The organism is Xanthomonas sp. 1678, assembly GCF_031455575.1.
Classification (GTDB): Bacteria; Pseudomonadota; Gammaproteobacteria; order Xanthomonadales; family Xanthomonadaceae; genus Xanthomonas_A.
In genome coordinates, this window is sequence record NZ_JAVDSZ010000012.1 from 57,672 (window position 1) to 115,342 (window position 57,671).

40 protein-coding genes (2 of these 40 cut by a window edge) are annotated in these 57,671 nt (G+C 69.4%); 30 read left to right on the forward strand and 10 right to left on the reverse strand.

Annotation, left to right across the window (positions count from 1 at the left end):
* From J2Y70_RS18560 to J2Y70_RS18570, 3 genes are all read left to right on the forward strand, one after another.
* On the forward strand, positions 1–519 hold the 3' portion of the coding sequence (locus J2Y70_RS18560; RefSeq protein ID WP_309920878.1) for a hypothetical protein. Its footprint begins 84 nt before the window's first position; 519 of the gene's 603 nt are visible here — the last part of the coding sequence; the start codon falls outside the window, past its left edge; it ends in the stop codon at positions 517–519.
* 9 nt (positions 520–528) lie between these two features.
* Positions 529–1,227 carry a hypothetical protein gene (locus J2Y70_RS18565; RefSeq protein ID WP_309920881.1) on the forward strand — a complete coding sequence of 233 codons (699 nt, stop codon included), beginning with the start codon at positions 529–531 and terminating at the stop codon, positions 1,225–1,227.
* Between the two features lie 148 nt (positions 1,228–1,375).
* Complete coding sequence (locus J2Y70_RS18570) at positions 1,376–2,026, forward strand: DUF480 domain-containing protein (protein ID WP_309921096.1); 651 nt, start codon at positions 1,376–1,378, stop codon at positions 2,024–2,026.
* A 240-nt stretch (positions 2,027–2,266) separates the two neighbouring features.
* Here the strand turns inward: J2Y70_RS18570 and J2Y70_RS18575 are convergent, their stop codons facing one another.
* Positions 2,267–2,809: a DinB family protein gene (locus J2Y70_RS18575; protein ID WP_309920883.1), complete on the reverse strand. Its 543-nt coding sequence runs from the start codon at positions 2,807–2,809 to the stop codon at positions 2,267–2,269.
* A 3-nt stretch (positions 2,810–2,812) separates the two neighbouring features.
* Positions 2,813–3,364 (reverse strand): GNAT family N-acetyltransferase, encoded by a 552-nt coding sequence (locus tag J2Y70_RS18580; RefSeq protein WP_309920886.1) that lies wholly within the window; start codon positions 3,362–3,364, stop codon positions 2,813–2,815.
* A gap of 417 nt (positions 3,365–3,781) precedes the next feature.
* Between J2Y70_RS18580 and J2Y70_RS18585 the strand changes: the two genes are divergently transcribed.
* From J2Y70_RS18585 to J2Y70_RS18610, 6 genes are all read left to right on the forward strand, one after another.
* Entirely contained in the window at positions 3,782–5,563 is a 1,782-nt protein-coding gene (locus tag J2Y70_RS18585) for an autotransporter assembly complex family protein (RefSeq protein ID WP_309920889.1), read from the forward strand.
* Positions 5,560–9,399 carry a translocation/assembly module TamB domain-containing protein gene (locus J2Y70_RS18590; RefSeq protein WP_309920892.1) on the forward strand — a complete coding sequence of 1,280 codons (3,840 nt, stop codon included), beginning with the start codon at positions 5,560–5,562 and terminating at the stop codon, positions 9,397–9,399. Before J2Y70_RS18585 ends, J2Y70_RS18590 begins: the two co-directional genes overlap by 4 nt.
* Before the next feature lie 148 nt (positions 9,400–9,547).
* On the forward strand, positions 9,548–13,630 hold the full coding sequence (locus J2Y70_RS18595; RefSeq protein WP_309920895.1) for a hypothetical protein: 4,083 nt from the start codon (positions 9,548–9,550) through the stop codon (positions 13,628–13,630).
* 146 nt (positions 13,631–13,776) lie between these two features.
* Positions 13,777–15,924 carry a S46 family peptidase gene (locus J2Y70_RS18600; protein WP_309920898.1) on the forward strand — a complete coding sequence of 716 codons (2,148 nt, stop codon included), beginning with the start codon at positions 13,777–13,779 and terminating at the stop codon, positions 15,922–15,924.
* Positions 15,925–16,051: 127 nt separating this feature from the next.
* Entirely contained in the window at positions 16,052–16,678 is a 627-nt protein-coding gene (locus J2Y70_RS18605) for a DNA-3-methyladenine glycosylase (RefSeq protein ID WP_309921099.1), read from the forward strand.
* A 563-nt stretch (positions 16,679–17,241) separates the two neighbouring features.
* Positions 17,242–17,475 carry a DUF378 domain-containing protein gene (locus J2Y70_RS18610; RefSeq protein WP_309920901.1) on the forward strand — a complete coding sequence of 78 codons (234 nt, stop codon included), beginning with the start codon at positions 17,242–17,244 and terminating at the stop codon, positions 17,473–17,475.
* 291 nt (positions 17,476–17,766) lie between these two features.
* Here J2Y70_RS18610 and J2Y70_RS18615 read toward each other — a convergent pair whose 3' ends face one another.
* Entirely contained in the window at positions 17,767–18,330 is a 564-nt protein-coding gene (locus J2Y70_RS18615) for a gluconokinase (RefSeq protein WP_309920903.1), read from the reverse strand.
* 151 nt (positions 18,331–18,481) lie between these two features.
* Between J2Y70_RS18615 and J2Y70_RS18620 the strand changes: the two genes are divergently transcribed.
* Together J2Y70_RS18620 and J2Y70_RS18625 are read left to right on the forward strand one after the other, a co-directional pair.
* Positions 18,482–19,861 carry an MFS transporter gene (locus tag J2Y70_RS18620; RefSeq protein ID WP_309920906.1) on the forward strand — a complete coding sequence of 460 codons (1,380 nt, stop codon included), beginning with the start codon at positions 18,482–18,484 and terminating at the stop codon, positions 19,859–19,861.
* Positions 19,858–22,257: an NdvB protein gene (locus J2Y70_RS18625; RefSeq protein WP_309920910.1), complete on the forward strand. Its 2,400-nt coding sequence runs from the start codon at positions 19,858–19,860 to the stop codon at positions 22,255–22,257. The genes J2Y70_RS18620 and J2Y70_RS18625 overlap by 4 nt, the downstream gene beginning before the upstream one ends.
* A gap of 263 nt (positions 22,258–22,520) precedes the next feature.
* Here J2Y70_RS18625 and J2Y70_RS18630 read toward each other — a convergent pair whose 3' ends face one another.
* Both J2Y70_RS18630 and J2Y70_RS18635 read right to left on the reverse strand, forming a co-directional pair.
* The gene (locus J2Y70_RS18630) at positions 22,521–24,947 is read right to left on the reverse strand and encodes an AAA family ATPase (RefSeq protein WP_309920914.1); all 2,427 of its coding nucleotides are present in this window, start codon (positions 24,945–24,947) and stop codon (positions 22,521–22,523) included.
* A 159-nt stretch (positions 24,948–25,106) separates the two neighbouring features.
* Positions 25,107–27,008: a diguanylate cyclase gene (locus tag J2Y70_RS18635; RefSeq protein ID WP_309920917.1), complete on the reverse strand. Its 1,902-nt coding sequence runs from the start codon at positions 27,006–27,008 to the stop codon at positions 25,107–25,109.
* Positions 27,009–27,174: 166 nt separating this feature from the next.
* Here J2Y70_RS18635 and J2Y70_RS18640 point away from each other — a divergent pair, with 166 nt between their 5' ends.
* The 5 genes from J2Y70_RS18640 to J2Y70_RS18660 all read left to right on the forward strand — a co-directional run bounded on the left by J2Y70_RS18640 (position 27,175) and on the right by J2Y70_RS18660 (position 38,099).
* Positions 27,175–28,578 carry an ATP-binding protein gene (locus tag J2Y70_RS18640; protein ID WP_309920920.1) on the forward strand — a complete coding sequence of 468 codons (1,404 nt, stop codon included), beginning with the start codon at positions 27,175–27,177 and terminating at the stop codon, positions 28,576–28,578.
* Between the two features lie 54 nt (positions 28,579–28,632).
* Positions 28,633–32,073, forward strand: coding sequence for a PAS domain-containing hybrid sensor histidine kinase/response regulator (locus tag J2Y70_RS18645; RefSeq protein ID WP_309920923.1), 3,441 nt, complete (start codon positions 28,633–28,635; stop codon positions 32,071–32,073).
* A 263-nt stretch (positions 32,074–32,336) separates the two neighbouring features.
* Complete coding sequence (locus tag J2Y70_RS18650; protein ID WP_309920926.1) at positions 32,337–34,187, forward strand: sulfotransferase; 1,851 nt, start codon at positions 32,337–32,339, stop codon at positions 34,185–34,187.
* Between the two features lie 322 nt (positions 34,188–34,509).
* A complete protein-coding gene (locus tag J2Y70_RS18655) occupies positions 34,510–37,218 on the forward strand; it encodes a TonB-dependent receptor (protein ID WP_309920929.1) in 2,709 nt (902 codons plus the stop codon).
* A 290-nt stretch (positions 37,219–37,508) separates the two neighbouring features.
* Complete coding sequence (locus J2Y70_RS18660) at positions 37,509–38,099, forward strand: 2OG-Fe(II) oxygenase (RefSeq protein ID WP_309920931.1); 591 nt, start codon at positions 37,509–37,511, stop codon at positions 38,097–38,099.
* 81 nt (positions 38,100–38,180) lie between these two features.
* On the opposite strand, the gene J2Y70_RS18665 is transcribed toward J2Y70_RS18660, so the two are convergent.
* The 3 genes from J2Y70_RS18665 to acs all read right to left on the reverse strand — a co-directional run bounded on the left by J2Y70_RS18665 (position 38,181) and on the right by acs (position 42,202).
* A complete protein-coding gene (locus J2Y70_RS18665) occupies positions 38,181–38,747 on the reverse strand; it encodes a manganese efflux pump MntP family protein (protein WP_263396610.1) in 567 nt (188 codons plus the stop codon).
* A gap of 698 nt (positions 38,748–39,445) precedes the next feature.
* Positions 39,446–40,111, reverse strand: a complete 666-nt coding sequence (locus tag J2Y70_RS18670) for a response regulator transcription factor (protein ID WP_263396611.1) — start codon at positions 40,109–40,111, stop codon at positions 39,446–39,448.
* A 147-nt stretch (positions 40,112–40,258) separates the two neighbouring features.
* On the reverse strand, positions 40,259–42,202 hold the full coding sequence (acs, locus tag J2Y70_RS18675; RefSeq protein ID WP_309920935.1) for an acetate--CoA ligase: 1,944 nt from the start codon (positions 42,200–42,202) through the stop codon (positions 40,259–40,261).
* A 216-nt stretch (positions 42,203–42,418) separates the two neighbouring features.
* Here acs and J2Y70_RS18680 point away from each other — a divergent pair, with 216 nt between their 5' ends.
* The 4 genes from J2Y70_RS18680 (at position 42,419) to J2Y70_RS18695 (ending at position 48,478) form a co-directional block, all read left to right on the forward strand.
* Positions 42,419–43,825 carry a porin gene (locus J2Y70_RS18680; RefSeq protein WP_263396613.1) on the forward strand — a complete coding sequence of 469 codons (1,407 nt, stop codon included), beginning with the start codon at positions 42,419–42,421 and terminating at the stop codon, positions 43,823–43,825.
* Between the two features lie 134 nt (positions 43,826–43,959).
* On the forward strand, positions 43,960–45,618 hold the full coding sequence (locus tag J2Y70_RS18685; RefSeq protein ID WP_263396614.1) for an MFS transporter: 1,659 nt from the start codon (positions 43,960–43,962) through the stop codon (positions 45,616–45,618).
* A gap of 146 nt (positions 45,619–45,764) precedes the next feature.
* A complete protein-coding gene (gene yjjG / locus J2Y70_RS18690) occupies positions 45,765–46,445 on the forward strand; it encodes a pyrimidine 5'-nucleotidase (protein ID WP_309920940.1) in 681 nt (226 codons plus the stop codon).
* Positions 46,446–47,041: 596 nt separating this feature from the next.
* Positions 47,042–48,478, forward strand: coding sequence for a coniferyl aldehyde dehydrogenase (locus tag J2Y70_RS18695; RefSeq protein ID WP_309920943.1), 1,437 nt, complete (start codon positions 47,042–47,044; stop codon positions 48,476–48,478).
* A 20-nt stretch (positions 48,479–48,498) separates the two neighbouring features.
* Here J2Y70_RS18695 and J2Y70_RS18700 read toward each other — a convergent pair whose 3' ends face one another.
* Positions 48,499–49,734 carry a hypothetical protein gene (locus J2Y70_RS18700; protein ID WP_309920946.1) on the reverse strand — a complete coding sequence of 412 codons (1,236 nt, stop codon included), beginning with the start codon at positions 49,732–49,734 and terminating at the stop codon, positions 48,499–48,501.
* Between the two features lie 85 nt (positions 49,735–49,819).
* Here J2Y70_RS18700 and xth point away from each other — a divergent pair, with 85 nt between their 5' ends.
* The gene (gene xth, locus J2Y70_RS18705; protein ID WP_309920949.1) at positions 49,820–50,602 is read left to right on the forward strand and encodes an exodeoxyribonuclease III; all 783 of its coding nucleotides are present in this window, start codon (positions 49,820–49,822) and stop codon (positions 50,600–50,602) included.
* On the forward strand, positions 50,599–51,030 hold the full coding sequence (locus J2Y70_RS18710; protein WP_309920952.1) for a GFA family protein: 432 nt from the start codon (positions 50,599–50,601) through the stop codon (positions 51,028–51,030). Before xth ends, J2Y70_RS18710 begins: the two co-directional genes overlap by 4 nt.
* A 66-nt stretch (positions 51,031–51,096) precedes the next feature.
* On the opposite strand, the gene J2Y70_RS18715 is transcribed toward J2Y70_RS18710, so the two are convergent.
* The gene (locus J2Y70_RS18715; protein WP_009573531.1) at positions 51,097–51,348 is read right to left on the reverse strand and encodes a GlsB/YeaQ/YmgE family stress response membrane protein; all 252 of its coding nucleotides are present in this window, start codon (positions 51,346–51,348) and stop codon (positions 51,097–51,099) included.
* Between the two features lie 129 nt (positions 51,349–51,477).
* Between J2Y70_RS18715 and J2Y70_RS18720 the strand changes: the two genes are divergently transcribed.
* The 8 genes from J2Y70_RS18720 to J2Y70_RS18755 all read left to right on the forward strand — a co-directional run.
* Positions 51,478–52,101 carry a 4'-phosphopantetheinyl transferase superfamily protein gene (locus J2Y70_RS18720; RefSeq protein WP_309920957.1) on the forward strand — a complete coding sequence of 208 codons (624 nt, stop codon included), beginning with the start codon at positions 51,478–51,480 and terminating at the stop codon, positions 52,099–52,101.
* A gap of 243 nt (positions 52,102–52,344) precedes the next feature.
* Positions 52,345–52,986, forward strand: coding sequence for a 16S rRNA (guanine(527)-N(7))-methyltransferase RsmG (rsmG, locus tag J2Y70_RS18725; protein WP_263396620.1), 642 nt, complete (start codon positions 52,345–52,347; stop codon positions 52,984–52,986).
* Positions 52,987–53,086: 100 nt separating this feature from the next.
* The gene (locus tag J2Y70_RS18730) at positions 53,087–53,884 is read left to right on the forward strand and encodes a ParA family protein (RefSeq protein WP_263396621.1); all 798 of its coding nucleotides are present in this window, start codon (positions 53,087–53,089) and stop codon (positions 53,882–53,884) included.
* Complete coding sequence (locus tag J2Y70_RS18735) at positions 53,884–54,807, forward strand: ParB/RepB/Spo0J family partition protein (protein WP_263396622.1); 924 nt, start codon at positions 53,884–53,886, stop codon at positions 54,805–54,807. The genes J2Y70_RS18730 and J2Y70_RS18735 overlap by 1 nt, the downstream gene beginning before the upstream one ends.
* A gap of 66 nt (positions 54,808–54,873) precedes the next feature.
* Complete coding sequence (locus J2Y70_RS18740; protein WP_309920964.1) at positions 54,874–55,839, forward strand: SDR family NAD(P)-dependent oxidoreductase; 966 nt, start codon at positions 54,874–54,876, stop codon at positions 55,837–55,839.
* Between the two features lie 108 nt (positions 55,840–55,947).
* On the forward strand, positions 55,948–56,670 hold the full coding sequence (locus J2Y70_RS18745; protein WP_309920966.1) for a glycosyltransferase family 2 protein: 723 nt from the start codon (positions 55,948–55,950) through the stop codon (positions 56,668–56,670).
* A 1-nt stretch (position 56,671) separates the two neighbouring features.
* Positions 56,672–57,013 (forward strand): lipid-A-disaccharide synthase N-terminal domain-containing protein, encoded by a 342-nt coding sequence (locus tag J2Y70_RS18750; protein WP_263396625.1) that lies wholly within the window; start codon positions 56,672–56,674, stop codon positions 57,011–57,013.
* Positions 57,014–57,212: 199 nt separating this feature from the next.
* Positions 57,213–57,671: the 5' portion of a transposase gene (locus J2Y70_RS18755; RefSeq protein ID WP_309921101.1), read on the forward strand. The gene runs 39 nt beyond the window's last position; only the first 459 of its 498 coding nucleotides appear in the window; its start codon is at positions 57,213–57,215; its stop codon lies off the right edge, out of view.

The window sequence follows — 57,671 nt, forward strand, 5'->3', positions numbered from 1 at the left end:
CAACTATTCCTCTACGACGAGCCTGCCGACGGCGAACGCACGCGCCTGCGCATGCTGGGCGCGACCGACAACGCCGTGATCTATCCGGGCACCACCTGCAATCGCGGCCATGTACCCGGCTTCGGACGAGTTGCGTTCTCTCCTTTGACCGCGCATCGGAACCTGCAGATGCCGCGCCTGAGCGATACGCCGAAGCGGTCGCTCGAACTCTATGTCCGTTCCGAACAGCCAGTCGTGCTGGCGTTCGACGCTGGCGCGTCCGCGCCTGCGGCACCGTGCCCGCCGGCGCCGCCCGGCTACCGCATGGTCTGCAATCGCCCGATCGGCCATGGCCCCACCTGCGTTGCCGCAGGGACGTTCGTGCCGCAAGCGGGGCAGGACTACGAGGCTGTCCTGAACACCGCGTCCGGCGCGTGCAGTCTGGATGTCTATGCGCTCGTCAAAGACGCCAACGGCCGGATCAACCGCCGCTCGGTGCCCAGTCGTTCGCCTACTTGCCCCGCCGATCAGAAACAATAAGGAACGTTCATGTCGTTGAAAGTGTGGATATACGGGATTGTCGTCGCCGCTGCGGCACCTGTGCTGTTCGGCTGCGCCAGCACCGGGAAAAAGACCGCTTTCGTTGAACCGGCACAGAAGCCGTTGACGGTGCTCGCCACTACGGACATGAAAACTCGTGGTCTGCGTGTGGTGCGGCGCTCGCACACCGCCAAGGCGACGAGCCTGAAGGTGATGCAGGGAATCTTCGGCGCGATGGGCGGCGGCGTGGGGGTGCAGACCTTCAGGAAGGAGGATCTGCTGGGCGAGCCGAACGAGGCGATCGTCGATCCGGGTCTGGGTACGCTGCCGGGCGTGCTGGAGGCGCGTTTGCGTGACTATGCAGCCGCGCATCCGCAGGATGTGCCGCCAGCGGCCTTCAAGGTGAAGGCCGAGAACTGGCTCCTGGTCTACAAGTCGCTGTCGGACGCGAATACGCCGTATGAGCTGCACTTCTCGGTACGGATGGAAGCGCGTCCGGCCGATGTGGCAGGGGTGCGCCAGGCAGTGGTGTCGCAGCGTTGCGCGCCGGCCGTCATCGAGTTGCCGATCGGTGCCTGGGAGGCCGACGACTACGCCGAGGTCAAGCGGCGGGCGGTGGAACTTTCCGAGCAATGCGCGGCCGAGTTCGCACAGGGCTTCCCGACGCTGTTCGAGAAGGTCGAAGCGATGGCGGTAACGCAGCAATAATCCTGCTGTCGCCGCCTGCGCGGCTCTCGTCGGCGTGTCCGCCATCGCCACGATGGCGTTCGCTGCCGACCACCGAGCCAGCGCGTCGCAGGCGAACCCGTCGCAGTTCGGCGTTATGCTGCGCGTCATTGCCTGGACGCCGAGCACGATGACCGACACGCCTGCACCCCCCGTACTCTCCGCCATCGAGGCCCGTGCGCTGGGCTGCCTGATCGAAAAGGAGGCCACCACGCCGGATGCGTATCCGCTCACGGTCAATGCGACGGTGGTGGCGGCCAACCAGAAGACGTCGCGCGAGCCGGTGATGTCGCTGAGTCCGGGCGACGTGCAGCATGCGCTGCGTCAGTTGGAAGGGCGTGGGCTTGCGCGGCAGCAGTTCTCCTCGCGCGCCGAGCGCTACGAGCATCGCCTAGCGGCGGCGCTGGATCTGACCCAGCAGCAGGTGATCCTGGTCGGGCTGCTGTTGCTGCGCGGTCCGCAGACGGTGAACGAGTTGCTGTCGCGGGCCGAGCGCATGGCGCGGTTCGCCGATGCCGAGGATGTGCGGCACCAGTTGGAGCGGTTGGCGCAACGCCAGTTGGCGGTGCAGTTGCCGCGCGCCAGCGGGCAGCGCGAGGATCGTTACATGCACCTGCTCGGTGGGCCGATCGATGCGGAGGCATTGGCGGCGTCGTTCAAGTCGCGTCCGGCGGCGTCCGGCAACGACGAGCTGGAAGCGCGGGTGCAGGCCTTGGAGGCGGAGCTGGCGGAGCTGCGCGAGATCGTCGCGGGGTTGCAGGCGCAGAGCGGTACAACGTAGCGCCTTATTGTGTTGGACGCTGCCATGGCAGTGTCCAGCGCGCGCCCCCACCAGCGCGCTTTCCGGATCCCTACACTCGCCGACGCGCAAGGCGACGCGCCGGATGTTCGGCTCAACAGCTAGGCACGCTGTGGTGCGGACTTATCGCTCCCAAGATCGCTAGCGTCGCCGCCGGCGCGGCCTTTCTCAGCGACGGACAGCGCGTCGCATCATCTTCGCGTCACCGGCGGCGCCGATCCCTCACTCCACCTCCATCTGCGGAATCAGCACCAGCAGATCGGTCGCGCCCATGTCCACGCCGGCCTGGCTGAGCAAGGTGGTGGCCTGGCCGCGGTGGTGGGTCTGGTGGTTGAAGAAATGCAGCAGCAGGTCGCCGAAGCGGCGGTGGTGGGCGTCGCCGCGGGTGTTGCGGTAGTGCAGTACGACGTCCAAGTCCACCGGACCTACCTGTTTCATCCAGGTGGCGATGGTCGCGTCCAGTGCCTGTCGCCGCGCTTGCAATGCGGCCAGGGTCGGGGCCTGCAGCGCGTCCAGCGTGGTGGGTGTGGGCTCGGTGGCGATCGCGGTTAGCGCCGGATACTGCGCCGGATGCATGGCGAAACGCTGCAGCCATAGCGTATCGGCCACCACCAGGTGATTGAGCGTGCCCAGCATCGAGCCGAAGAAGGCGCCGCGCGGCTGCGCGATGGCGTGTTCCGGCAGCGTCGCCGCGGCGGCGTAGAGCCGCTCGTTCATCCACTGGTTGTAGCGTGCTAGCAGTTGCAGCGATTCCAGGGTGTCCACGGCTCAGGGTTCCGGTTGCGCGGCGGGTGCCTGCAGGTCGCGCGCGTACAGCTCGACGTCGTGCGCGTCGTGCGCGTCGTCCGCGATCCGGATGCGGCCCTGCGCGGTGAAGCCCAGCGCCTGCAACAGCCGGATCGAACGCGGATTGTCCGGCGCCACGATCGCGCATAGGCGCGGCAGTGCCAGGGTGTCCTGCGCGTAGGCCAGGACCGCCTGCGTGGCTTCGCTGGCATAGCCGTGCCCTTGGTAGGCCTGCAACAGGGCGTAGCCGAGGTCCGGCGCGGGCAGGGTGGGGCGCAGCACCAGGCCGGCCACGCCGAGCCAGGCGCCGTCGTCGCGGCGTTCCATGGCGTACAGGCCGAAGCCGTGCTGGGCGTAGCTGAGCACCGCGCCGTCGGCGAGGTAGCGGCGCGCCTGGGCTTCGTCGCGCACGCCGCGGTCGCCGATATGGGTCAGGAAGCCGGGGTCGTTGAGCAGCGCTAGCATCGCGGCGGCATCGCGATCGGGCTCCAGCAAGCGCAGGCGCAGGCGCGCGGTTTCGATCACGGTGGACATGGCCGGTTCCTTGCTGGGACGACGAGCGCGCCAGCGTGGCGCGACCTCCGCGGCTTGGCAAGTCGCAGGAGTTCGCCTGGCGCGTAACGCGCCTGCAACATCGCCCTTGCAGGGAGAACCGATCGGCTGCCCAGCCTGGCAACTCCGTGCGCCGTACCTGCTCAAGCGACGCCATTACAGCAGCCGGGGCGCCCCGTTGCGGCCAGCAGTGTGCCGCAGACACCGATGCACGCCGTTTCGCACGCATGCCGGGCAACCCCGTAGCGTCCCGCCCGCCGCCGCACCGCGACCCACCTCCATCCGCATCGCCGCAGGCCGCCTACGCGACATCGCCCGCAGATGCAAGCGAACCTCCGGTTGGCCATCGGCGAACGTCCAGTTAACAGCTTCACGCCGTGTGTCGGTATTCTGGCGCCCATGCGATCCATCCCCCGCCTCGCCCTGCTCTTGTCCTTGCTGTCGCTGGCCGGCCTCGTCCAGGCGCGCGGCACGATCGAAAAAGTCCAGATACAAGGCCTGGACGAGGACGACGACGCGGCGATGATCGAGAACATCGAGGTCTCGCTGTCGCTGTACCAGACCATCGGCAAGGTTCAGGGCGAATCGCGCCTGGAGTACCTGCTGAGCCAGGCCGAGCGGCAGACCCGGCAGGCATTGGAACCGTTCGGCTACTACACCCCGACCATCACCGTCGAAGCGCCGCGCAACGACGACAAGCTCAACGTGACCCTGCACGTGGACAAGGGCGAGCCGGTGCGGGTGCGCAACTTCCACGTCGGCATCACCGGCCCGGCCGAGGACGACAGCTACCTGGGCGAGGACCTGCAGAACTTCCGGCCCAAGGCCGACGAGGTCTTCGACCACACCACCTACGAGACCAGCAAGGTCACCATCACCCGGCGCCTGGCCGAACGCGGCTACTTCGATGCCGACTTCACCCAGCGCAAGGTCGAGGTGACCCGCGCCGACCACGCCGCCGACATCGACCTGAGCTGGGACAGCGGCCGCCGCTACAACATGGGCGCGATCCGCTTCCACCAGGACTACTTCCGGCAGGACCTGTTCGACCCGCTGGTGTACTGGGACGAGGGCAGCTACTACCACGAAGGCAAGCTCGACCGGCTGCGCGAATCGCTGGTCAAGCTTGACTACTTCAGCGCCGTCGACATCCAGCCCAAGCCCCAGGAAGCCGACGCCGACGGCAACGTGCCGGTCGACGTGAACCTGACCCGCGCCAAGCGCAGCATCTACACCAGCGGCATCAGCTACGGCAGCGAGAGCGGCGCCGGCGTGCGCCTGGGCGTGGACCGCCGCTACGTCAACGCGCGCGGACACAAGCTCAGCACCCAGCTGGACTACGCGCAGAAGCGCAAGAGCCTGATCACCAGCTACCGGGTGCCGGCGTTCCGCTGGCTCGACGGCTGGTACACCGCCTCGATGCGCGCCTACGACGAGCAGACCGACTACATCGACCTGCGCAACCTCAAGCTCACCGGCAGCCGCAGCGGCGAGATCAACGAGCACTGGACCGCGATCGCCTCGCTCAACGCGCTGCGCGAGCGCTGGCGCTACGCCACCGACACCGTGTTCGACGATGCGCTGTACCAGTACTCCACGCTGGTCTATCCGCAGATCGAGGCCGACTACGTAGGCGTGGACGACAAGGTGTTCCCGCGCAAGGGGTTCAGCGGCAACGTCAGCCTGCGCGCCGGCGCCGAAGGACTCGGCTCCGATGCCAGCTTCACCCAGGCGCACCTGCGCCTGAACTGGTTCCAGGGCCTGGGCGCCAACAGCCGCTTGATCCTGCGCGGCGAAGCCGGCAGCACCTGGACCAATGCCCTGGTGGCGATGCCGCCGAGCCTGCGGTTCTTCGCCGGCGGCGACAACAGCATCCGCGGCTACGCGTTCCGCGAGGTCGGCCCGCGCACGCCCAGGCCGGACCGCTTCGCCCTTGGCGCCAAGCATGTGCTCACCGGCAGCGCCGAATACGAGCATTACTTCAAGGGCGGGCCATGGGGCGGCGCGGCCTTCGTCGATAGCGGCAGCGCCTTCGACGACACCCCCGACTGGCACACCGGCGTCGGCTTCGGCGTGCGCTGGCGCTCGCCGGTGGGGCCGGTACGGGTGGACATCGCGCATGGCCTGAACGATCCGGACTCGCAGTTCCAGCTCTATCTCAACATCGGAGCCAACCTGTGAGCGCGACCGGCTCGGCCACGCCCGCCACGCCGCCGCCGCGGCGCCCGCGCTTCTACCGGCGCAAGCGCTTCTGGTGGGGCTCGGCGCTGACCATCGCCGGGCTCGGCCTGCTTGCCCTGATCGCCGTGTACTGGCTGCTGCAGACCGTGGCCGGGCGCGACGTGCTGCTGGCGCAGGTCGTGGCGCGGCTGCCGGCCGGGTCCTCGCTGACCTGGGAGCGCGCCGAGGGTCCGCTGGCCGGCCCGCTGACCCTGTACAACCTGGATTTCCGCTACGACGAGATCCACTTCACCGCCGAGCGCGCCTACCTGGATCCGGACATCCGCCCGCTGCTCGGACGCAAGCTGCAGCTGGACGTGCTGCAACTGAAGAACGCCACGCTCAACCTGGCCAAGAGCGAGGAACCATTCGAACTGCCGAGCTGGCCGCAGTCGCTGCCGCAGATCGAAGTGCCGCTGGCGCTGCAGGCCGATCACATCGCCATCGACGGACTACGCATCACCCAGGCGCAGCAACCGATGATCGACATCCGCACGCTGCGCGGCGGCATCGAGGTCGCCAATGGCGAATTCCGCTCGAAGCAATTGCTGGTGACCAGCGACCGCGGCGATTTCCGCGTCGATGGCGATTACGTGCCGGCGCAGGACTACAAGGCCGACCTCACCGCCAGCGCCGTGCTGCCGGCCGCGCGCGGGCGCACGCCGGCGCGGTTGGGCCTGGTCGCGCGCGGCAATCTGGACAAGATGGAAGTGGCGATCGCCGGCAACGCCCCGGCGCCGCTGCGCGCCACCCTGGTGTTCACCGGGCGCACCGATCCCACTTGGCAGTTCGCCGCCAGCAGCAAGGCGCTGGACCCGTCGCTGTTCGTGCCGCCCGGCGATGCCGCGGCCGACGCCGGCGAACCGCTCGCGTTCGACCTGAGCGCCTCCGGCAAGGGCGGCGACGCCAAGCTGCAAGGCCAGCTCGCGTACGGCGCGCAGAAGCTGACGCTGGATCCGTCCAACGTGCGCCTGGACAACCAGGTGCTCACCGTCGCGCCGCTGCAGCTGCGCGCCTTCGACGGCCAGGCGCGGCTGCGCGGCACCGCCGATTTCCGCGATCCGGACAACGCGAGCTTCCGTTTCTCGGTCAACGCCAGTGGGCTGAAGTTCGCCACCACGCCGGACCCGTCCACGCCGGACGCACCGGCGGTGCCGATCCAATTGGTCGAAGCCAACCTCGGCCTGGCCGGCACGCTGAAGCAGTGGGCCACCTACGGCGAAGCCACCGTCGCGCGCGGCAAGGACAGCGCGGGGCTGCAGCTGGACGTGCGCGGCGACGACCGGCAGGCGCAGATCTTGCAACTGCAGGCGGCGATGCCCACCGGTACGCTCGATCTCGGCGGTGCGGTGGCATGGGCGCCGGAACTGAGCTGGGACCTGAGCGGCAAGCTCGCCGGCTTCGACCCCGGCTATTTCGCGCCAGGCTGGGACGGCAACCTGTCGGGCCAGTTCGCGTCCAAGGGCAAGCAGTTGCCGCTGCGCCCAGACGGCAGCGCTGCCGGCTACCAGGCCAGCCTCGACGTGCCGCACTTGAACGGCAAGCTGCGCAGCCGCCCGCTCGACGCCAACGGCAAGTTCGCGCTGCAGGGCGAGCAGGGCGAAGGCAAGCTGCAGCTGGCGCTCGGCGACAGCCGCGTGCAGGCGCAGGGCAAGGTTGGCGACCAGCTCGACATCGATGCGCAACTGCAGCCGCTGCAGCTGGCCGACCTGCTGCCCGGCGCCACCGGCAGCCTGCGCGGCAGCGTGCAGGTGAAGGGTCGCCGCGACGCGCCCGACCTCACCGCCGACCTCACCGGCAACGGCCTGAAGTGGGACAGCTACGGCGCCGACAGCGTCACCCTGCGCGGGCGCCTGCCGTGGCGCGGCAGCGGCGGCGAACTGGCGCTGCGCGGCAGCGCGATCAGCGCCGGCATGGTGCTGCAGACGCTGCGCGTGGATGCGCGCGGCGCGGTGGAGAACCTGCAACTCGATGCCGACACCCAGAACGACCTGGGCGCGCTGGCCGTGGCCGGCCAGCTGCGCCGCGACGGCGCGCGCTGGCAGGGCGGCGTGAACACGCTGCGGGTGGCGCCGGCCAAGGGCGAGCCGTGGCAACTGCGGCAGCCGGCCACGTTCGCCATCGCCGGCAGCGCCTTCACCCTCTCCGACACCTGCCTCGGCGCGACCGGCGGCGGCGCCCTGTGCGTGGCCGCGAACTGGCCCAAGCAAGGCCTGACCGTGCGCGGCGACGCGTTGCCGCTGTCGCTGGTGCAGCCGTGGCTGCCGCCCAACAGCGGCCGCAAGATCTACCTGCGCGGCGAGCTCACCCTCGACGGCAGCTTCAAGCCGGCCGGAAACGCCTGGCAGGGATCGCTGCGCCTGGCCTCGCCGGAAGGCGGCCTGCGCCTGGGCGACAACGCGCGCGGCGAACTGGTGCGCTACGACCAGTTCAGTTTCGTCACCGACTTCACCGCCCAGCACATCCACTCCAAGCTCGGTGTCGGCTTCAAGGGCGACGGCTTCATCGACGCCACCGTGGACACCGGCTGGGACGCGTACGCGCCGCTCACCGGCGAGATCTACATGAACATGTCGCGGCTGTACTGGATGGAGCTGTTCTCGCCCGACCTGGTACGGCCCAAGGGCCTGGTCGAAGGCCACGTCAGCCTGCGCGGCACACGCTCGCAACCGTCGATGGGCGGCAACGCCACGCTGAGCAACTTCACCGGCGAACTGCCGGCGCTGGGCCTGACCCTGAGCGAAGGCAACGGCCGCTTCGACGCCCAACCCGATGGCTCGGCGCGCATCGTCGCCGCGGTGAAATCCGGCGAAGGCACGCTCAACGTCGACGGCGGCCTGTCCTGGTACGGCGACACCACGCCGCTGCAGTTGAACATCCGTGGCAGCAACGTGCTGGTCTCCAACACTGCCGAACTGCGCGCGGTGGCCAATCCCGACCTGCAGTTCGGCATCGCCAACAAGACCATGAAGTTGAACGGCCAGGTCACCGTGCCGTCGGCGGACATCGACCTGGAGCGGCTGGACCGCGGCACCTCGGTCTCCGAGGACGTGGTGGTGCTGGACCCGGCCGATCCGGAAGAAGCGCCGAGTTCGCCGCTGGAGATGGACCTGCGCGTGGTGCTCGGCAACCAGGTCAAGATGGCCGGCTTCGGCCTGAAGGGCGCGCTGACCGGCACCATGCAGGTACGCTCGCGCCAGGGCCGCGAGATGACCGCCACCGGCGGCCTCGACGTCAGCGGCCAGTACAAGGCCTACGGCCAGGACCTGACCATCACCCGTGGCCAGCTGACCTGGAGCAACAACGTCGTCTCCGACCCGCGCATCAACATGCGCGCGCAACGCAAGATCGGCGACGTCACCGCCGGCATCGACGTCACCGGCCGTGCCACCGCCCCGCGTGCCGACGTGTGGTCGGACCCGTCGATGTCGCAATCCGAAGCGATGTCGTACCTGGTGCTGGGCCGCAGCCTCAGCAACGCCAGCAGCGACGAAGCCGACCAGGTCACCGCCGCGGCCAGCGCGCTGTCGGCCGGCAGCGGCATCCTCGCCTCGCAACTCGGCGCCAGGCTCGGCTTCGACGACGCCGGCGTCAGCCAATCGCGCGCCCTCGGCGGCTCGGTGGTCGGCTTCGGCAAATATCTTTCGCCCCGGCTCTACGTCAGCTACGGCGTCTCCCTGGTCGGCAGCGGCTCGGTGCTGACCCTCAAATACCTGCTCGGCCGCGGTTTCGACGCGGAAGTGGAATCGAGCACGGTGGAGAATCGCGGGTCGATCAATTGGCGGAAGGAGAAGTAGGCTTTCGTCTTTTATCTTTGAAAGCCTTCTTGCCCACGCGGCGATGTCGCCGAAGCGGATCGTTGCGTCAGCGGCTGTCCGCGCGGAACAAAGTTCCTAGCCCACTACCACGATGACATCTTGTAGACTCGCCGGCCGGTAGCGGGCCTTGGGCACGACACTCGACTACAGGCATGGATGGAAGTGCCTGGCTTCGCTGCACCTTTCCTACGTAGACATGGATGACACCGTGGACTTGATTTCTTCCTATTCGCGCTTCTATGCGCTCCCGCTTACCCAACAGATCGTTGCGGCGATCACTTCCGATTTCGCCGCGCTGGATGTCCCCGATCTGGTCCAGGCGCACCTGGGCAACAATCCGCGGTACTTCGGCGGCATCGACAAGACGCTTTCCGGCTTCGTCGTGCTGGACGACGAGGGCGACAACTACACCCTGCTGGACCTGCGGGGTGGCGGCCAGGTGTGGTGGCAGGACCACGAGACCCGGCGGGTGGAGCCGCGCTTCGCCAGCCTGGCCGATTACCGGGCCTTCCGTGCGCGGATGTGGGAAAAAGAGCTGGAGTTGGACGAGCTCGACGATTGGGACGTGGGCGACGACAGGGAGGATGCAGAGGCGGCGCTGTTGCACGAGTACGCCTGGACGCCCTCCCCGCAGGACCTTGCCAGCGCCAACCTGCTCACGCGCTACCAATGGCTGATGAAGGCGCTCTCGCAGCCTGCCTGCGACAACCAGGGCCATCCCTTGCAGGGCCCGGATGCGCTGGGTGCCGAGGCGTTCAATCACTATCTGAGCACCTTCCCCACCAAGGAAGACGAGCAGCGCGAATTCGAGACGGAGCTGCCCGCGATGAGCGGGGACGTGCACCTGGCGATCTACTGGCTGCTGCACACCCGCCTGCTCGGCCAGGACGCGCGGCTTGCGCAGGTGCTGGAGCAGGTTGCCGGGGTGGAGACGCCATTGCTGCGCGCGTTCGTGGATACCTTCGGGGCGATGGCCGACGACGCGGACCTGTCGGTCGTCCCGGATTTCCGCCACCGCCGCGCACGCATGCTGGTGTGGGCGCAGATCGACACCAAGGCGCCGGTTGCGCAGCGGCTGCGCGCGCTCGCGGTATCGCCCAAGTCGGTAGGGGCGATGGTGCTGGACCACATCGACAGCGCGCTGGAACGCGATCCCGATGCGCTGGACCCGGCCACCACCCTGCAGGCGCTGGATCGCATCCCCGACACCGATGCGCCGGCCACATGGGCGCTGCGCGCACGCATGCAACTGCGCCTGGGCCAGGACGCGGGCGCCGCTGCGGACACCGCCACGCAATTGCTCGCCGCCTCGACACCCGCGCATTGGCAGGCCATTGCCATCCTGCACCCGATTCACCAGGCCATCGGCGACGGTCGCGCGCTGCTGGCCGTCGTAAAGCCGCTGTTGGCATGGGACGACCTGATGCTGCGCGTGCTGGACCTGGCCGAGCATGCGCAACGGTTGCTTGCCGAGGAGGAACCGGCGCTCAGCGCCGAGGCGCTGGCCCAGAACCGTCGTCTGGCCGAGGACTTGCTCACCATCTGGGATGCTCCCAGCTTCGCCGAGGGCGTCGCCCAGGCCGCACCGGCCACGCGCGATGCGATGGCGATGCGGCTGGCGCGCCGCCCGGACTTGGCGGACGACGATGACGCGCGGCGATGGGCGATCCGCCATCTGCTCGACAGCACGCTGCCGACACGAATGGCGCTGGTGCAGCGTGCCCTGCCGCAGCTGAGCGGCGCACTGCAGATGTCCCTGTTGCCGGAACTGTGCCGCAGCGTCACCGATGCCGGCGACGCGCTGGCCCCCATGCTGGTCGCGATGATCGGGGAGCAGCCGCCGGCCGGCGATTTTGTTTCCGAATTGGACGCCGATGCCCGGGTCAACGCCGTCCTTGCGGGCCTGCAGGCCTTCTGGGGCGACGCGCGCCTGTTCGAGCCGCTGATGGCCCAGTTGCAGGCCGCGCCGGTGAACAGCGTGCTGACGGATCGGGTCGGCGAGACCATCAAGCGCCTGCTGAAGGCGCTGGACACTTCTCAGCGCCAGCGTCTGTTCCACTGGGCGCTGGCCCGCATACAGGCCCGCGCGACGGCGCTCGCGCCGGGCGGCAGCGACGACTACCCGGCGAAGCGCGTGCTCGAAGCGGTGATGTCGGTGGACATAGCCGCCACCATCCACACCGCGCTGGAAGACGCGTCGGCCGCGATGCAGCGTGGCGAGCACGCGCACAAGGAAGTGCTCGATATGCTGTACGAGGGCCTGGGCGACATGGGCCCTCAGGCACCGGGAAACACCGCCTACCTGTTCTCGCGCCTGTGGGACGAGAAGAGCTTCCCGCGCGGACTGTGTTGGGCATTGCACAAGTGCTGGACGCCGGCATTGCACGACCAGGTCATGGAGCGCCTGCGCGAGCAGCCATCCATCGCCGCGGCGGCCATCTATTGCGCAAGTCACAGCCGGGAAAGCCGCCACAGCGAAACGCTGGACGTCGCCGAGCTGGTGCTGGCCTGGCCGCTACCGGAGGACGCGGCCGAGCGCGGAGTGCACAAATATGTGCTGCTGATGGGCTGCGTTGCGGCCTTGTCGCTGAAGCAGTACGTGCAGGTGCGCACCCTCTATCCGGCCGCGAGCGCCATCGACGCCACCGCCTACACGGTGGGAGCGCACACCACCACCGTGTTCGACCCGTTCGCCGAGAGCGACTTGCAGGTCAGGCTGCGCGGCGCTCTGCGTGGCCAGAAAGAGCAACAAAAGAGCGGGTTGCTGTCACGGCTGCAGTACGCACGCGGCAAAGGCGTGCCCGTCACCGGGCTTAACCTGAAGGCACTTGGTGAGCTGGCCGGGGCCGACGCGGCCTTCCTGTGGTTCAGCCATCCGACGACCGGCGCCACGCTGTTCCAGGACGTGCGAGGGGGCGTGCACTACTTCGACGGCTACGGCCTGGCCACGCCGCCGTTCGAGGTGCACGCGGAGCAGGCGATCGGGCCGGACGTATTCCACGACGCCGTGGATGTTTCCGCGCGACTGACCTTGTGGCGCGGCGAGGCGCTGTACGACTGGACCCGGCTTGGCGCGGCGATCAGCGCGGTACACGGCAAGTCGGGCCTCGGCCAGATGCGCATCGCCATCCGCTGCGCCACGGCGGAGGACGCGGCGCGCCTGCTGGACAGCATTGCCGCTCACCCGCCGCAAGGGTTCGTGGCCAGCGACCCCTGGTACCGGCCCGGCCATGGCGCAATCGCGCGCTCCCTGGTCGATCCGCGCCGGGAGAACCATCACTGGCTGTGCCTACGCTACAACGCATGGTACGACTCCAGCGACACATGCCTGGTGGGTGCACAGGCCATTGCGGCGATGGATGCCCTGGAAGCGGACGCGCGCCGTGTCGGTGGTTACACCTGCGGCATCGCATACTCGGACGTCGACAAGCGACCGCAGGACCTGTCGTTGCTGGAGGGGTTCGAGTACCTGCGCCACCAGCAGGCCGACACGCTTACCCAGGCCGTGTCGCAGACGCTGGAGGGCCTGGCCGGCTATCTAGCCGCCCATGCGCTGCAGCCGGCCGGCGCCGCGCTGGAGGCCCGTTGCGATGGCCCCGCCGCGCAGGCGGACATCGCGGCGCTGGCGCAAGCCCGCGAGCATCCGCTGCCCGAGGCGCTGGTCGCGCTGTGGCAGCAGCATGCCGCGATCGGCTGGCGCTACCCCGGACAGGGCATGCGGCTGCTGTCCCCGGCCGAAGTGCTGGCCGCCACGCCGGTGGCTGCGCGACGGCCGCTGGTGGTCGACGCGCATGGCGCGCCGCAGTGGCTGTTGGGCGATACCGATGAGGTGTCCCGGCAGATCGTGCCGGCCGACATCGATGACGGCGAAGTGCCGAGCGACACTTTGGCCGACGCGGCGCTGCGTCAAGCGCTGGTGGACACCCTGCTGGATGCTCTCACGCGCGACATCGCCGATGCCGATCTGCTCTGGCATGGGCAACGTGGCGATGCGCGGATCGAGCGCCTGCAGCTCGGCAACGCACGCAACCTGACCACCCTGCGTCTGGACCGCGATGCCGCCGTCCTGGCGATCCGCAAGGGTCCCCGAAGCTACAAGGGCGATGTGTCGTTCAAGCATTTCGACACGCTTGCCGCGGCCGAGGCGGCATGGGCCAAGGCCCGCGCCACCGCGGAATCGGCCGGGCAGGTGCCAGAGTTGGCGAGCTGACGCCGTACGGGGCGGGCTACAGTGCTGGACCAGCTCTGCTCCAGGTCCGGTGCTGGTGCGGCACGATTCGCTGCTCAGGTCTTGCAGATTGCTACATGCGCAGTGGCCGGCTAAGGTTCGGATCCGACCTGTAGCGAACCGATCGCATGCCCGCACCCAGCACTCTCGCCGCCTCGCTCACCCTAGGCCTCGCCCTCACCGCCACCGCCCAAGCCGACGAAGGCATGTGGATGCCGTCGCAGTTGCCGGAGCTGGCCAAGCCGCTGCGTGAGGCAGGTTTTCGCGGCGATCCACGCGACCTGGCGGCGGTGACCCAGCCGCCGTTGAGCGCGGTGGTGAAGGTCGGGGGCGGGACCGGAGCGTTCGTGTCCGGCGACGGGCTGTTGCTGACCAATCACCACGTCGCCTACGGGGTGATCCAGTACAACACGTCGGCCAAGGAGAACCTGATCGACCACGGGTTCATCGCCAAGGAGCGTGGCGACGAGCGTGCGGCCAATCCGGATTTCCGGGTGCTGGTGACGGTGGGCTTCGACAAGGTCACCGACGAGGTGCTGGGGCCGGCCAAGGGCAAGACCGGGCGCGCCTATTTCGACGCGGTGGATGCGGCGAGCAAGCGCATCGTGGCCGATTGCGAGCGCGAGGGCGGGGTGCGCTGCAGCGTCGCCAACATGTACTACGGAACCGATTTCTACCGGATCCGGCAGCTGGAGCTGCGCGATGTGCGCCTGGTGTATGCGCCGCCGCGGGCGATCGGCAACTACGGCGACGAGATCGACAACTTCATGTGGCCGCGCCACACCGGCGACTTCACCCTGCTGCGCGCCTACGTCGGCAAGGATGGCAAGCCGGCCGACTACAGTGCCGACAACGTGCCGTACCAGCCGCCGGCGCATCTGCAGATCGCCACGCAGGGGCCGAAGGCCGGGGACTACGCGATGCTGGCCGGCTATCCGGGCATCACCTACCGGCATCGCACGGCGGCGGAGTTCGACGAGCAGGTGAACGCGGCGCTGCCGCAGCGGGTGGCAGTGTTCGACCAGATGATCGCGGTCATCGAGGCGGCGGGCAAGGCCGACACCGAGGCGCGCACGCGCTATGCGTCGCAGCTGCAGTCGCTGAAGAACAATCGCAAGCGCGCGGCCGGCGAGCTGGAAGGCATGCAGCGCAGCGATGCGGTGCGGCTGCGCGGCGAGGACGAGCGCGGCATGCTCGCCGCCACGCATGGCGAAGACGCGCGCGACATCGCGGCCTTGCAGTCGCTGCTGGGCCAGGCATCGGCACTGCGCGAGCGCGATCTGCTGCTGTCCCTGCTGGGCACGCAAACCCAGTTGTTGTCTTCGGCGCTGACGCTGGAGCGGTTGCGGCTGGAGTCGACCGCGCCCGATGCGCAGCGCGAGAGCGGTTACCAGCAGCGCGACCACGGGTTGATCGAGGGCAAGCTGAAACAGGTGCAGCGGCGCTATTCGCCGGCGGTGGAGAAAGCCTTGCTGAGCGCGTTGCTGGGCCGCTACCAGCAGTTGCCCGATGCGCAGCGCGTGCCTGAATTCGATGCGGTGTTCGGGCGCACGCCGGCGCAGCTGCAGCGGGCGCTGGACGCCGCGTACGCCGGTACAAAGCTGGGCGCGGAGGCCGAGCGTTTGTCGCGCTTCGCCGCCGCGCGCGAAGGCAAGCCGGTGGCGGCCGATCCGCTGATGACCCTGGCCGCGGCGCTGGTGCCGGCGCAAAAGCGCCTGGAGGACGAGCGCAAGGCCCGCGATGGCGAGCAGTTGCGCCTGCGTCCGGCCTACATGCGCGCGCTGTTCGCCTGGCGCAAGCAGCAGGGGCGGGCGGTGTATCCGGATGCCAACAGCACCCTGCGCATCAGCTATGGCCGGGTCGAGCCGCTGGCGCCGCGCGATGCGGTGAGTTTCGCACCGGTGACCACGGTGGCCGGCATCGTCGAGAAGAACACCGGGCAGGTGCCGTTCGATGCGCCCAAGCCGTTGCTCGCCGCGATCGCCAAGGGCGATTTCGGCAGCACCGCCGATGCGCAGCTGAAGACCCAGCCGGTGAACTTCCTGACCAACCTGGACACGACCGGCGGCAATTCCGGCTCGCCGGTGCTCAATGCGCGCGGCGAGCTGATCGGATTGAACTTCGACAGCAATTGGGAGGCGGTCAGCGCCAGCTGGTGGTACGACCCGCGCTACAAGCGGGCGATCCACGTGGACATGCGCTACCTGCGCTGGCTGCTGGCCAAGGTGTATCCGGCGCCGCAGCTGCTGCAGGAACTGCACTTGCCGCCGGAGTGAGCTGCGTCCCACTCGCGGGCGCCGGCGTGCTGCATCTGCTGCCCGATCGGTCGCGGGGCGGATGCGCGCGTGCTGCGGCCTGCGCGAGGCGACGCTGCCTTCGCGCAGGCGATCCTAGGCTGTGACGATGCTGCCGATATCTCCGACGCCGTTGCCTCGCGCGTTCTACGCGCGCGACTCTCGCCTGGTCGCGCCGGAGCTGCTGAACAAGCTGCTGGTCGCCGCCGATGGTCGTTGCGGACGTATCGTCGAGGTGGAAGCCTACTGCGGTGCCGAGGATCCGGCGGCGCATTCGTTCCGCGGCATGACCCCGCGCACGCAGGTGATGTTCGGCCCGCCCGGCCATCTGTATGTCTATTTCATCTATGGCATGCACTGGGCGCTCAATGCGGTGTGCGGCGGCGCGCCCGGGCACGCGGTGCTGATCCGTGCGCTGGCGCCGGTCGCGGGGATCGAGGCGATGCAGCTGGCGCGCGGTGCGGCGCGCATCGCCGATCTCACCCGCGGCCCCGGCCGGCTGGCCAAGGCGCTCGGTGCCTCGGGTGCTGACAACGGGTTGGACCTGACCCGGACCAGTTCGCGCCTGTGGCTGGGCGAGGACGGCACACCGCCGCCGGCCGATCCGGTGGCCACGCCGCGCATCGGCATCACTAAGGCCACGGAGGCGATGTGGCGCTGGTATGTGCCGGGCGATCCGAACGTGTCGGGGCCTGCGTTGCCAGGTGCTAAACGCAAGGGTGCTCGCGCGAGCTGACAGGTTGATAGTTGGCGCGTCCATGCATGCAAGCTGCGTGGAATGGCCGGGATCGCCAAGTGTCGGGACTGAAGTCCCTCCCGCAATGCACCCAGCGAGTCGGCTGCGAGCCCTTTGGTAGGAGCGGCTTCAGCGCGACGAGCGAAGCGACGGGTTGCCGTAACCGGAAGGCGTCGGGGCTGAAGTCCCTCCCACAGCGCACCCGGCGAGGTCGGCTGCAAGGCTCTTGTAGGAGCGGCTTCAGCCGCGACAAAAGGCGCGGCGGAGTCACCGCAATCGGAAAGCGTCAGTGCCGAACCCTTCATGCAAAATCGCATGGAAGACCGATGCACGCTCGCCAGGATTGGCGACACCATGACCGCGTCTGGTCACCCGGGAAAGACATTGACCGCCACTTCATCATGCCAAGCGGACCCGGCTGACGCAGCCACGCCAAGCGCGTGCAGTCAGCAACGTGCACAGAGCATGAGCACCCATTTCAGGCGCCGCACACATCGCATTCGCGTGGGCGCAATGTGGCGCACCGGAGGATGCAGGCTCCTCCCACGTTGCGAGATGCCACCATGAAAGTGCTCAATGTCCTCACCCTCGTGCTGCTGATCGTCGGCGGCCTGAACTGGGGCCTGGTCGGCCTGTTCCAGTTCGACCTGGTCGCCGCGCTGTTCGGCGGACAGAACGCAACGCTGTCGCGGATCGTATACACCCTGGTCGGCGTCTCGGCGCTGTGGCAACTGGTGCCGCTGTTCACCAATCAGCACACCCCGGTCCGTCATGGCCAACACGCCCACCATCACTGACGAGCGGCGCGGCGCCGGTGCCGATGCGCGCACCGGCGCCGCGGGGCAGAGACCACGCAACGCTTCCAGTTGCTGGCAGCGCCTGCTCCGGCCGATCCTGCGCCATCATCGTGCCGTTGGCGGCAAGTGCTGAGAAGCGCGAGGCTGGAAAGCAGGATCACAACGGGCTCTCTGGCGGCGGGCCCTCAGAAGGAGCGTGCGTCCATGGATTGTCGCCATGGACGCTAGAACCATTACGCAGACAGCGTGGTGCGTGACACGGAATCCCCCGGCTTCGCCGGCGCGACTTCGTCAGCGTGCCCTTCCAAACGCGGCGTTGGGCGCCGCATCCAGTTGCGCGATCGCATCCGCCACCACCGCGTCGAACGGTGCGTCGACATCTACCGAGATCACGTCCGGCTCCTCCAGCGGCAGCTCCAGCGTGTCGATCTGGCTCTGCAGCAGACCGGGCGGCATGAAGTGGCCGCTGCGCAGTGCCAGGCGCGCGGCGATCACATGCGCGGCGGCGTGCAGGAACACGAACCGCATTGGCACGCCGCTGTCGCGCAGCTGCTGCCGATGCACGCGGCGCAGCCCGGAAAAGGCCAGCACCACGCTGCGGCCGGCGTCGATCGACTGGCGCAGGCGTAGCGCCAGCGCCGCCACCCAGGGCACGCGCTGTGCGTCGGTGAGCGGGACGCCGCGGGCCATCTGCGCCTTGGCCTCGGCGCTGTGGACATCGTCCGCGTCCAGAAACACCAGGCCGTAGTGCGCGGCCAACGCCTGCGCGACGCTGGTCTTGCCGCTGCCGGAAATGCCCATCACCACGATGGCTTCGCTGCGCTGCGGCAAGGAATTATGGGATGTCGCGTCCATCACGAGCGGTTATACCTTGCAGTGGGTTTGGCATGATGCGTGCGCCGGCGTTGGCGATGCGCGCAGCGTGGTGTAGCGTCGGCACGCCACGATCGGCGCAGCGTGCCTTGCGCCGTTCCATCATCGCATGCCCACCCGTACAGGATCGCCGATGCCGACACCGCCGCAACGCGCCGATGCACCGCTGCGCTGGACCGAGAAGGTCGGTTACGGCGTCGGCGACATGGGCTTCAATTTCTACTGGGCCAACATCTCCGCGTTCCTGCTGATCTTCTACACCGACACCATGGGCCTGCCGGCGGCCGCGGTGGGTACGATGATCCTGCTGACCAAGGTGGTCGACGCGGTCACCGATCCGCTGATGGGCGCGATCGCCGACCGCACGCGCTCGCGCTGGGGCAAGTTCCGGCCGTACCTGTTGTTCGCGGCGCTGCCGATGGCCGCCAGCGGCGTGCTGGCCTATACCACGCCGGACCTGGGCCAGGGCGGGCGGCTGGTCTGGGCCTACGTCACCTTCGGGCTGATGATGCTGATGTACACGGTGATCAGCATTCCGTATTCGGCGCTGTCGGGGGTGATCACCGCCGACAGCCAGCAGCGCACCACGCTGATCAGCTTCCGCTTCATCGCCGCTTTCGCCGGTACCACGCTGGTCAACTACGCCACGCTGGACATGGTGCGCTGGTTCGGCAACGGCGACGACGCGCAGGGTTGGCAGCGCACGATGCTGGTCTATGGCATCGCCGCGGCGGCGCTGTTCGCGATCGTGTTCGCGACCACGCGCGAGCGCGTGCAGCCGTTGCCGCAGCCGCGCGCGCCGGTGCTGCAGGACATCGCCGACCTGTTGCGCAATCCGCCGTGGCGGGTGTTGTTCGTGCTGGCGCTGGTGATCATGATCACCATCGTCATGCGCGCCGGCGCCGGCGTGTACTACTTCAAGTACTACATCGGACGCCCGGAGCTGACCGGGTGGTTCCTGGGCAGCTATTCGGTGGCGCTGGCGGTGGGCGCGGCGGCCACGCCGCTGTTGACCCGGCTGTGCGACAAACGCCGGCTGATGATGGGATTGATGGTGCTGGTGGGCGTGCTCAGCTGCGCGATGTTCTTCATCCCGCGCGATGCGATCTGGGCCTTGTTCGGCATCAATCTGTTGATCGGCCTGGCGTTGGGCCCGAAATCGCCGCTGGCGTTCTCAATGTACGCCGACACCGCCGACTACACCGAATGGAAGACCGGACGCCGCGCCACGGCGATGACGTTCTCGGCGGCGACGTTCTCGCAGAAGCTCGGCGGCGCGCTGGCCTCGGCCTGCATCGCGTGGATGCTGGCGGCGATGGGCTACGTGGCCAACCAGGCGCAGAGCGGCGCTTCGCAGCTGGGCATCGTGCTGCTGCTGACCGTCATTCCCGGCGCGGTCGCGCTGTTGGCGGCGTGGACGATGCACTTCTACCCGCTCGACGATGCCAAGCTGCTGCGCATCCAGCAGGAACTGGCCGCGCGCAAGCGCGCCGCAGAAGAGGCGAAGGCATGAGCTCCAGCAACGACGCGTACCGCGAGGCAACCGATCTGCTGGCGCCCAGCGCCGACGGCGAGCGCTACACGCTGTATAGCCCGACCGCACTGCCCAATGCCGGCGGTTTCCTGTGGAACCGGCGGATGATGATCCAGGCCACCTGCCGCGGCTACGCCACCGCGCAGTTCATGCAGCCGGAGCCGGCCAAGTACGCGCATGCGCCGAACCTGGAGGCGCGGACCTTCATGCAGCCGGAGCAGCCGTACTACGCGCACCATCCCGGCCGTTTCTTCTACCTCAAGGACGAAGACAGCGGCGCGGTGTACTCGGTGCCGTACGAGCCGGTGCGGGCGACGCCACAGGCGTTCCGCTTCTCGGTCGGCAAGCGCGACATCGTCTGGTGCGCGCGCTACGCCGACATCGAGGTGGAGCTGCGCCTGCAGTTGCCGGTCGACGACACCGTCGAGCTATGGCAATGCCAGGTGCGCAACCTGGACGGGCGCGCGCGCCGGATCGCGCTGTATGCGTATTTCCCGGTCGGCTACATGTCGTGGATGCACCAGAGCGGCGAGTACCGCGCCGACCTGGGCGGCATCGTCTGCCGCAGCGTCACCCCGTACCAGAAGGTCGAGGACTATTTCCGCAACCGGGACTTCAAGGACTGCACGTTCCTGCTCCACGAGCAGCCGCCCGATGCCTGGGACGCGCGGCAATCGGCGTTCGAAGGCGAGGGCGGCCTGCATGCGCCGACGGCGGTGCTGCAGCCGCGGCTTGGCGGAACCGATGCGCGCTACGAGATGCCGACCGCGGCCTTGCAGTACTGCCTGACGCTGGAGCCGCAGCAGGAACGCACGCTGCGCTTCCTGTTCGGCCCGGCGCGCGACGATGCGGAGATCGGCGCGTTGCGCCAGCGCTATCTGTCCGCCGCCGGTTTTGCCGATGCCGCGGACGCGTACGCAGCCTATCTGGACGAGGCCGCCGGCTGTCTGCACATCGCCACGCCCGATCCGTGCCTGGACAACTTGGTCAACCACTGGCTGCCGCGGCAGGTGTTCTACCACGGCGACGTCAACCGCCTGACCACCGATCCGCAGACCCGCAATTTCCTGCAGGACCACATGGGCATGAGTTTCCTGCGCCCGCGGACCGCGCGCGCGGCATTGCTGCATGCGCTGTCGCAGCAGGAAGCCAGCGGCGCGATGCCGGACGGCATCCTGCTGATCGAAGGCGCGGAACTGAAGTACATCAACCAGGTGCCGCACACCGACCATTGCGTGTGGCTGCCGGTGTTCCTGTCGGCCTACCTGGACGAGACCGGCGATGCGGCGCTGCTGGAGGAGGCCGTGACCGGTGCCGACGGACGCAGCATCAGCGTCGCCGAGCGGCTGGACGCGGCGATGCGCTGGCTGCTCGGGGCGCGCGATGCGCGCGGGCTGAGCTACATCGCGCAAGGCGACTGGTGCGACCCGATGAACATGGTCGGCTACCGCGGCCGCGGCGTGTCCGGCTGGCTGTCGGTGGCCACCGCCTACGCGCTGCAGTTGTGGGCGGACATCTGCGAACGGCATGGCCGCGCGGCGCAGGCGGCCGCGTGCCGCGCCGGCGCGGACGCGGTCAACGCCGCGGTCAATCGCGAGCTGTGGGACGGCGACTGGTACGCGCGCGGCATCACCGACGACGGCGTGCGCTTCGGCATCAAGGACGACGCGGAGGGCCGCATCTACCTCAATCCGCAGAGCTGGGCGCTGCTCGCCGGCACCGCCGACGCGGACCGGCGTGCGCGCCTGCTGCAGGCGGTCGACGCGCAACTGGACACGCCCTACGGGCCGACGATGCTGGCGCCGCCCTACACCGCGATGCGCGAGGACGTGGGCCGGCTGACCCAGAAGCATCCCGGTTCGGCGGAGAACGGCTCGGTCTACAACCACGCCGCGGCGTTCTACCTGCATGCGCTGTACGCGATCGGCGATGCGGATCGCGCCTGGCGCGTGCTGCACGCGATGATCCCCGGGCCGGACCTGGCCGACTATCTGCAGCGCGGCCAGCTGCCGGTGTTCGTGCCCAACTACTACCGCGGTGCCTGGCGCGAACTGCCGCGCACCGCCGGCCGTTCCAGCCAGTTGTTCAACACCGGCACCGCGGCGTGGCTGTACCGCTGCCTGATCGAAGGGTTGTTCGGGCTGAAGGGCGAAGGCGACGCCTTGGGCGTGCGGCCGCAGCTGCCGTCGCACTGGACGCAGGCCACCGTGCAGCGCCGGTTCCGCGGCGCGTCGTTCGAGGTGCGGATGCAGCGTATTGCCGGATGCGTTGCGCAGCGGGTCAGCGTCGATGGGCAGGCGTTGGAGGTGCCGCGGATCGAGGGTATCGAGCCGGGGCGCCGCTATCGGGTCGAGGTGGTGTTGCCGGTCGGGTGAGGCGGTCGCATCTGGAAGTTCCGATCCGGATGGCGATCGTAGGAATGATCGGCCGGTTTTGGTCGCTCAAGGCTGGCGAATGTGGAGCTGCCGGTTGGCTGCAGTCGGGACTGAAGTCCCTCCCACAAAAGCGGGCACGCCTTGGGCGTCCGCCATCGGCGCGGCGCCATTGCGCTGGTCGCGGCTGAAGCCGCTCCTACAGGGCAGCATGCGGCCGGCCGGGTGCACTGTAGGAGCGGCTTCAGCCGCGAGAGTAGTCCCTGCTACGCGCGCACCGCATCCGCGGTTTCGATCAGGTCGTCCCATTGCAGCCGGGTGTTCGCCGCGTCGTCGCTTTCCAGCAGGGCGCGGCGCGCGGCGCGGCGCAGGGCGCGGCTGATCCAGGTCTGCAGGTCGCGGCCGGAGCGGCCTGCGCTGCGTTCGGCCAGCCAGTCGGCGGCCTCCGCGGCGTCGAACGCCAGCGGCTTGCCGTGCAGCAGGCGCGCGACGATCGCGCCGCGCGCGGTGCGGTCGGGCAGGCCGATCTCGATCTGCCGGTCCAGCCGCGACAGCAAGGCCGGGTCGATCGCGGCTGCGTGGTTGCTGGCGGCCAGCAGGAACACCTGCCCGGCCTGGCTGGCCACGCCGTCCAGCTCCTGCAGCAGTTGGCCGACGATCTCGCGGGTCAGCGCGTCGTCGCCATCGGCGCCGCGCGCCGGGGCGACGATGTCGATCTCGTCGACGAACACGATGCATGGCGCCTGCGCGCGGGCGCGTTCGAACGCGGCCTGCACGCGCTGGCCCGACTGGCCCAGGTAGGCGGCCTTGAGGTCGGCGCCGGTCAGCGCGATGAACGCCAGGCCCGACTGGCTGGCCAGGATCCGCGCGAGCTGGGTCTTGCCGGTGCCGGGCGGACCGTACATCAGGATCCCGCGCGGCACCGGCACGCCCAGCGTGGCCAGCGTCTCGGCGTTGCGCAGTTCCTTGCCCAGGCCGACGAATTCCTCGATCACCGGCGCCGGCAGCACGATGTCGTTCCAGTCCAGCGGTGCCACGCGGGTCGAGCCCTTGCCGCGCAGCAGGCGCAGTTGCGCCAGCAGCGCGTCGCTGTCGAGTTCGCCGTCCAGGCACTCGGCCGCCACCCGCGCCACCAAGGTGTGCAGGTCGCGCCCGGACAGGCCGCTGCTGTCGGCGACCACGCGCGGGTCCAGCGCCAGCGCGAAGCCGGCGCGCTCCAGTTCGCCGCCGAGGATGCGCGCGCGCGCCGCCGCGTCGGGCAGGCCGATGCCGATGCTGGCGGTGAAGCGCGACATCACCGCGTCGTCGAGCAGTTCGGGCCGATTGGTGGCGCCGATCACCAGCACCTGGCCGCGCGCTTCGTGGAAACCGTCCCATTCGGCGAGGAAGGTCTGCACCAGTTCGGCGCCGAAGCTGTCGCTGTCCACGCCGCCACGGCGCGCGAACACGCTCTCGCATTCGTCGATGAACAGGATCGCCGGCGCCTTGGCACGGCAGCGCTGCCAGATCGCCTGCACCTTGGGCCCGGTGTGGCCGACGTGCGCGGCCTTCAGGTCGGCCACGCCCAGCGCCTCGAAATGGCAGCCGGCATGGCGCGCCAGCTTGCGCGCGATCAGGGTCTTGCCGGTGCCCGGCGGGCCGTGCAGCAGCACGCCCTTCGGCGCCGGCGTGCGCCCGGACACGAACAGGTCCACCAGCTTCAGGATCTGGTCGAGGGTGTTGTCGGGCAGCGCCACGTCGGCCCAGTGGCGGTGGATGGCGTCCATGCTCTGCAGCCGCTGTTGCAGCATGCGCTGCTGGCTGCGCGCTTCCATCCACGCGTCCACGTGGCGGTGCAGTTCGGCGATCGGCTGCGCCTCGGAGGCCGCGTTGGCCGCCACCGCCAGCGCCAGCTCGCGTAGTTGCGCCTGTTCGCTTGTCTCGAACTCGGCGGCGATCGGGATCAGCGCGGCGTCATGGGCGTCATCGGGCAGCACCAGCAGCGCCTGCACGCGCGGTTCCGGTTCGGCGCCGTCGTGCAGCGCCAGCATGCGTGCGCCGGACAGGTCGCCGTGCGCCGCAGCGATCTGCCAGCGGCCCTGCAGTTCGCGTAGCGGCCAGGGCGCGCGGGTGACGCGGTACGGATGGGCGGGGTCGTGGCGGTCGTCGTCGGCGAACTGCACCAGCGCCAGCGGCCGCCGCGCGAAACCGGCCAGCAGCGCGCGTTCGTCGTGGCTGACGTGCCGGGCCAGCAGGTGCGCGCCGCCGATCACCAGCAGCGCATACAGCAGCAGCGACGGCAGCGCGCGCTGCACCAACTGCAGGGTGTCGCGCTGCACGCCGAGCAGGCGCCACCAGTCCAGGTAGCCGTGCGCGTCGCCGAACCAGTGCGCGCTCATCCACGGCAGCGCCAGCAGCAGGAACACCAGCAGCGCCAGCCGCCAGCGGCAGTCCGGCAGCAGCGGGCGCAGCAGCAGCGCCGGCCACCACGCGCGGCGGCGCGCACGGCGCAGCACCGCGGTCGCCGCCTGCGCCGCTTGCGCGACGAAGTCGCGGCGGATCGCGGCCACGGCCTGTTCCACCGCCGGCAGGTGCCGCTCCACCTCGGTCTCGGCCGCGGCCTGGCGCGCCTGCGCCTGCTCCAGCTGGGTCTGCAGCCGCAGCCGTTGCTGCTGCAGATAGCTCGCCCGCGACGCGATCGGGACGGACGACATCAGCGTGGGCGGGCGTGGGCGTTCACAGCAGGGATCTTAGCCTGCCGCACGCGCGGCACTGCCGGCACGCGGCGCATAGCCCCTCTCCCATCGGGAGAGGGGTTGGGGGTGAGGGTACGGCGCCCGCGATCCACGGCGCCGCACCACGTCCGGACGCGCTCACGCGCGCCGCGAGGCCGGTGCGGCGAACGCGCGCGTCCACAGCAGCGGATCGCTGCCATCGAGCAGCACCCAGCCCTGCGCGCGCGCCTGCAACGGATCCTCCAGCACCTGCTGCGGCGCGACCGCCACGTCGCCCGGCGTGCCCCACAGTCCGGCCCAGGCGTTGCCGCCGGCGTGCCCGGCCGCCTGCACCGCGCATTCGGCCAGGGCCACGGTGTCCTGCAGGCGCGCATCGGGCCGGCGGAACAGCGGGAACGGCGCGGCGCCGACCGACACCGTCAACGGCAGCAGTTCGCCCTGGCCGGCTTCCACGCGCAGGCGTTCGACCGCCCCGCGCAGGTGCGCGGCCAGCGCGAACGCGGCGGCCGCGGAGGTGTCCGCGCGCACCACCAGGAACTCCTCGCTGCCCCAGCGTGCGATCAGGTCGCCGGCGTCGCAGCTCGCGCGCAGACAGTCGGCCAGCGCCAGCAGCGCGCGGTCGCCGGCGGCATGGCCGTAGCGCGCGTTCAAGGCCTTGAATCCGTCCACGTCGACCAGCAGCAGCGCGCAGCGGCTGTCGTCGCGCTTGTCGTGCGTCGGTGTGGAGAACAGCGCCTGCATCCTGCGTTCGGCTTCCGGCCGGTTCAGCAGTCCGGTCAGCGGATCGAGCAGGCTCCGGTCGGCGGCCCGGCGCTGGCGGCGGCGGTGCACGATCACCAGCGTGGCGCCCAGCAGCAGCACCAGCGCCAGGCCGATCGCGATGCGGCCGGCGTTGTCGGCGCGCGCCTTGCCCGCGGCGGTGGCCGGCGGCAGCGTGCGCGCCGCGTCGGCCTGCAGCTTGGCCAGCGAGGCCAGGGTTTCGGCGCGGGCCTTGTCGCGATCCATCGCGCGCGCCTGTTGCGCGTAGTGCGCCGCGGCGTCGGCATTGCCCAGCGCGGCGTGGATCTCGCTGATCAGGTCCAGCCCATTGCGAATCTCCGACGTGAAGCGGCTGCGCTCGGACAGCGCTTGCGCCTGCTCCGCATAGACCAGCGCGTCCGCAGCCCGGCCCTGGTCCAGGCGCAGCCGCGCCAGGCGTTGCAGCGTGACGGTGGCGCCTTGCGGGTCGCCGTTCGCCTGCTGCCATTGCACTGTCTTCTGCAGGATCGGCTCGGCGCGCTCGGTATGCCCGCCGGCGCGCTGGATCTCGCCGCGATGGCTGGCGATGCGATAGAGGAACAGGTCCTGATTGCCCAGCTTGGCTGCCAGCCCTGTAGCGCTATCGAAGGCAGCGTCGGCCTCGTCGTAGCGCTTGAGCATCAGCAGCGCGTAGCCGTAGTTGTAGTACAGCATCATGTCGCCCTGCGTCGGCGGCCGTTGTACCTGTTCGGCCAGGACGATGGCCTGGCGGAAGTAGCGCAGCGCGCCTTCCGAATCGTCCAGTGCGTCGCCACGCATCAGCGCGATACCGGCCAGCGCGCCGATCTGCGCGTTGGTGTCGCCGGTGCGCTGCGCATCGGCCTGGATCTGCTCCAGCAGCTCCATCGCACGCGTCAACTGACCATTCTGCTGCAGCAGCGCCGCCGCCTGCAGGCGGCCGCCTGCATGGACGATCGGCGGCAGTCCCGGCGTTTGCAGCAATGCGAGCAGGCGCTCGGTCGTCGCCACCGACTGCGTGTTGTCGCCCAGCACCTGCTGGGCGGTGGCCAGGCACGCGGTCGCCCGCACCTGGGTCGGCACCGGCAGGCCAGGCTTGGCCAGCAGGTCCCTAGCGATGTCCAGCGAGGCGCTGGGCTGCTGCGAGATGCTGGCGTGGCAGCGGCGCAGCAGTGGCTCGTACGGATCGTTGCCGGGAACGGTCTGCGCCAGTGCCTGGCCGGCGAGCAGGCCTGCGACCACGAACACGGCCCGGCCCGGGCCGGTGAGGAAGTGAAGCGTCATCGTTTTGCAATCCAGGCGCGTCGAGCGGTGGCATCGGCCCGTGCAGCATGCGCGGCAACCTGCAGGTCCAGTGCCGTGTCGCATCCAGCGGGAAGACGGAGGTGGCTAATATAGCCCCAGTCCGTGCCCGCCTGTCGGCGGCGCACTCCTTCCACAGGCCCCGCGCATGCCCGACCTGCCCACTCCCCAGCACTCCAGCGACCGGCCCGCCGCGGGGCCGCTGGCCTGCGTGCGGCGCTGGTGGCGCGCGATCCCGCTGGCCGATCGCGTCGATCGGCGCAACGCGGCGTTGCTGCAACTGGTTCTGGTGTTCGTGGGCCTGTATCAGCTGGCGGCGATGCCGGTGGCATGGTGGCGGGCCGGCACGGCCATCGATCCGGTCGCGGTGTGGTTGGCGGGGCTCAACGCGTTGGCGATGGGAGTGTGCTTCGCGTTGCTGCGGCGTGGCGCGTTCCTGTGGGCGGCACGGTTGTTCGTGGTGGTGAGCATGGCGCTGTTGACCGTGGGCTACGCGCGCTGGGGGCTGGAGGCACAGCTGCGCAGCCAGCTCGGGCAGCTGCTGCCGGTGCTGGTCGGCGGGCTGCTGCTGAGCCGGCGCGCGCTGTGGGGCGCGGTGGCGTGGCTGGCGCTGGTGGTCGCGCTGGGCGCATGGCGCGATGCGGCGCGCCTGTTCTTCCTGCCGGCGATGTGGCCGCGGATACTGGAAGTCGCGCTGGGCAGCCTGGTTGGCTTCGTGATCGTCGCCCTGGTGCTGGACCAGTCGGTGGCGGCCCTGCGCGAGAGCCTGGCGCTGGCGCGCAAGCGCGGCAACGAGTTGGCCCGCTCGCGCGACCGGCTGCAGCTGGAGATGCAGGAAAAGGAGCGCTCGCGCGATCAGCTGGTGCACGCGCAGAAGATGGAGAGCGTCGGCCGCCTGGCCAGCGGCGTGGCGCACGATTTCAATCACCTGCTGAGCCTGATCATGGGCTATGCCGCGCGCGGGCGGCGCAGCGACGATCCGGAGCAGCTCAAGGCCGCCTTGCAGGGCGCCGACGCGGCGGCGCGGCGCGCGGCCGCGGTGACCCGCAAGCTGCTGGATTTCAGCCGCCAGGAAGCCACCCGGCTGGAAGTGTTCGAACCGGCCGAGACCATCGCCGGCATGCGCCCCATGCTCGACCAGCTGTTCGGCCCGGACGTGCAGGTGCGCCTGCAGCTGCACGAAGCGCCATGCCCGGTGCGCTTCGACCGCGCGCAGCTGGAACTGATCGTGCTCAATCTCGCCGCCAATGCGCAGCAGGCGATGCCCGAGGGCGGGCAGTTCGAACTGGCGCTGGCGCCGCAGCCCGGCGCGATGCTGGAGATCGTCGCTCGCGACAACGGCCACGGCATGAGCGAGGACGTGCGCACGCGCTGCCTGGAGCCGTTCTTCACCACCAAGCCCAGCGGCCAGGGCACCGGCCTGGGGCTGGCGGTCAGCGCCAACCTGATCGCCGCCGCCGGCGGCGCGCTGCTGGTCGAGAGCGCGCCCGGGCGGGGCAGCGTGTTCCGCCTGCGGCTGCCGCTGCACGCAGGCGCCGCGGCGGCCACGTGAACGGCAGCGGCGGGCACGCCCTAGACTGCAGCGATCGCCGCGGAGGCCTCGCCCTTGGTCTCTAGCTGGATCCTGCTGCTGGTGTCGGTCGGCTACGCGGCGCTGCTGTTCGCAGTGGCGTGGTGGGGCGACCGGCGCCCGTTGTACCCGGAGCGGCCCTGGCTGCGCCCGGCGGTGTACAGCCTGGCGCTGGCGGTGTACTGCTCGTCGTGGACGTTCTACGGCGCGGTCGGCAGCGCGGTGCGCAACGGCGCCGGCTACCTGCCGATCTATCTCGGCCCGCTGCTGCTGCTGCTGTTCGGCTGGCGCATCATCGAGCGGCTGGCGCTGATCGCGCGCAGCGAGAACACGGTGTCCATCGCCGACTTCATCTCCTCGCGCTACGGCCGCTCGCGGCGGCTGGCGGCGCTGGTGGCGGTGATCGCGCTGATCGGCGTGGTGCCGTACCTGGCGCTGCAGTACAAGGCGGTGGCGATGAGCCTGCAGGTGCTCAGCGGCCAGTCCAGCGCCGGGGCGCCGTTCTATGCCGATCCGGCGCTGTACGTGGCATTGCTGATGGCGCTGTTCGCCACGCTGTTCGGCACCCGCCAGGTGGATGCCACCGAACACCACCACGGCATGATGCTGGCGATCGCGCTGGAATCGGTGGTCAAGCTGCTGGCGATGGTCGCGGTCGGCGTGTTCGCCTACGTGTGGCTCAGCGGCCGCGAGGGCCAGGTACTGCAGTCGGCGCGCACGCTGTTCCAGAACACCCCGCCGGTGGGCTTCATCTCGCAGACCCTGCTCAGCTTCCTGGCCATCGTGTGCCTGCCGCGGCAGTTCCACGTGGCGGTGGTGGAATGCAGCGACATCGGCGACATCCGCAAGGCGCGCTGGCTGTTCGGGCTGTACCTGGTGATCATCTCGGCGATGGTGGTGCCGATCGCCGCGGCCGGCGTCGCCCTGTTCGGCGGCGGCGACGTGGCCGACGACAGCATCGTGCTGGCGCTGCCGCTGGCCCAGGGCCGCACCGCGCTGGCGCTGGTCGCGTATGTCGGCGGCTTCTCCGCCGCCACCGGCATGGTCATCGTTTCGAGCATCGCGCTGGCGACGATGATCAGCAACGACCTGGTGATGCCGGTGCTGCTGCGCCGTCGCGGGCACCAGGCCGCCGGCGGCGCCGACGTCGCCTCACGGGTGCTGTGGATCCGGCGCCTGGCGATCCTGCTGCTGGCGCTGATCGCCTACGGCTACTACCGCAGCAGCAGCAACGACAGCACCCTGGCCTCGTACGGGCTGATGGCCTTCGCCGCGGTGGCGCAGTTCGCGCCGGGGGTGATCGGCGGGCTGTACTGGCGCGGGGCCAGCCGCAAGGGCGTGGAGACCGGCATGGTGCTGGGCTTCGTCGTGTGGATCTACACCTTGCTGCTGCCGGCGCTGACCCAGGCCGGCTGGCTGGCGCCGCAGTGGCTGCACGACGGGCCGTTCGGCATCTCCTGGCTGCGCCCACAGCAGCTGTTCGGCATGAGCGGCTGGGACCCGCTGGCGCATGGCACGTTCTGGTCGCTGCTGCTCAACGTCGGCACGATGATGCTGGTGTCGGCGCGCTGGCGCCCAGGCCTGGACGAGCGGCTGCGCGCGGCGCCGTTCCTGGAGCCGTACTCGCAGCGGCCGGCGGTGGCCGGCGACTGGCTCGGGCTGGTGCACCTGGTCGATCTGCAGGCCCTGGCCGAGCGCATGGTCGGCGAGCGCCATGCGCGCCGCGCTTTCGCCGAACAGGCGCAGCTGCTCGGCCGCGAGCCGCAGCCCAACGCAGTGGCCGACCGCGTCTGGGTGCAGTTCACCGAACGCCTGCTCGCCGCCTCGATCGGCGCGGCCTCGGCGCGGCTGGTGCTGACCAGCCTGCTGCGCGGTTCGGGCATGGACCTGGGCGAGGTGGTGGCGGTGCTCGACGAGGCCGGGCAGGAGCTGCGCTTCAACCGCGAGATCCTGTCGACCACGCTGGAGAACATCAGCGCCGGGGTCAGCGTGGTCGATCCGGCGATGCGCCTGACCGCGTGGAACCGGCGCTACCAGCAGATGTTCGGCTACCCCGACGGCATGCTCTACGTCGGCCGCCCGGTCGCCGACCTGATCCGCTACAACGCCGAGCGCGGCGAACTGGGCGAGGGCCGGATCGAGGAGCAGATCAGCCGCCGCATCGCGCACCTGCGCGCCGGCACCTCGCACGTGTTCGAGCGCACCCGCAGCGACGGCAAGGTGATCGAGATGCGCGGCCAGCCGCTGCCCGGCGGCGGCTACGTGACCAGCTACAACGACATCACCGACTACAAGCGCGCCGAGCAGGCGCTGCTGGAAGCCAACGAGACGCTGGAGCAGCGCGTGGCCGCGCGTTCGCGCGAGGCCGAGCTGGCGCAGCAATCCAAGACCCGCTTCCTGGCCGCGATCAGCCACGACGTGCTGCAACCGCTCAACGCGGCGCGGCTATTCGCTTCGGCGCTGCGCGAAGCGCACCAGAACGAGGAACAGCGCCACCTGGCCGAGCGCGTGGACGCCTCGCTGCGCGCGGCCGAGGAATTGCTCGACGGGCTGCTCGACGTGTCGCGGCTGGACGCCGGCGGCCTGCGCCCGACGATCGAGGACTTCGACGCCAGCGTGCTGCTGCGCGAACTGGCCGCGCAGTACACCCCGGTCGCCGCCGGCCGCGGCCTGCGCATGCACGTGTTCGCGCGGCCGATCTGGGTGCGCAGCGACCGTCGCCTGCTGCGCCGCGTGCTGCAGAACTTCCTCGCCAACGCGCTGCGCTACACCCGCCAGGGCCGCATCGTGCTGGGCATGCGCGGGCGCGGCGAGGAACTGGAACTGCAGGTGTGGGATACCGGTCCGGGCATTCCCAAGCACCACATGCAGCAGATCTTCGAGGAATTCCAGCGCTACCAGCAGCCGTTCGACTGGGGCGAGCAGGGCCTGGGCCTGGGCCTGTCGATCTGCCAGCGCATCTCGCGCCTGCTCGGCCACGATCTGGATGCGCGCAGCGCGGTCGGCCACGGCAGCATGTTCTCGATCACCCTGCCGCGGGTGGCGCCGGTGCCGCAGAAGCAGCAACGCCAGCAGCGCGCCGCCGCCGCGGCCGATTCGCTGGCCGGGCTGCGCGTGCTGTGCGTGGACAACGACCAGGAGATCCTCGACGGCATGCGCGCGCTGCTCGGGCGCTGGCAGGTGGAGGTGATCTGCGCCAGCACCGTGGACGAAGCGCTGGCGCTGGCGCCGCGCGCGCCCAACGTGATGCTGGTCGACTACCACCTGCACGACCGCCTCGACGGGCTGGACACGCTGGACGCGCTGCGCGAGGCGATGGTCGGCCCGGTCGCCGGCGCCCTGCTCACCGCCGACGGCCGCGACGAATTGAAGCTGCAGGCGCGCGAGCGCGGCTACCGGGTGCTGACCAAGCCGGTCAAGCCGGCCTCGCTGCGCGCCTTCCTGACCGCGTACCACGATCCGATCAAGAGCGACTAGGCCTGCGCCGCGCGATTGCCGCGTGCAGAACCAGCCGTACGCGGCTAGACCAATCGTCCCTGCCGCGGCGGCGCTGCGCGGCATTGCGTCCGTCCAATCGCGTCCGGGCTTTGGCCTGCCGATCGCGTTGGCAGGCGGTGCAGCGGCGCTGCGTAGCCACACTGTGTGCGCGGTGTGTCGTCGCTCGGCACGACACGCGTTGCGACGCGATCCTGCACGGCTATCGTGGCAGGTCCGTTCCGCCTGCTGCCGTCGCCACCCGCATGACCTCACCGCAAGACGCCGCGATCCCGTCGGTTCCCGCATTGCTGGCGGCACTGGAGGCCGGGCAGGCGCTGCAACTGGAGCGCGGCGCGCGCCGCTACCTGCAGCACGCGCCCGGCGATGCGCTGGCCAGCAGCCTGCTGGCGATGAGCCTGCAGATGCAGGGCCAGCCGGCGCAGGCGGCCGCGCTGTATCGCGCGCTGGCCGAGCGCCAGCCGCAGGACGTGGCGCACTGGAACAACCTGGGCACGGCCTTGCGCGAGGCGCGGCGTTTCGCCGAGGCACGGCAGGCGTATGCGCAGGCGCGCGCGCTGGCGCCGGAGGATCCGATGCTGCACCACAACCTCGGCCTGCTGGCGATGGACCAGGGCGACTACGGCGCGGCGCGCGGGCATCTGCTGGATGCGCACGCGCTGGCGCCGCAGTCGCCGCCCTTGCGCGTGCACGCCGCGATGGCCTGCCACGAATGCGGCGACGTCCAACGCGTGGCGGCGCTGATCGCGGACTGGCGGCAATGGCCCGCGCAGGACGCGCAGATCATGCTGGAGCTGGCGTGGCTGCTGTCGCAGGCCGGCGATACCGACAGCGCATGCCAGATGCTGCGCACGTGCGCGGCCGGCGCGATGCCGCAGCCCGAGCGCGCCTGGTCGCGCCTGGTGCTGGTGCTGGAACGCGCCAACCGCCTCGATGAAGCGCGCCAGGCGGCGGCGCAACTGCCGGCGCCGGAACGGATCGAGGACATGGACGCGCGCCACGATGCACTCAATGCGCTGGCGGTACTGGCGATGCGCGACGGACGCTGGGACGCCGCGTACCGGCTGCTGTCCGGCTTGCTCGGCGCGGCCACCGACCCGCGCAAGCAGAGCAACCTGTTCTTCGCGATGGCCCGCGTGTGCGACCGCCTGGGGCGCCACGACGAGGCGCTGGCGGCATGCGCGCAGGGCCATGCCGGGCAGGTCGACGGCATCGCCTCGCTGGTGCCCGAGCTGCTCGCGGCGGACGCGCCGCCGCTGCCCGCCGCGCGGCGCCGCTGGGATCCGGCGCGCTACGCCGCGGCGCGACCGGTGGCCGGCCCGGCGCGCGAGGCGTCGCCGATCTTCGTGGTCGGTTTCCCGCGTTCCGGCACCACCCTGCTGGAACAGATGCTCGATGCGCATCCGCAGTTGTGCGCGATGGACGAGCGGCCGTTCCTGCAAGCGCTGGCCGAGCGCGGCGAACGCCGCGGCCTGGCCTGGCCCGACGGCCTGGGCGAACTGGACGACGCCGACTGCGCCGCGTTGCGCGCCGACTACTGGCAAGCGGTGCGCGGCGTGGTGGACCTGCGGCCCGGGCAACGCCTGGTCGACAAGAATCCGCTGAACCTGCTGCGCCTGCCGCTGATCCGGCGGCTGTTTCCCGAGGCGCAGGTGATCCTGGCGCTGCGCCACCCCTGCGACGTGCTGTTGAGCTGCTACATGCAGGCGTTCCGGTCGCCGGCCTTCGCGGTGCTGTGTTCCAGCGCGCAGCGCCTGGCGCAGGGTTATGCCGATGCGATGGCGTGCTGGCTCTACCACGCCGAGCTGCTGCAGCCGCACGCGCTGGAAATCCGCTACGAAGACCTGGTCGCCGATCCGCAGGCGCAGGTCGCGCGGCTGGGCGGCTTTCTGCACCTCGACCAGCCGGCGCGGCTGCTGGATTTCCAGCGCCACGCACGCGCCAAGGGCTTCATCAGCACGCCCAGCTATGCGCAGGTGGTCGAGGGCATCAACCGCAACGGCCTGGACCGCTGGCGCCCGTATCGCGGTTTCTTCGAACCGGTGCTGTCGCTGCTGCAACCCTATCTGCAGCGCTGGGACTATCGCGTCGACTGATACGCGTACATGCGTTGCCTGCGGCGGCTGCCGTGGCGCCGTCGCCGATGCGCGCACGGCATGTCTTCGGACGATGTAGCGATTGTGCCAAGCGCTGGCGCAATCCGGCACAGCGAAACAACACTTTTCTTATAAAAAACTAACAAGTGCTTGACGGTCCCGACGACGTCTGCCCGAGGTATCCAACAAAAAGACATCGCGCCCTGCGCGATCGGAAATCGGTTCGCGTCCGCGTGCACCGCTGGCGTGCTGTTGCCCATCACATGAGGTTTTCCCAATGTCCGTAGCAAAGAACAGACTCGCCCAGGCCATCTGCCTGGGAATGGCGACGCTTCCCGCCACGCTCTACGCGCAAGGCGCCGATACCGCTGCGCCGGCAGCGGCCGACGGCGCGGTGGACCTGGACCGGGTCACCGTGACCGGCTCGCTGGTGCGCCGCGTGGACGTGGAGACCGCCAGCCCGGTCACCGTGGTCGATCGCCAGCAGATCCAGCAGAGCGGAAAGCAGACCCTCGGCGACCTTATGCAGTCGCTGCCCGGCATCGCCGGCGACGCGACCAACCCGCAGGTCAACAACGGCGGCGGCGATGGCGCCTCGACCGTGTCGCTGCGCGGCCTGGGCGACCAGCGCACGCTGATCCTGATCGACGGCCACCGCATCCTCAACAACGACATCAATTCGATCCCGACCAGCATGATCGATCATGTCGAAGTGCTGAAGGTCGGCGCGTCGGCGCTATACGGCTCCGATGCCATCGGCGGCGTGGTCAACTTCATCCTGCGCAAGAACTTCGAAGGCGGCGAATTCGTCGCCAACTACGGCCAGGCCAGCCGCGGCGACGGCGCCCGCCAGGGCGGCACCTTCACCTTCGGCAAGACCTGGGACCGCGGCAACCTCGTGGTCGGCATCGACTACAACAAGCAAAAAGCGATTTCCTCGGCCGATCGCGCGTTCTCCAAGGACGCGATGTACCTGTCCAGCGGCAGCGTCTACAAGGGCGGCTCCAGCCGCACCCCCAGCGGCTACTACAAGCTGCCGGCAAGCACGCTGGCCGCCAACGGTTGCAGCGCCAACGGCGCGATGACCAGCGACGGCAGTGGCGGCTACAAGTGCTACTCCTCCTCCGACGCCTACAACTACCAGGCGCAGAACCTGCTGATGACCCCGCAGCAGCGCGTCAACAGTTTCGTGCTGGGCAGCTTCAACATCACCGACAAGGTGCAGGCCTACGTCAACGCCTACCACAACCACACGATGTCGAACTCCGCGATCGCGCCGCTGCCGTTCGATGCGCAGAGCGACGGCCTCACCATCGCCGCCGATAACCCGTACAACCCGTTCGGCGTCGAGTTCGGCCCCAATGGCTACGAGTACCGCACCCGCTTCAGCTCGCTGGGCCAGCGCCAGACCTTCTACGACACCGCTACCGACCAGGACGTGCTCGGCTTGAAGGGCAGCATCGGCGATACCAGCTGGGTGTGGGACGTCAACTTCAATTACGGGCACTACAAGCAGCGCAACTGGAGCCACGGCTATGTGGACTACGCGGCGCTGCAGGATGCGATCGATGCGGGCGAAGTGAACATCTTCGACCAGACCGACGCCAACACCATCGACTGGATGAACAGCCACGAGTCGATCCCGCGCTACCAGACCACGAGCATCACCCGCCAGTGGGAAGCCAGCGCCAACGGCAGCGTGTGGGAGTTGCCGGCCGGCAGCGCACAGCTGGCGGTCGGCGCGTTGTATCGAAAGGAGAGCCTGGGCTACACCGTCTCCAGCAATGCGCTGATCAACAGCGACAATACCTGCGAGATTTCCTCCGAGGCGTGCTCCTCGCCGCTGAGCGGCTCCTTCAGCGTCAAGGAGGCCTATGCGCAGCTGTTCATTCCGCTGCTGGCGCAGTCCTCGCCGATCGGCGCGTTGAACGTCACCCTGAGCGATCGCTTCTCCGACTACAGCAGCGTCAGCTCGACCAACAACAGCGCCTCGTTCCAGCTCGAGTGGCGCCCGATCCACGACCTGATGGTGCGCGGCACGGTTGCGCAGGTGTTCCGCGCGCCGACCATCTACGACCTGTACCAAGGTCCGACCGCGAACTCGCCGACCTTCACCGATCCGTGCATCGACTACAGCGGCAGCGGCCACGAGAACGCCTGCGAAGGCGTGGCCGCCGGCTGGAGCGGCTCGGGCCTGTCGCAGACCAACGCGATCGTGTCCGGCTCGACCTACGCCAATTACAACCTGAAGCCGGAGAAGGGCACCTCCTACGACTACGGCATCGTCTACAGCCCCGAGTCCGTGCCGGGCCTGTCGTTCAACGCCGACTGGTGGAAGGTCAAGCTCGACGACCTGATCCAGTCGATCTCGGCGCAGACCGTTGCCAACATCTGCTACAACGACGAGAGCAGCCCGTACTGCAGCTACATCCACCGCTATGCGGCGGGCACGGTCAGCGCCGGCAACATCGACTACATCGAGACCCCGGTGGTCAACATCGGCAAGCTGGACACCCAGGGCATCGACTTCGGCGCCAACTACGCGCTGCCGGAGACGGCCTACGGCAAGTTCACCCTGGCCCTGGACAGCACCTACCTGCAGCGCTACGACATCGACACCGGCGACTCGGTGGTGCACATGGCCGGCAAGTACAACTCGTCGTACGGCAACTACGCGCGCTGGCGCGCCCGCGGCCAGATCGGCTGGAAGCTGGGCAACTGGGACGCGACCTGGACCACGCGCTGGGTCGGCAAGATCCAGGTCGGCAGTACCGACCTGTCGGAGAACATGTCCGCCGATGCCGCCGACAAGGGTGTGGTGCTGAACTACGGCAGCTACATGTACCACGCGCTGCAGCTTGGCTACGACATGGCCGACGCCAACATCCGCTTCGACCTGGGCGTGGACAACCTGTTCAACAAGCAACCGCCGGTGCTGTACCAGAACAACGTGCTGAACGCGAACACCGACGTGAGCACCTACGACACGGTCGGCCGCTACTACTGGATGCGCGCGACCTATCGGTTCTGAGTGTCTTGGCCGGCGTCTCTTGCATGCGCAAGGACGCTGGCGGGCGACACACGGCGCGTCCGGTTTGGGCGCGCCGTTTTTTTGAGGAATTCATCGATGGCGAGGCAGACCGGGACGCTGCAGTGGTGCAATGGCAGACGCCATGCTGTGGCGATCGATGCAGTCGCTGCTGACTGCCGGTCTGTGCGGTCTTCGCGGTTGGCGCGCCGCCTGGCCGAAGCGGCGCCAACGATGGTCGCCACTGCGAATCGCAACAGCCATCCCGCCACGATGCACAGGCGCCCGAGCGCATGAACCACACCGACCTTCGCCACTACGTCCGCGTCTACGATGCCGCGCTGCAGGCCGGCTTCTGTCGCCAACTGATCGCGCAGTTCGAACACGCGTCGGCGCAGCACCGCCATAACGGCGCCGGCGCGCGCGCCGGCCTGCACGACAGCGCCTGGACCGAGCTCAACGTGACCCGCGCGGCCGATCCGGCCTTCCAGGGATTCTTCATCGAACAGGTGCGTGCGGCATTGACGCGCTACAACGCCGATCTCGGCCTGTCCGCGCCGGTGCCGTGGCGCCCGCGCCTGGCCGACCTGCGCATCAAGCGCTACCGCGCCAGCGCCGGCGAGCGCTTCCAGCCGCATTTCGACGCCTGCGACGAGGAGACCGGCCGCTACCTGGTGCTGCTGTGGTATCTCAACGACGTGGCCGAGGGCGGACAGACCCGCTTCGTCGACCTGGACCTGGAGGTCGCGCCGCGCACCGGACGCCTGCTGATGTTCCCGCCGTACTGGATGTACATGCACGCCGCGCTGCCGCCGCGCAGCGGCGACAAGTACATCCTGTCCACCTACCTGGAATTCACCGCCAAGCCGTCCCCGCCGCCGTAGGGATGAAGCGGCCGATTGGGAGCGAGGCAGCGAGGCGCTTCGCCGTTGCGAAGCCCCAATCCCAACTCCCCAATCCCGGCCTCACTGCAGATGCTCGTACAGGATGGTGCTGCCGATCGCGATCAGCAGCGCGCCGCCGACGATCTCCGCGCGCTTGCCGGCCAGGCTGCCGAGCACGCGGCCAAGCATGATGCCCAGGGTCACCATGGTCAGCGTGCACAGGCCGATGACCGCGGCGACCTCGACGATGTTGACGTCGAGGAAGGCCAGGCCGACGCCGACCGCCATCGCATCGATGCTGGTCGCCAGCCCGGTCGCGGCCAGGCTCCAGAAGCCGTGGCGCTTGCGCGCGTCGTCGGCCTGCTCGGCTTCCTGCGGCTTGAGCCCGGCGACGATCATGTGCACGCCGAGCGCGCCGAGCAGGCCGAACGCGATCCAGTGGTCGAACGCGGCCACGTACTTGGCCGCGGCCTGGCCCAGCAGCCAGCCCAGCACCGGCGTCAGCGCCTCGATGCAGCCGAAGATCAGCCCAGCGCGCAGGGCGTCGCGCCAGAGCGGCTTGCGCATGGCCGCGCCCTTGCCGACCGCCGCGGCGAAGGCGTCGGTGGACATGGCGATGCCGAGCAACAGAATCGAAAGAAACGACATGGGAGACCGCGCCGGGGCAGGAGACGACGACGAGCGCGCACGCCCGGCTTTCGCCACGCACGCTCGCCGCTGGTCTCGCCAACCGAGATGGCTGCCCGCACCACGGCGCAACGGCCGAGTGTGTTGATGCGGGCACTGTCCGGACACGCCGGACAGCAGGCTACTCCCCAAGGGACGCGCATTCTAACAGCGGCGAATGCCGGCGAATACGCTTCGAACGCACGCGAACCTGCAGCTTTTCTTCTTAGCAGCAGCTATATGGGTGGCGCGTCGCCGCCGCTGCGGCAGTGGAGTGTCGGAGGCCATCGGCGTGCATCGGCAATGGATGCGGCAGGCTAAGGCGCACGCTGCGAACAGCGGTCGCGGCTGAAGCCGCTCCTACAGTGAGATGCCGTCAATCCGCGATGTCCCCCTGTAGGAGCGGCTTCAGCCGCGACCGAAAACCTCCAGGCACCGCCACAGCCGGGTGAGGAGACGTGTGCTGGCGAGGCCGCGATAGATACGCGAACCGCGTACTGGATTGAAACCGTCTTGCAGGAGCTGCGGCAAGCGATCCTTGAACAGCTCTCGACGGTCTGCTGACATCGCTGCCGTTGCACGCCCCATCGCGAAGCAATCGGGTCACCGCGCCGTTCCCGCAAAACCCCGCGCACACCGGACGAAGCGTTGCACCGGCACAGTCGCCGGAATGCGCGTCTTTACTCCTCTTCCAGCGGCAGCACGATGCCATCGCTGTCGATCGCCAGCTTGCCGGCCATCAGCACCGCCTGGGTGCGGTTGGTGACGCCGAGCTTGCGCAGGATCGCGGTGACGTGCGCCTTGATGGTGGCCTCGGACACGCCCAGGTCGTAGGCGATCTGCTTGTTGAGGCGGCCGGCGCCGAGCATCTGCAGCACCCGGAACTGTTGCGGGGTCAGTTCGCGCAGGCGCTGCCCGACCTCGCGTTCGGCGCGGTCGGTGGGCGGCATGTTGTGCGCTTCCGGCGGCGCCCAGCGTTCGCCGTCCAGCACCGTGCCCAGGGCCAGGCCGATGGTGTCCGAATCGGCCGACTTGGGAATGAAGCCGAACGCGCCGTGGTCCAGCGCGCGGCGCATCACCGTCGGCTCCTCGCGCGCGGACACCACCACCACCGGCAGCTGCGGATGCAGCGCGCGCATGTGCACCAGCGCACTGAAACCCTGCGCGCCGGGCATGTTGAGATCCATCAGCAACAGGTCGGCATCGGCATGGTGGTCGGCCAGCGCGTACAGCGCCTCGACGCTGTCGGCCTCGTACAGCTGCACCCCCGGCATCACCCGCTGCACCGCCCCGCGCAGCGCCTCGCGGAACAGGGGATGGTCGTCGGCGATCAGCAGGGTGGTCATTGTGGGGCCGGGAGTGGGGATTGGGGATTTGGGAGTCGTTGGAGCGACGGCAACAGCGGCAGCGTGGCGGCGTCAGTGAGGTGGAAGTGGGGCGGGGACCGCTTGGCGAATCCCCAATCCCGACTCCCGAATCCCGGCTGCCGCGCCTCAGCGCGTCAGCCGTTCGTTCACCAGCGAATCGACTACCGACGGATCGGCCAGGGTCGAGGTGTCGCCGAGCTGGTCCGGCGCGTTCTCGGCGATCTTGCGCAGGATGCGGCGCATGATCTTGCCCGAGCGGGTCTTGGGCAGGCCCGGCGCCCATTGCAGGTGGTCGGGCGCGGCGATCGGGCCGATCTCCTTGCGCACCCAGGCCACCAGTTCCTTGTGCAGGGCCTCGCTCGGCTGCTCGTCCGCCACCAGGGTCACGTAGGCATAGATGCCCTGGCCCTTGATGTCGTGCGGGAAGCCGACCACCGCGGCCTCGGCCACCTTCGGGTGCGAGACCAGCGCGCTCTCCACTTCGGCGGTACCGATGCGGTGGCCGGAGACGTTGATGACGTCGTCCACGCGGCCGGTGATCCAGTAGTAGCCGTCTTCGTCGCGGCGGCAGCCGTCGCCGGTGAAGTAGCTGCCGGGGTAGGTGCGGAAGTAGGTGTCGATGAAGCGCTGGTGGTCGCCGTAGACGGTGCGCATCTGCCCCGGCCACGAGTCGCGCAGCACCAGGTTGCCTTCGGTGGCGCCTTCCAGGATCTCGCCGTCGGCGTTGACCAGCGCCGGCTGCACGCCAAAGAACGGCAGCGTCGCCGAGCCGGGCTTGAGGTCGATCGCGCCGGCCAGCGGGGTGATCAGGATGCCGCCGGTCTCGGTCTGCCACCAGGTGTCCACGATCGGGCAGCGGCCGTCGCCGACCACGTCGAAGTACCAGCGCCAGGCCTCGGGATTGATCGGCTCGCCGACGCTGCCGAGCAGGCGCAAGGACGCGCGCGACGTACGCTTGACCGGCGCCTCGCCCTCGCGCATCAGCGCGCGGATCGCAGTCGGCGCGGTGTAGAAGATCGTGACCTTGTGCTTGTCGATGACGTTCCAGAAGCGCGACACGTTCGGGTAGTTGGGCACGCCCTCGAACATCAGCGCGGTGGCGCCGTTGGCCAGCGGGCCATAGACGATGTAGCTGTGGCCGGTGACCCAGCCGACGTCGGCGGTGCACCAGTAGATGTCGTCCTCGCGCAGGTCGAACACCGCCTCGTGGGTGTAGGCCGCGTACAGCAGGTAGCCGGCGGTGGTGTGCAGCACGCCCTTGGGCTTGCCGGTGGAACCGGAGGTGTAGAGGATGAACAGCGGATCCTCGGCGTTCATGCGCTCGGGCTCGCATTCGGCTGGCTGGCTGTCGACCACGTCGTGGAACCAGCGGTCGCGCGGGGCCTGCATGTCCACCGCGCCGCCGGTGTGTCGCACCACCAGCACGGTCTCCACGGTCGTGGTACCGGGCAGCTTCAGCGCCGCATCGACGTTGGCCTTGAGCGGGATCTTCTTGCCGCCGCGCAGGCCCTCGTCGGCGGTGATGATCAGCTTGCTGCCGCAGTCGATCACCCGGTCGGCGATCGAGTTGGGCGCGAAGCCGCCGAACACCACCGAGTGGATCGCGCCGATGCGCGCGCAGGCCAGCATCGCCACCGCCGCGTCGGGGATCATCGGCAGGTAGATGGTGACGCGGTCGCCCTTCTTGACCCCGAGCTTGCGCAGCGCGTTGCCGAGCCGGCACACGCGCTCGTACAGTTCGCGGTAGCTGACGTTGTAGGACGGCGCGTCCGGGCTGTCCGGTTCGAACAGCAGCGCGGTCTTGTCGCCGCGGGTGGCCAGCTGGCGATCCAGGCAGTTGACGCTGGCGTTGAGCTCGCCGTCGTCGAACCAGCGGATGCGGAAGTCGTCCAGGGCGAAGCTCACGTCCTTGATCCGGGTCGGCTTCTTGAACCAGTCCAGGCGCTCGGCGGCCTGGCCCCAGAACGCCTCCGGCTGTTCCACCGACCGCCGGTACAGGGTCTGGTACTGGGTCTTGTCGATCCGTGCCTGGGCGGCGAACTGCGGATCGACGGGATAGATATCGGCCATGGTTCCCTCTGCAATGAACGGGGGCGCCGCATGCGGCGGCGCGTCATGGCGCAGTGTGCCGCATCCACCGTTAAGCGCGCACGCGGCGGGCTTTAGACGATGGTCGTAAACCCGCCGCTGTTCGACTAATGGCCAATAGGCGCGCCCTGCCGCGGCGCGCACTCTGGGTTCAGCCGTGCCTGCGCGCGGTGGACATCCATTATTCGGGAGGGAGTAATGAGCAACCGCATCGCATCCTTGGCACGGCGCCCGTTGGCCGCTGCGCTGTTCGTCGCCCTGATCGCGCCCGGCGCGGCCTTCGCCCAGAGCGGCAAGACGCCGTCGGCGCGCGAACAGGCGCTGGAGGCCCGCGTGGCCGAGCTGGAACGGCAGGTACAGCTGCTGCTGTCCTCGCAGCAACAGCAGCAGGGCCAGATCGCGCAGACCCAGACCGAGGTGGCGGCGGTGAAGTCCAGCCAGGCCGCGGCACCGGCGCTGCCGGCCGGCAAGGCGCCGATCCAGGTGACCACGATCACCCCCGGCGCCGCGCCCGGCACCACGTTCAAGGTCGGCGGCTTCATCAAGGCCGATTTCCTGGCCACCCGCACCGGCGACGGCCAGCTCGCCGACGACGCCACCGGCCGCGCGCTGTACCTGCCCGGGCAGACCCCGGTCGGCGGCGGCAAGTCGGGCACCGACTACAACGCGCACGCCAAGTTCTCGCGCATCAACTTCGGCGTGGACAGCGTCACCGACGCCGGCAACAAGGCCGGCGCGCTGGTGGAGCTGGACTTCTTCGGCAATTCCCTGGGCACCCAGACCGCCACCAACACCTACGGCGCCACCCTGCGCCATGCCTACATGTACTGGAACCACTGGCTGGCCGGCCAGACCTGGTCCAACTTCATGGATCCGGCGGCGCTGCCGGAAGCGGCCGACTTCATCGGCCCCACCGATGGCGTGATCTTCGTGCGCCAGGCGCAGGTGCGCTACACCAACGGCGGCTTCAGCATCGCCCTGGAGAACCCGGAGACCACCGTCTACAACCGCAGCGCGACCGGCGTCGTCACCAGCGCCAGCTCCGACCGCGGTGCGTTGCCGGACCTGACCGTGCGCTACGGCTGGAAGGGCGACTGGGGCAGCTTCGGCATCGGCGGCCTGCTCGGCCAGCAGAAGGTGGACAACCGCGCCACCGGCGCCGACGCCAGCAAGGTCTCCGGCGGCCTGACCCTGGGCGGCAAGTGGGTGGCCGGGGACAGCGACAGCCTGTTCTACCAGCTCAGCGGCGGCGAAGGCATCGGCCGCTACGTCGGCCTGGGCATCGCCCAGAACGCGGTCTACGACGCGGCCGACCGCGACCTGGACACGGTCGGCGTGGTCGCCGGCTACATCGGCTGGCGCCATGCGTTCTCGCCCAAGCTGCGCACCAACCTGATCTACGCGCGCAGCGACTACGACAACGACACCGCGCTGACCGGGCTGGGCGTGACCAAGAGCGTGCAGAGTATCCGCGGCAACATCTTCTATACGCCGATGCCCAAGGTCGACGTCGGCGCCGAGCTGATGTACGGCAAGCGCGAGATCGAAAGCGGCGCCAAGGGCGACATCACCCGCCTGCAGTTCACCACCAAGTACAGCTTCTGAGGCCACGGCCGGCGCGGCGCCCCGGGAGGGCGCGCCGCGCCGCCGCGGGCCCGCCAGACGCACGCGACGGATCGCGCTTCGACCACCTTTTACCGCCACCGCCACACCATACCGCTTCGGAGGGGAAGCTTCCTATGTCCAGCACCGCCATCAACCCGTCAGGCCAGCCGCTGACCAAGGGCCACAAGAAGGTGATCTTCGCCTCCAGCCTGGGCACCGTCTTCGAGTGGTACGACTTCTACCTGTACGGGTCGCTCGCCGCGATCATCGCCAAGCAGTTCTTCAGCGGGGTCAACGAGACCACCGGCATGATCTTCGCGCTGCTGGCCTTCGCCGCCGGCTTCTTCGTGCGTCCGTTCGGCGCCGCGTTCTTCGGCAGCCTGGGCGACCGCATTGGCCGCAAGTACACGTTCCTGGTCACCATCCTGATCATGGGCATCTCCACCTTCCTGGTCGGCGTGCTGCCCAACTACAACACCTGGGGCGTGGCCGCGCCGGTGATCCTGATCGTGCTGCGCCTGGCCCAGGGCCTGGCGATGGGCGGCGAGTACGGCGGCGCGGCGACCTACGTCGCCGAGCATGCGCCGCCGGGCAAGCGCGGCCTGTACACCAGCTTCATCCAGACCACCGCCACCCTTGGCCTGTTCCTGTCGCTGCTGGTGATCCTGGCGTGCCGCCTGACCCTGGGCACCGAGGCATTCGAGGCATGGGGCTGGCGCATCCCGTTCCTGGGTTCGATCATCCTGCTCGGCGTGTCGGTGTGGATCCGCCTGCAGCTGAGCGAATCGCCGCTGTTCCAGCAGATGAAGGCCGAGGGCAAGGGCTCCAAGCAGCCGTTCCGCGACAGCCTCAAGGACGGCAACTTCAAGCTGATGCTGATCGTGCTGCTCGGCGCCACCGCCGGCCAGGCCGTGGTCTGGTACGGCGGCCAGTTCTACGCGCTGTTCTTCCTGCAGAGCACGCTCAAGGTCGATCCGACCGTGTCCTACCTGCTGATCGCCGCGGCGCTGGCGCTGGCCACGCCGTTCTTCCTGTTCTTCGGCTGGCTGTCGGACAAGATCGGCCGCAAGAAGATCATCTTGCTCGGCTGCCTGCTGGCGGCGGTGACCTACATGCCGCTGTTCAAGGGCATCACCCACTTCGCCAATCCTGCGGTGGAAGAGGCGCGCACCAAGTCGCCGGCGCAGGTGCTGGCCGATCCGACCACCTGCAGCTTCCAGTTCGATCCGGTGGGCGTGCGCAAGTTCACCAGCTCCTGCGACGTGGCCACCGCCGCGCTGACCAAGGCCGGCGTGCCGTATGAAGTGCAGCCGGCAGCGCCGGGTTCGCTGGCGCAGGTGCACATCGGCGGCAGCCAGGTCGCCTCCTACGAGGCCGCTGGCCTGAGCAAGGCCGACGCCAAGCCCAAGGCCGACGCCTTCGGCAAGGAGCTCAAGGGCGCGCTGACCGCGGCCGGCTATCCGGAGAAGGCCGATACCGCGCGCATCAACATCCCGATGACGATCCTGCTGCTGTGGGTGCTGGTGATCTACGTGACCATGGTCTACGGCCCGATCGCCGCGTTCCTGGTCGAACTGTTCCCGACCCGCATCCGCTACACCTCGATGTCGCTGCCGTACCACATCGGCAACGGCTGGTTCGGCGGGTTCCTGCCGGCGATCTCCTTCGCCCTGGTGGCCGGCACCGGCAACATCTACTACGGCCTGTGGTATCCCATCGGCATCGCGCTGATGACCCTGGTGCTGGGCACGCTGTTCCTGCGCGAGACGCGTAACGTGGACATCACCAAGTAAGGGTGTCTGCCCTTGCGCCGGAGCTTCCGGCACTGCGACGCCGGCCTCGTGCCGGCGTCGTCGTTTGTGCGCTACGCCGCGGCGCTGGCATCGACGGCGGCGGCATGCGCTTACCATGCGCGCTGCACACACCCGTAGACCGCCGCATGCGCTACCGCTGGATCCTGTTCGACGCCGACGACACGCTGTTCCGCTTCGATGCCTACGCCGGCCTGCAGCGCATGTTCGCCGGCTACGGCGTCGCCTTCGCCGAGCAGGACTACGCCGACTACACCGCGCTCAACCGGCCGTTGTGGGTGGAATACCAGAACGGCGCGATCACCGCACTGCAGTTGCAGCAGCGCCGCTTCGCCGGCTGGGCGCAGCGCCTGCAGACCGCGCCGGAGACCTTGAACGCCGCGTTCCTGACGGCGATGGCCGAGTTGTGCGCACCGCTGGACGGCGCGGTGGCGTTGCTGGACGCATTGCGCGGACGCGCGCGGCTGGGCCTGGTCACCAACGGCTTCACCGTGTTGCAGCAGGCGCGGCTGCTGCGCACCGGCCTGCACGACCGTTTCGAGGTCGTCGCCATTTCCGAGCGGGTGGGCGTCGCCAAGCCGCACCCGGGCATCTTCGCGCACGCCCTGGCGCAGCTGGGCGATCCGCCGCCCGCACAGGTGCTGATGGTCGGCGACAATCCGCACGCCGACATCGCCGGCGGCCTGGCCGCCGGCCTGCACACCTGCTGGTTCAACGCGCACGCCCTGCCGGCGCCCGAGGGCATCGTGCCGCACTACGAAGTGGCCACGCTGGCGCAGCTGCAGGCATTGCTGCTCGAGGAGACATGACCGCGCGTGTTGCGCCGCACCCCATGGCCGAAGCGCTTTCGCGCTTTCTGTAGGAGCGGCTTCAGCCGCGACCCACAGGTTCGGCGCACGCCATGCTTGCTGGGTTAGGAAACCAAGCTCTTGCATGATTGCCAGCAGCACGCATCCGAATGCCTGACGCCGTCGGCGCTGAAGCCCTTCCCACAAGGAGACGGTATGCCGACCAACCCATTGTGGGAGCGACTTCAGTCGCGACGCGGCAAAACTGCGACGCGCGCATCAATCGATCTCCGGTTGGCCAAACACTTCAGCGCTTCCTGTAGGAGCGGCTTCAGCCGCGACCCACAGGCTCAGCGCACGTCATGCTTGCTGGGGTAGGGAACCAAGCTCTTGCAGGATTGCCGGCGACACGCATCCGAATGCCAGGCGCCATCGGCGCTGAAGCCCTTCCCACAAGGACCGTACGCCGATCGACCCATTGTGGGAGCGACTTCAGTCGCGACGCGGTAAAGCCTGCGGCACCTGCATCACACGATCTCCGGTTGGCCCGCCGCCGCGCCACGGCCTGTCCCGCACTACTCGCATCGGGCCATACGCCGGCATCGTATAGTGCGCCCATGCCCATTTCCGACCCCGCGTTCCACAGCGCCGACACGCCGCTCGCCGACCTGCCGGCCACCTTGCAACGGCTGCGCACCGCCTGGCGGGCGGCCAAGCCCGACCAGGCGCAACGCCGCGACGACCTGCAGCGCCTGCGCGCGGCGCTGAAGCGGCGCCTGCCGGAGATGGCCGACGCCATCGCCGCCGATTTCGGCCATCGCTCGCGCCACGAATCGCTGCTGGCCGACGGCATGACCGTGCTCGGCGAGATCGACCATCTGTTGCGCCACCTCAAGCGCTGGATGCGGCCGCAGCGCGTCGGCGCCGGCTGGCGGCTGTGGCCGGCGCGCGCCGAAGTGCGGCCGGTGCCGGTCGGCGTGGTCGGGGTGATCGCGCCGTGGAACTACCCGGTCAACCTGGCGCTGATCCCGCTGGCCACCGCCATCGCCGCCGGCAACCACGTCTACCTGAAACCCTCCGAGCACACCCCGCGCACCGCGCGGTTCCTGCACTCGCTGCTGGCCGAAGTGTTCCCGCCGCAGCGCGTGGCGCTGGCGCTGGGCGGGGCCGAGGTGGCCGGCGCCTTCGCCGCGCTGCCGCTGGACCACCTGGTGTTCACCGGCTCCACCGCGGTCGGGCGCAAGGTGATGGCCGCGGCCGCGCCGAACCTGACCCCGCTGACCCTGGAACTGGGCGGCAAATCGCCGGCCATCGTCTGCGCCGACTACCCGCTGGAACAGGCCGCCGCGCGCCTGGCCACCGGCAAGTGGTTCAACGCCGGGCAGACCTGCATCGCGCCGGACTACGTGCTGGTCGACGCCAGCCGCAGCGCGGCGCTGGTGCAGGCGCTGCGCGCGCAGGTGCTGGCGCGCTACGGCGACTTCGCCGTGGCCGACGACTACACCCGCATCGTCAACGAAGGCCAGTACCGGCGCCTGCGCGGCTACCTGGACGATGCGCGCGCGCGCGGCCTGGAGGTGATCGAACTGGCCAGCATCGAGCCCGAGCGCGCCGAACGCGAGCGCCTGATCGTGCCGACCGTGGTGCTGCAACCCGGCGACGATGCGCTGCTGATGCAGGAAGAGATCTTCGGCCCGATCCTGCCGCTGCGCAGCTACCGCACGCTGGACGAGGCGATCGCGATGGTCAACGGCCGCGACCGGCCGCTGGCGCTGTATCCCTTCAGCCACGACCGCGCGCAGGTCGAAGCGATCCTGCACGCCACCGTCGCCGGCGGCGTCACCGTCAACGACAGCCTGCTGCACTTCGCCGCCAACGCGCTGCCGTTCGGCGGCATCGGCCCCAGCGGCATGGGCGCCTACCACGGCCGCGCCGGCTTCGACGCCTTCAGCAAGGCGCTGCCGATCCTGTGGCAGTCGCGCCGCGCCGGCAGCGACCTGCTGAAGCCGCCGTACCGGCGCATCGCGCGCGTGCTGGAGTTTCTGTTGCGCTGAGCCGGGACCCGGGATGGCGCTCAGTCGGCCCACACGCGCCGTGCGATCTTCTCGGTGAGCCGCGCATCCAGGTCCACGACCAGTGCGCCGCCCTCGGCGCGTAGCGTCGCCAGCGCCGGACCGGTGTCTGGACGCACCAGGCGATCGGCGATGCAGCCGTCTTCTCTGTCGATCAATAGCATCAGGCGGACGCGATGCAGTGCCAGCGGCTGTGCGAACAGATGCTGCAGCAGTTCGGCGTCGAGCGGACCATCCATGCGCTGCGTCCGCTGGTCCGGTGTCCGGTCGTAGTCGATGAATGCGGACTCCAGCATGGTGAGCCAGCTTTCGCCCGACCGCAGCGCATAGCCTGGCCTGCTTGCCGCCGCGCGATCCAGCGGCAATGGTTCCAGGATCAGGTTCATCACCAGCAGAAAGTAGCGCTGCGACGGCACGCCCAGTTGCATAGGGTCGATGAGTTCGTGCTGTTCGGCGAAGTAGATCCTGTCGAACACCAGTCCATCGCGACTGGCGCGCACATGCAAGTCCAGTCGCGGTTGCAGGGCGCGCACGCCATTCGCGGTTGCGGCGTACCATTCGTAGAAGCCGCCGCATCCAAGGGCGATCGGGCTTTCCGGGGATGTTCCGTTGTCTGTAAAGCCTTCGCGGAACAGCATCTCGGCGGAGATGCCTTCGGCGAGATCTTCACAAGGCGTGAGCGGCGCCCGTGCCGGCCAGCCCGTTCGCGACAGGGCATGATCGGCGGCATTGATCATCCGTTCGACCATCGCCATTCCAGATCCGGCGATGAAGCAGGTGCCGAAATGGTCCGTGATCACTTCTCGATGGATGCCATGCACGAACGGCGTGCATGTGCGTTGGGCATCCACAAGGACGCCAAGCAAGGAAATGGCGTCCGCCTGGGCGCCCAGCGCGGTCAGTGCCGATCGCAGGGTGTGCGCCTCCACCCGGTAGCCGGGATCGAAGCAGGCGTTGCGCTTGATGATCTCGGACAACTGCGCCCAGAAGGCGAAGGCGACAGTGCAGTTGCCGGCGAATGCCACCATGCCGCCGCAGTTCGGCAGTACGAAGGTCTTGCGCGCGAGCCTGGAGAGGTGAAAGGGGCCCGCAGCATCGCGCCATTCCGAGCGCACATGCCCCAGCGCCGGCAACCACAGCTCTTTGCGCGATGAGGGATCCGGTCCCGCCGCGGAAAGCAGGGTGTCGGCGACGAGGTGAGGATAATGTGCGACGTCGAGCAGGGCGATCGCGGTCATGGGGTGAGGCGCCGACGTACCTTGCAAGGATGGCACAATGTTGCGTACTGCCCGCCTGCGCGCAAGCGCCCTCCGTCTCGATCTCATGAAAATCGCCTCCTGGAATGTCAACTCGCTCAACGTGCGCCTGCCGCACCTGCAACAGTGGCTGGCGGCGTTCGCGCCGGACATCGTCGGCATCCAGGAAACCAAGCTGGAAGACCACAAGTTCCCGGATGCGGCGCTGGCCGAGGCGGGCTATCGCAGCGTGTTCGCCGGGCAGAAGACCTACAACGGCGTGGCGATCCTGTCGCGCACGCCGGCCAGCGACGTGCAGATCGGCGTGCCCGGTCTGGAGGACGAGCAGAAGCGGGTCATCGCCGCCACCGTCGGCGATCTGCGCATCGTCAACCTGTACGTGGTCAACGGCCAGGACGTGGGCACCGACAAGTACGCCTACAAGCTGCGCTGGCTCGAGGCGGTGCACGACTGGCTCGCCGCCGAGCTGCAGCGCCATCCGCGCATGGTGGTGCTGGGCGACTTCAACATCGCGCCGGACGCGCGCGACGTGCACGACCCGCTGGTGTGGAGCGACAACCACATCCTCACCTCCACCGCCGAGCGCGGCGCGCTGCACAAGCTGCAGGCGCTGGGCCTGCACGACGGTTTCCGCCTGCACCACGACGACGGCGGCATCTTCAGCTGGTGGGACTATCGCCAGGCCGGCTTCCGCCGCGACCTCGGCCTGCGCATCGACCTGACCCTGGTCTCCGACGCGCTGAAGGCGAGCACGCGCGCGGCCGGCATCGACCGTGAACCGCGTACCTGGGACCGCCCCAGCGACCATGCGCCGGCCTGGATCGAACTGGAGCAAGGAGCCGGCGTATGAACGAGCGTCATCCGCGCCGTTGCATCGACAAGGTCGGCGACACCGCGATCGCGCCGCTGCACCGGCTCAGCTGCCACTGCGGCGCGGTGCAGATCGACCTGGAACTGCCGCACGGCATCGTCGACCCGCGCCGCTGCAACTGCTCGCTGTGCCGCCGCCGCGGCGCGATCGTCGGTTCGGTGCCGTTGGCCGCACTGCACGTGCGCGAGGGGGCCGACGCGCTGCGCCTGTACAGCTTCAATACCCACACCGCGCAGCACTATTTCTGCGGGGTGTGCGGGATCTACACGCATCACCAGCGCCGCTCAGATCCCAACGAGTACGGTTACAACGTCGGCTGCCTGGAAGGCGTGGATCCGTACGCGCTGGCCATCGCGGTGCCGGTCAGCGATGGCGTGCATCATCCGGCCGACCGCGCCACCCCATGAGCGCCGCCGTAAACGCAAACGCCCGGCGAACCGGGCGTTTGCGCGAACCTGCGGGGGCTTCTGCGCTTAGCGCGCGCGGCCGCGGGTGAACAGGTTGACGATGGCGAGCAGGATGACCGCGCCGATCAACGAGTACAGGAACGTCCACAGGGTGATCGCCTGGTTGATGCCGCCGCCGAACAACCAGCCGGCGATCAACGCGCCGATGATGCCGACGACGATATTCAGGATGATGCCCTGCTGTGCGTCACGGCGCATGATGATGCTGGCCAGCCAGCCCACGATGCCGCCGACGATCAACCAGATGATGATGCCCATGGATAAGACTCCTAGCGTGTGCCCGCACCGGGAGCGGTGTGGCGCGGGCCATTTAAGGAGCGCTGCCGTGAAGCGACCGTGTATCCAGACCGGCGCGGCGCAGCGGGCGTTGCGGTTCGTGGAGGCGGCGTGAGCGTCGCGCCCGACGCACCATTGCATCCCGATCCGCCCGACTGGCGCTTCGGCCCGGTGGCGCTGTGGCTGCGCCCGCATCCGCCGCGCACCCCGGGCGAGGCGCAGGCACGGCGGCTGCTGGCCGCCGAACTGGCGACGCCGGAGGCGCAGCTGCCGCTGCGCCGCGACGAACGCGGCCGGCCCTGGCTGCACGCGCCGCTGGCGCACGTCGGCACCGGCTGGAGCCACAGCGGCGACTATCTGCTGGTGGGCATCGGCGCGCACGCGCGGCTGGGCGTGGACATCGAGCACCAGCGCCCGCGGCCGCGATTGCTGGAGGTGGCGCAACGGTTCTTCCACCCCGACGAGGTCGCGACCTTGCAGGCGCTGGCCGAGCCGGCGCGCGAGGCGCTGTTCTTTCGCCTGTGGTGCGCCAAGGAGGCGCTGCTGAAGGCGTACGGCCACGGGCTGTCGTTCGGGCTGCACCGGCTGCGCTTCGCCGAGGACGCCGCCGGCGTCCTGCGCCTGGCCTGGTGCGATCCGGCGCTGGGCGCGGTCGCGCGCTGGCAGGTGCACGAATGGGTGCCGGCGCCGGACTATCGCGCCGCGCTGGCCTGGTATCCGCTGGAGCCGGCGTAGCCGCCCTATCGCCCTTGTAGGAGCGGCTTCAGCCGCGACGCTTTGCCGGCAACGCCGGTCGCGGCCGAGGCCGCCCCGACGAACAGTCGCTGGTGGACCCAGGCCCGGTCGCGCCACTGCGACGCCCAGGGTCTCCTGCATGCCGCCGTGCCACACCAGCGACGCCCCGCTGCGGATGCCCGGCGGCGGCGCCGCCATCCGCGACATGGCAGCGCCCATGGCGTCACCTGCGATAATCCACCGATGAACGACGCCTCCCTCCCCGAATCCGTCCCCGCCGCGCTCGACCACGGCCTGCGCGCGCAAGGCCTGGACGCCGCGGCGCTGGCGCCGCCGCTGCTGGCCTACCTGGCGCTGCTGGCGCGCTGGAACCGCACCTACAACCTCACCGCGGTCCGCGATCCGCACGAGATGGTGACCCGGCACCTGCTCGATTCGCTGGCGATGCAGCCGTTCGTGGTCGAAGGCACGCTCGCCGACCTGGGCACCGGCCCCGGCCTGCCGGGCATCCCGCTGGCGATCGCGCGGCCGCAGTTGCGGGTGACCCTGGTCGAGAGCAACGGCAAGAAGGCGCGGTTCCTGCGCGAGGCGGTGCGCCAGCTGCGCCTGGACAACGCGCGCGTGGCCGAATCCCGCGCCGAGGCGGTGGACGAGCCCGGCGCCTACGATGTCCTGACCGCGCGCGCGCTGGACACGCTGGCCGGCATCGTCGCCGTCGGCGGCCACCTGCTGCGCCCGGGCGGGCGCCTGCTGGCGATGAAAGGGATGCGCCCGGACGAGGAGATCGCCGCGCTGCCGCCGGGCTGGGTGATGCAGGCGGTGCACCGGCTGCAGGTGCCGGGCCTGGACGCGGACCGCCACCTGGTGGTGGTCGAGCGCGGCTGAGCCGGGGCGGGCGGCGGCCGGGGCGCCGACGCCGATTTCCGCCCCAGGGGGGTGTGACCGCATAATGCCCGGTCCCACCCATCGCCGACGAGGCTCCCGCATGGCCCGCATCATCGCCATCGCCAACCAGAAAGGCGGCGTCGGCAAGACCACCACGGCGGTCAACCTGGCGGCGGCGCTCGCGCGCCAGCCGCAGCGCGTGCTGCTGGTGGACCTGGATTCGCAGGGCAACGCGACGATGGGCAGCGGCATCGACAAGCGCGAGGTGGCCGCGTCCACCTGCGACGTGCTGCTGGGCGAAAGCAGCGCCGCGCAGATCCGGGTGACCGCGCCGGAGGGCTTCGACCTGCTGCCCGGCAACATCGACCTGACCGCCGCCGAGATCCAGCTGATGGACCAGCCGGCGCGCGAGCAGCGGCTGAAGACCGCGCTGGCGCCGCTGCGCGCCGAGTACGACTTCATCCTGATCGACTGCCCGCCGGCGCTGTCGCTGCTCACCTTGAACGCGCTGACCGCGGCCGACTCGATCATCGTGCCGATGCAATGCGAGTACTACGCGCTGGAAGGGCTGACCGCGCTGCTGGAGACCATCGAGGCGCTGCGCGCCAACCTCAATCCGACGCTGGAGATCGAGGGCGTGCTGCGCACCATGTTCGACGTGCGCAACAACCTGGCCAACGCGGTGTCGGCGGAGCTGACCAACCATTTCGGCGACAAGGTGTTCCGCACCATCGTGCCGCGCAACGTGCGCCTAGCCGAGGCGCCCAGCCACGGCCAGAGCATCGTCGGCTACGACCGCACCTCGCGCGGCGGCGTCGCCTACATCGGCCTGGCCGGCGAGATCGTGCGCCGCCGCAACGAACGCAATCGGGCCGCCCCGGCCATGGAGACCGTCTGATGAGCGCCAAGCCCCCTGCCCTCGGAGCGAAGAAGCGCGGCCTCGGCCGCGGCCTGGAAGCGCTGCTGGGACCGAAGGGCGGCACGGCCGCGCCGGCGCCCAACGACGCGGCGCAGCCCGGCGAGAGCCTGCGCCAGCTGCCGGTCGGGCAGCTGCAGCCGGGCAAGTACCAGCCGCGCCAGGAAATGGACGAGGGCAAGCTGCAGGAGCTGGCCGAGTCGATCAAGGCGCAGGGCGTGATCCAGCCGATCGTCGCCCGCGAACTGGAGCCGGGCAGGTTCGAGATTGTCGCCGGCGAACGCCGCTGGCGCGCCTCGCAGCTGGCCGGGCTGAGCGAAGTGCCGGTGGTGGTGCGCGAGCTCGACGACCGCACCGTCATCGCCATGGCGCTGATCGAAAACATCCAGCGCGAGGACCTCAACCCGCTGGAGGAAGCGCAGGCGCTGCAGCGGCTGATCGACGAATTCGCGCTGACCCACGCCGAGGCGGCCGAAGCGGTGGGCCGCTCGCGCGCCTCGGTGTCCAACCTGCTGCGCCTGCTGGAGCTGCCGCCGGCGATCCGCGCGCTGCTCGAAGCCGGGCGCCTGGAAATGGGCCATGCGCGCGCGCTGCTGACGCTGTCGCCGGAACTGGCCAGCCGCCTGGCCTCCGACGCCGCCGACCAGGGCTGGTCGGTGCGCGAGGTCGAGCACCGTGCGCAGCAGTTCGCCGCCGGCAAGGTGCCCAGCAACCGCAAGGCCAAGCCCGGCCGCGTCGCGCCGCAGGCCGACATCGCCTCGCTGGAGACCGAGCTGTCCGAATCGCTCGGGACCAAGGTCGCCATCGCCCACGGCCGCGGCGGCAAGGGCAAGCTGGTGATCCACTACACCGACCTGGACACGCTCGACGGCGTGCTGGAGCGGCTGCGCGGCAAGGTCGGCTGAGCCGCCGCCGCTGTCGATCCGCATGACGTCCGCCACCGTCCCCGCAATCGTGCAAGGCGTGCGCCGATGACGGTCCTGGTCACCGGCGCGGCCGGCTTCGTCGGCGCCTACACCTGCCGTGCGCTGGCCGCGCGCGGCGAGGCGGTGGTGGGGCTGGACAACTACAACGACTACTACGACCCGCAGCTCAAGCGCGATCGCGTCGCCGCGCTGTGCCCGCAGGCCGACATCCGCCAGCTCGACCTCACCGACCGCGACGGCCTGACCGCGTTGTTCGACGAGGTCCGCCCCGAGCGCGTGGTGCACCTGGCCGCGCAGGCGGGCGTGCGCTATTCGCTGCAGAACCCGTACGCCTACGTCGACAGCAACCTGGTCGGCTTCGTCAACATGCTGGAACTGTGCCGGCACCGCGGCGTGCAGCACCTGACCTACGCATCAAGCAGCTCGGTGTACGGCGATTCGGCGACGCCGCCGTTTTCCGAAGACCAGCGCATCGACCAGCCGCGCTCGCTGTACGCGGCGACCAAGGCCGCCAACGAGCTGATGGCCTATACCTACGCGCAGCTGTACGGCCTGCGCGCCACCGGGCTGCGCTTCTTCACCGTGTACGGCCCGTGGGGCCGGCCGGACATGGCGCCGCTGCTGTTCAGCCGCGCGGTGCTGGCCGGGCGCCCGATCGAGGTGTTCAACCACGGCCGCATGCGCCGCGACTTCACCTTCGTCGCCGACATCGTCGCCGGCGTGCTCGGCGCGCTCGACCATCCGTCCACCGACCCGGTGCCGCATCGGGTGTTCAACCTGGGCAACCACACGCCGGTCGAGTTGGAGCGCTTCATCGGGGTGATCGAGGCCGCCGCCGGCCGCCCCGCCGAGAAGGTCTACAAGCCGATGCAGCCGGGCGACATGGTCGAGACGATGGCCGATACGGCGCGCGCCCACGCCGCCTTCGGCTTCGAGCCGAGCACCCCGATCGAGGTCGGGCTGCCGCAGGTGGTGCAGTGGTGCCGCGATTATTTCGGCGCCGCGGCCTGATGCTTCAGCCCCGGGTCACCGGCCCAGGGCACAATGCGCGGTCTTTTTGCGTCGCCGCTGCCGTTCCCCGCATTTCTCCCTTGCGTTGCCGCCGAGCCTAGTCGAGCCATGAGCCAGCCTTCCCTTTCCGTCGTCGTCCCGGTGTTCAACGAGCGCGACAACGTGCCGCCGCTGGTGGCCGAGATCGTCGCCGCGCTGCGCGGCGTGACCGACTTCGAGATCGTCTATGTCGACGACCATTCGCGCGACGACACCCTGGCCGTGCTGGACGGCCTGAAGGCGAGCACGCCGGAGCTGCGGGTGCTGCACCACGTCACCCAGAGCGGGCAGAGCACCGCGGTGCGCAACGGGGTCAAGGCCGCGCGCGGCGCCTGGATCGCCACCCTCGACGGCGATGGCCAGAACGATCCGGCCGACATCCCCAAGCTGCTGGCTGCGCGCGCCGCCGCGGACGCGCAGGTCAAGCTGTTCGCCGGCTGGCGCGTGTCGCGGCAGGACTCGGGCAGCAAGCGCTGGGCGTCCAAGTGGGCCAATGCGATCCGCGCGCGCATGCTGCGCGACGACACCCCCGACACCGGCTGCGGCATCAAGCTGTTCGAGCGCGACGCGTTCCTGGACCTGCCGTACTTCGACCACATGCACCGCTACCTGCCGGCGCTGATGCAGCGTGCCGGCTGGCGCACCCTGAGCGTGCCGGTGAATCACCGCCACCGCACTTCGGGCGTGTCCAAGTACAACAACCTCAACCGCGCGCTGGTCGGCATCCGCGACCTGCGCGGCGTGGCCTGGCTGATCGCGCGCAGCCGCCGCACCGTGGTGCAGGAGCGCTGAGATGGAAGTGCATTTCCTCAACGAACCGATCCAGGCGCTGTACTGGACCGGCCTGCACGTCACCGGCTGGAAGCTGATCGGCTACGTCGGCGCGCTGATGTTCGGCGGCCGCTGGCTGGTGCAGTTCGTCGCCTCCAAGCGCGCAGGCAAGCCGGTGATCCCGCGCATGTTCTGGTACATGAGCGTGGTCGGCAGCCTGATGACGCTGAGCTACTTCCTGTTCTCGGCCAAGCAGGACTCGGTCGGCGTGCTGCAGAACCTGTTCCCCGCCTTCACCGCGTTCTACAGCCTGTACCTGGACATCAAGCACCGCGGCTGGCACCGGGACCGCGCATCGCATTGAGGCGAGGGCGATCGCAACCGATGGCAGGCTGAAGCCGAGGCGCGGCTGAAGCGCTCGGCATGGCGCCTCTTGTGGGAGGGACTTCAGTCCCGACGCCTTACCGTTTCCGCCATCGCATGCTCGCGCATTTTCCGACAGCGCCGCGGGTCGATCCCCGATGGCGCCGCCATCTTCCCGCGACGAAGCTGGCGGCATGCACATGCAACCTCCCCGCGGTTATCGCGCGCTACGCGCAGGGCGCTGCACCGAATCGGGCCGCATCTATCTGGTGACGGCGGTGACCTGCGAACGCCAGCGCCTGTTCGAGGACTGGCGCTGCGCCTGGGCCGCCGCGGCCTGCCTTTCCGACCCGGCAACCTGGGATTGCGCACAGTTGCTGTGCTGGGTGTTGATGCCCGATCACTGGCATGGATTGCTCCAGCTCGAAGGGGATGGGGCATTGTCGAGCGTCATGCAGAATGCCAAAGGCAGGGCGGCCAGGGCAGTGAATCTGGCGCGGGGTCGCGGTGGGACTGTATGGATGCCGGGTTTCCATGATCGTGCGCTACGGCAGGAACGGCAGTTGCTGCCTGTCGCGCGCTATGTCGTCGCTAATCCGCTGCGGGCGGGCTTGGTGGACAGGCTTGGTAGGTATCCGTATTGGGATGCAGTCTGGCTG

Coding starts and splice junctions, on each gene's coding strand:
- J2Y70_RS18565 (WP_309920881.1), top strand. CDS start 529: ATGTCGTTGAAAGTGTGGATATACGGGATTGTCGTCGCCGCTGCGGCA.
- J2Y70_RS18570 (WP_309921096.1), top strand. CDS start 1,376: ATGACCGACACGCCTGCACCCCCCGTACTCTCCGCCATCGAGGCCCGT.
- J2Y70_RS18580 (WP_309920886.1), bottom strand. CDS start 3,364: ATGTCCACCGTGATCGAAACCGCGCGCCTGCGCCTGCGCTTGCTGGAG.
- J2Y70_RS18585 (WP_309920889.1), top strand. CDS start 3,782: ATGCGATCCATCCCCCGCCTCGCCCTGCTCTTGTCCTTGCTGTCGCTG.
- J2Y70_RS18600 (WP_309920898.1), top strand. CDS start 13,777: ATGCCCGCACCCAGCACTCTCGCCGCCTCGCTCACCCTAGGCCTCGCC.
- J2Y70_RS18605 (WP_309921099.1), top strand. CDS start 16,052: ATGCTGCCGATATCTCCGACGCCGTTGCCTCGCGCGTTCTACGCGCGC.
- J2Y70_RS18610 (WP_309920901.1), top strand. CDS start 17,242: ATGAAAGTGCTCAATGTCCTCACCCTCGTGCTGCTGATCGTCGGCGGC.
- J2Y70_RS18615 (WP_309920903.1), bottom strand. CDS start 18,330: ATGGACGCGACATCCCATAATTCCTTGCCGCAGCGCAGCGAAGCCATC.
- J2Y70_RS18620 (WP_309920906.1), top strand. CDS start 18,482: ATGCCGACACCGCCGCAACGCGCCGATGCACCGCTGCGCTGGACCGAG.
- J2Y70_RS18625 (WP_309920910.1), top strand. CDS start 19,858: ATGAGCTCCAGCAACGACGCGTACCGCGAGGCAACCGATCTGCTGGCG.
- J2Y70_RS18630 (WP_309920914.1), bottom strand. CDS start 24,947: ATGTCGTCCGTCCCGATCGCGTCGCGGGCGAGCTATCTGCAGCAGCAA.
- J2Y70_RS18635 (WP_309920917.1), bottom strand. CDS start 27,008: ATGACGCTTCACTTCCTCACCGGCCCGGGCCGGGCCGTGTTCGTGGTC.
- J2Y70_RS18640 (WP_309920920.1), top strand. CDS start 27,175: ATGCCCGACCTGCCCACTCCCCAGCACTCCAGCGACCGGCCCGCCGCG.
- J2Y70_RS18650 (WP_309920926.1), top strand. CDS start 32,337: ATGACCTCACCGCAAGACGCCGCGATCCCGTCGGTTCCCGCATTGCTG.
- J2Y70_RS18655 (WP_309920929.1), top strand. CDS start 34,510: ATGGCGACGCTTCCCGCCACGCTCTACGCGCAAGGCGCCGATACCGCT.
- J2Y70_RS18660 (WP_309920931.1), top strand. CDS start 37,509: ATGAACCACACCGACCTTCGCCACTACGTCCGCGTCTACGATGCCGCG.
- J2Y70_RS18665 (WP_263396610.1), bottom strand. CDS start 38,747: ATGTCGTTTCTTTCGATTCTGTTGCTCGGCATCGCCATGTCCACCGAC.
- J2Y70_RS18670 (WP_263396611.1), bottom strand. CDS start 40,111: ATGACCACCCTGCTGATCGCCGACGACCATCCCCTGTTCCGCGAGGCG.
- acs (WP_309920935.1), bottom strand. CDS start 42,202: ATGGCCGATATCTATCCCGTCGATCCGCAGTTCGCCGCCCAGGCACGG.
- J2Y70_RS18680 (WP_263396613.1), top strand. CDS start 42,419: ATGAGCAACCGCATCGCATCCTTGGCACGGCGCCCGTTGGCCGCTGCG.
- J2Y70_RS18685 (WP_263396614.1), top strand. CDS start 43,960: ATGTCCAGCACCGCCATCAACCCGTCAGGCCAGCCGCTGACCAAGGGC.
- yjjG (WP_309920940.1), top strand. CDS start 45,765: ATGCGCTACCGCTGGATCCTGTTCGACGCCGACGACACGCTGTTCCGC.
- J2Y70_RS18695 (WP_309920943.1), top strand. CDS start 47,042: ATGCCCATTTCCGACCCCGCGTTCCACAGCGCCGACACGCCGCTCGCC.
- J2Y70_RS18700 (WP_309920946.1), bottom strand. CDS start 49,734: ATGACCGCGATCGCCCTGCTCGACGTCGCACATTATCCTCACCTCGTC.
- xth (WP_309920949.1), top strand. CDS start 49,820: ATGAAAATCGCCTCCTGGAATGTCAACTCGCTCAACGTGCGCCTGCCG.
- J2Y70_RS18710 (WP_309920952.1), top strand. CDS start 50,599: ATGAACGAGCGTCATCCGCGCCGTTGCATCGACAAGGTCGGCGACACC.
- J2Y70_RS18715 (WP_009573531.1), bottom strand. CDS start 51,348: ATGGGCATCATCATCTGGTTGATCGTCGGCGGCATCGTGGGCTGGCTG.
- rsmG (WP_263396620.1), top strand. CDS start 52,345: ATGAACGACGCCTCCCTCCCCGAATCCGTCCCCGCCGCGCTCGACCAC.
- J2Y70_RS18730 (WP_263396621.1), top strand. CDS start 53,087: ATGGCCCGCATCATCGCCATCGCCAACCAGAAAGGCGGCGTCGGCAAG.
- J2Y70_RS18735 (WP_263396622.1), top strand. CDS start 53,884: ATGAGCGCCAAGCCCCCTGCCCTCGGAGCGAAGAAGCGCGGCCTCGGC.
- J2Y70_RS18740 (WP_309920964.1), top strand. CDS start 54,874: ATGACGGTCCTGGTCACCGGCGCGGCCGGCTTCGTCGGCGCCTACACC.
- J2Y70_RS18745 (WP_309920966.1), top strand. CDS start 55,948: ATGAGCCAGCCTTCCCTTTCCGTCGTCGTCCCGGTGTTCAACGAGCGC.
- J2Y70_RS18750 (WP_263396625.1), top strand. CDS start 56,672: ATGGAAGTGCATTTCCTCAACGAACCGATCCAGGCGCTGTACTGGACC.